General features: G+C 72.3%; 45 protein-coding genes and 4 pseudogenes (1 of these 49 running past the window's edge). 18 read left to right on the top strand and 31 right to left on the bottom strand.

All coding sequences use genetic code 11. The annotated features are described in order from the left end of the window. The 12 genes from ACIRRH_RS38025 to ACIRRH_RS37970 all read right to left on the bottom strand — a co-directional run. Positions 1-677 carry the 5' portion of a VOC family protein gene (locus ACIRRH_RS38025; RefSeq protein ID WP_403076865.1) on the bottom strand. The gene continues 1 nt to the left of window position 1, outside the view, so 677 of the gene's 678 nt are visible here — the first part of the coding sequence; the start codon lies at positions 675-677; its stop codon straddles the left edge of the window (only 2 of its three bases are visible, at positions 1-2). Beyond that, positions 677-1,780, bottom strand: a complete 1,104-nt coding sequence (locus ACIRRH_RS38020; protein ID WP_403076864.1) for an NAD(P)/FAD-dependent oxidoreductase — start codon at positions 1,778-1,780, stop codon at positions 677-679. The genes ACIRRH_RS38025 and ACIRRH_RS38020 overlap by 1 nt, the downstream gene beginning before the upstream one ends. Further along, entirely contained in the window at positions 1,752-2,825 is a 1,074-nt protein-coding gene (locus ACIRRH_RS38015) for a hypothetical protein (RefSeq protein ID WP_403076862.1), read from the bottom strand. Before ACIRRH_RS38015 ends, ACIRRH_RS38020 begins: the two co-directional genes overlap by 29 nt. 1 nt (position 2,826) lies before the next feature. Next, on the bottom strand, positions 2,827-4,092 hold the full coding sequence (locus ACIRRH_RS38010; RefSeq protein WP_403076860.1) for a metallopeptidase TldD-related protein: 1,266 nt from the start codon (positions 4,090-4,092) through the stop codon (positions 2,827-2,829). After that, entirely contained in the window at positions 4,089-6,356 is a 2,268-nt protein-coding gene (locus ACIRRH_RS38005) for a lantibiotic dehydratase (protein ID WP_403076858.1), read from the bottom strand. Before ACIRRH_RS38005 ends, ACIRRH_RS38010 begins: the two co-directional genes overlap by 4 nt. Further along, positions 6,353-7,813, bottom strand: a complete 1,461-nt coding sequence (locus ACIRRH_RS38000; protein WP_403076857.1) for a hypothetical protein — start codon at positions 7,811-7,813, stop codon at positions 6,353-6,355. Before ACIRRH_RS38000 ends, ACIRRH_RS38005 begins: the two co-directional genes overlap by 4 nt. A gap of 8 nt (positions 7,814-7,821) precedes the next feature. Further along, positions 7,822-10,128 carry a lantibiotic dehydratase gene (locus ACIRRH_RS37995; RefSeq protein WP_403076854.1) on the bottom strand — a complete coding sequence of 769 codons (2,307 nt, stop codon included), beginning with the start codon at positions 10,126-10,128 and terminating at the stop codon, positions 7,822-7,824. Next, positions 10,125-12,587: a hypothetical protein gene (locus ACIRRH_RS37990; protein ID WP_403076853.1), complete on the bottom strand. Its 2,463-nt coding sequence runs from the start codon at positions 12,585-12,587 to the stop codon at positions 10,125-10,127. The genes ACIRRH_RS37995 and ACIRRH_RS37990 overlap by 4 nt, the downstream gene beginning before the upstream one ends. A gap of 4 nt (positions 12,588-12,591) precedes the next feature. After that, the gene (locus tag ACIRRH_RS37985; RefSeq protein ID WP_403076851.1) at positions 12,592-14,400 is read right to left on the bottom strand and encodes a hypothetical protein; all 1,809 of its coding nucleotides are present in this window, start codon (positions 14,398-14,400) and stop codon (positions 12,592-12,594) included. Further along, entirely contained in the window at positions 14,394-14,597 is a 204-nt protein-coding gene (locus ACIRRH_RS37980; RefSeq protein ID WP_374119991.1) for an ammosamide/lymphostin RiPP family protein, read from the bottom strand. The genes ACIRRH_RS37985 and ACIRRH_RS37980 overlap by 7 nt, the downstream gene beginning before the upstream one ends. A gap of 189 nt (positions 14,598-14,786) precedes the next feature. Next, entirely contained in the window at positions 14,787-15,422 is a 636-nt protein-coding gene (locus tag ACIRRH_RS37975; protein ID WP_403076849.1) for an NADPH-dependent FMN reductase, read from the bottom strand. A 69-nt stretch (positions 15,423-15,491) separates the two neighbouring features. Further along, positions 15,492-16,322, bottom strand: coding sequence for a BTAD domain-containing putative transcriptional regulator (locus tag ACIRRH_RS37970; RefSeq protein WP_403076847.1), 831 nt, complete (start codon positions 16,320-16,322; stop codon positions 15,492-15,494). 278 nt (positions 16,323-16,600) lie between these two features. Here ACIRRH_RS37970 and ACIRRH_RS37965 point away from each other — a divergent pair, with 278 nt between their 5' ends. Beyond that, positions 16,601-16,840, top strand: coding sequence for a hypothetical protein (locus ACIRRH_RS37965; RefSeq protein WP_403076846.1), 240 nt, complete (start codon positions 16,601-16,603; stop codon positions 16,838-16,840). Between the two features lie 723 nt (positions 16,841-17,563). Here the strand turns inward: ACIRRH_RS37965 and ACIRRH_RS37960 are convergent. Beyond that, positions 17,564-18,010: an anthrone oxygenase family protein gene (locus tag ACIRRH_RS37960; RefSeq protein ID WP_403076843.1), complete on the bottom strand. Its 447-nt coding sequence runs from the start codon at positions 18,008-18,010 to the stop codon at positions 17,564-17,566. 91 nt (positions 18,011-18,101) lie between these two features. Here ACIRRH_RS37960 and ACIRRH_RS37955 point away from each other — a divergent pair, with 91 nt between their 5' ends. Then, positions 18,102-18,680, top strand: a complete 579-nt coding sequence (locus ACIRRH_RS37955; protein ID WP_403076842.1) for a TetR/AcrR family transcriptional regulator — start codon at positions 18,102-18,104, stop codon at positions 18,678-18,680. A 264-nt stretch (positions 18,681-18,944) separates the two neighbouring features. Here the strand turns inward: ACIRRH_RS37955 and ACIRRH_RS37950 are convergent, their stop codons facing one another. The 3 genes from ACIRRH_RS37950 to ACIRRH_RS37940 form a co-directional block, all read right to left on the bottom strand. Beyond that, the gene (locus ACIRRH_RS37950) at positions 18,945-19,397 is read right to left on the bottom strand and encodes a cupredoxin family copper-binding protein (RefSeq protein ID WP_403076839.1); all 453 of its coding nucleotides are present in this window, start codon (positions 19,395-19,397) and stop codon (positions 18,945-18,947) included. Positions 19,398-19,556: 159 nt separating this feature from the next. Further along, positions 19,557-20,342 (bottom strand): hypothetical protein, encoded by a 786-nt coding sequence (locus tag ACIRRH_RS37945; protein ID WP_403076838.1) that lies wholly within the window; start codon positions 20,340-20,342, stop codon positions 19,557-19,559. Between the two features lie 41 nt (positions 20,343-20,383). Beyond that, complete coding sequence (locus ACIRRH_RS37940; RefSeq protein ID WP_403076837.1) at positions 20,384-24,340, bottom strand: CHAT domain-containing protein; 3,957 nt, start codon at positions 24,338-24,340, stop codon at positions 20,384-20,386. Positions 24,341-24,415: 75 nt separating this feature from the next. Here ACIRRH_RS37940 and ACIRRH_RS37935 point away from each other — a divergent pair, with 75 nt between their 5' ends. Together ACIRRH_RS37935 and ACIRRH_RS37930 are read left to right on the top strand one after the other, a co-directional pair. Next, a complete protein-coding gene (locus ACIRRH_RS37935) occupies positions 24,416-24,775 on the top strand; it encodes a CATRA system-associated protein (protein ID WP_403076834.1) in 360 nt (119 codons plus the stop codon). Continuing rightward, positions 24,765-26,315 carry a CATRA conflict system CASPASE/TPR repeat-associated protein gene (locus ACIRRH_RS37930; RefSeq protein WP_403076832.1) on the top strand — a complete coding sequence of 517 codons (1,551 nt, stop codon included), beginning with the start codon at positions 24,765-24,767 and terminating at the stop codon, positions 26,313-26,315. Before ACIRRH_RS37935 ends, ACIRRH_RS37930 begins: the two co-directional genes overlap by 11 nt. 170 nt (positions 26,316-26,485) lie before the next feature. Here ACIRRH_RS37930 and ACIRRH_RS37925 read toward each other — a convergent pair whose 3' ends face one another. Then, entirely contained in the window at positions 26,486-27,136 is a 651-nt protein-coding gene (locus tag ACIRRH_RS37925; protein WP_403076830.1) for a TetR/AcrR family transcriptional regulator C-terminal domain-containing protein, read from the bottom strand. A gap of 390 nt (positions 27,137-27,526) precedes the next feature. On the opposite strand from ACIRRH_RS37925, the gene ACIRRH_RS37920 reads away from it, so the two are divergent. Then, positions 27,527-29,137, top strand: coding sequence for an MFS transporter (locus ACIRRH_RS37920; RefSeq protein ID WP_403076829.1), 1,611 nt, complete (start codon positions 27,527-27,529; stop codon positions 29,135-29,137). A 7-nt stretch (positions 29,138-29,144) separates the two neighbouring features. Here ACIRRH_RS37920 and ACIRRH_RS37915 read toward each other — a convergent pair whose 3' ends face one another. Next, positions 29,145-29,906 carry an ABC transporter permease gene (locus ACIRRH_RS37915; RefSeq protein ID WP_403076827.1) on the bottom strand — a complete coding sequence of 254 codons (762 nt, stop codon included), beginning with the start codon at positions 29,904-29,906 and terminating at the stop codon, positions 29,145-29,147. Next, positions 29,896-30,828 carry an ATP-binding cassette domain-containing protein gene (locus tag ACIRRH_RS37910; RefSeq protein ID WP_403076824.1) on the bottom strand — a complete coding sequence of 311 codons (933 nt, stop codon included), beginning with the start codon at positions 30,826-30,828 and terminating at the stop codon, positions 29,896-29,898. Before ACIRRH_RS37910 ends, ACIRRH_RS37915 begins: the two co-directional genes overlap by 11 nt. Before the next feature lie 166 nt (positions 30,829-30,994). Here ACIRRH_RS37910 and ACIRRH_RS37905 point away from each other — a divergent pair, with 166 nt between their 5' ends. Next, a complete protein-coding gene (locus tag ACIRRH_RS37905) occupies positions 30,995-32,269 on the top strand; it encodes a sensor histidine kinase (protein WP_403076821.1) in 1,275 nt (424 codons plus the stop codon). Positions 32,270-32,366: 97 nt separating this feature from the next. Beyond that, a complete protein-coding gene (locus tag ACIRRH_RS37900; protein ID WP_403076818.1) occupies positions 32,367-33,041 on the top strand; it encodes a response regulator in 675 nt (224 codons plus the stop codon). Positions 33,042-33,153: 112 nt separating this feature from the next. Here the strand turns inward: ACIRRH_RS37900 and ACIRRH_RS37895 are convergent. Then, positions 33,154-33,294, bottom strand: a pseudogene (locus ACIRRH_RS37895) (exodeoxyribonuclease III); the annotation flags it as partial. Positions 33,295-33,416: 122 nt separating this feature from the next. On the opposite strand from ACIRRH_RS37895, the gene ACIRRH_RS37890 reads away from it, so the two are divergent. Next, positions 33,417-34,127, top strand: a complete 711-nt coding sequence (locus ACIRRH_RS37890; protein WP_403076815.1) for a recombinase family protein — start codon at positions 33,417-33,419, stop codon at positions 34,125-34,127. Positions 34,128-34,139: 12 nt separating this feature from the next. Further along, a pseudogene (locus ACIRRH_RS37885) lies at positions 34,140-34,289 on the top strand (hypothetical protein); the annotation flags it as partial. 100 nt (positions 34,290-34,389) lie between these two features. Here the strand turns inward: ACIRRH_RS37885 and ACIRRH_RS37880 are convergent. Next, the gene (locus ACIRRH_RS37880; protein ID WP_403076812.1) at positions 34,390-36,327 is read right to left on the bottom strand and encodes a tetratricopeptide repeat protein; all 1,938 of its coding nucleotides are present in this window, start codon (positions 36,325-36,327) and stop codon (positions 34,390-34,392) included. A gap of 131 nt (positions 36,328-36,458) precedes the next feature. Here ACIRRH_RS37880 and ACIRRH_RS37875 point away from each other — a divergent pair. Continuing rightward, positions 36,459-37,105: pseudogene (locus ACIRRH_RS37875) on the top strand (transposase); the annotation flags it as partial. A 13-nt stretch (positions 37,106-37,118) separates the two neighbouring features. Here ACIRRH_RS37875 and ACIRRH_RS37870 read toward each other — a convergent pair. Then, positions 37,119-37,877, bottom strand: coding sequence for an IS982 family transposase (locus tag ACIRRH_RS37870; RefSeq protein ID WP_403076810.1), 759 nt, complete (start codon positions 37,875-37,877; stop codon positions 37,119-37,121). A 93-nt stretch (positions 37,878-37,970) separates the two neighbouring features. On the opposite strand from ACIRRH_RS37870, the gene ACIRRH_RS37865 reads away from it, so the two are divergent. Further along, positions 37,971-38,321, top strand: coding sequence for a hypothetical protein (locus tag ACIRRH_RS37865; RefSeq protein WP_403076807.1), 351 nt, complete (start codon positions 37,971-37,973; stop codon positions 38,319-38,321). 62 nt (positions 38,322-38,383) lie between these two features. On the opposite strand, the gene ACIRRH_RS37860 is transcribed toward ACIRRH_RS37865, so the two are convergent. Further along, a complete protein-coding gene (locus ACIRRH_RS37860) occupies positions 38,384-39,517 on the bottom strand; it encodes a phosphatidylinositol-specific phospholipase C (protein WP_403076804.1) in 1,134 nt (377 codons plus the stop codon). An 895-nt stretch (positions 39,518-40,412) separates the two neighbouring features. Here ACIRRH_RS37860 and ACIRRH_RS37855 point away from each other — a divergent pair. The 3 genes and pseudogenes from ACIRRH_RS37855 to ACIRRH_RS37845 form a co-directional block, all read left to right on the top strand. Then, positions 40,413-40,958 (top strand): transposase, encoded by a 546-nt coding sequence (locus ACIRRH_RS37855; RefSeq protein ID WP_403076801.1) that lies wholly within the window; start codon positions 40,413-40,415, stop codon positions 40,956-40,958. 356 nt (positions 40,959-41,314) lie between these two features. After that, complete coding sequence (locus tag ACIRRH_RS37850) at positions 41,315-44,101, top strand: SpoIIE family protein phosphatase (protein WP_403076799.1); 2,787 nt, start codon at positions 41,315-41,317, stop codon at positions 44,099-44,101. 119 nt (positions 44,102-44,220) lie between these two features. Beyond that, a pseudogene (locus tag ACIRRH_RS37845) lies at positions 44,221-44,565 on the top strand (transposase); the annotation flags it as partial. 255 nt (positions 44,566-44,820) lie between these two features. Here the strand turns inward: ACIRRH_RS37845 and ACIRRH_RS37840 are convergent. Next, complete coding sequence (locus ACIRRH_RS37840; protein ID WP_403076797.1) at positions 44,821-45,048, bottom strand: hypothetical protein; 228 nt, start codon at positions 45,046-45,048, stop codon at positions 44,821-44,823. A gap of 315 nt (positions 45,049-45,363) precedes the next feature. Between ACIRRH_RS37840 and ACIRRH_RS37835 the strand changes: the two genes are divergently transcribed. Beyond that, positions 45,364-45,567 carry a cold-shock protein gene (locus ACIRRH_RS37835; RefSeq protein WP_045694210.1) on the top strand — a complete coding sequence of 68 codons (204 nt, stop codon included), beginning with the start codon at positions 45,364-45,366 and terminating at the stop codon, positions 45,565-45,567. A 368-nt stretch (positions 45,568-45,935) separates the two neighbouring features. Continuing rightward, positions 45,936-47,471, top strand: coding sequence for a DEAD/DEAH box helicase (locus ACIRRH_RS37830; RefSeq protein ID WP_403076794.1), 1,536 nt, complete (start codon positions 45,936-45,938; stop codon positions 47,469-47,471). Between the two features lie 172 nt (positions 47,472-47,643). Here the strand turns inward: ACIRRH_RS37830 and ACIRRH_RS37825 are convergent, their stop codons facing one another. Both ACIRRH_RS37825 and ACIRRH_RS37820 read right to left on the bottom strand, forming a co-directional pair. After that, on the bottom strand, positions 47,644-47,931 hold the full coding sequence (locus tag ACIRRH_RS37825) for a hypothetical protein (protein WP_403076792.1): 288 nt from the start codon (positions 47,929-47,931) through the stop codon (positions 47,644-47,646). An 83-nt stretch (positions 47,932-48,014) separates the two neighbouring features. After that, positions 48,015-48,449 (bottom strand): hypothetical protein, encoded by a 435-nt coding sequence (locus ACIRRH_RS37820; RefSeq protein WP_403076791.1) that lies wholly within the window; start codon positions 48,447-48,449, stop codon positions 48,015-48,017. Between the two features lie 22 nt (positions 48,450-48,471). On the opposite strand from ACIRRH_RS37820, the gene ACIRRH_RS37815 reads away from it, so the two are divergent. Next, the gene (locus tag ACIRRH_RS37815; RefSeq protein ID WP_403076788.1) at positions 48,472-48,669 is read left to right on the top strand and encodes a TetR-like C-terminal domain-containing protein; all 198 of its coding nucleotides are present in this window, start codon (positions 48,472-48,474) and stop codon (positions 48,667-48,669) included. A 794-nt stretch (positions 48,670-49,463) separates the two neighbouring features. Here the strand turns inward: ACIRRH_RS37815 and ACIRRH_RS37810 are convergent. From ACIRRH_RS37810 to ACIRRH_RS37795, 4 genes are read right to left on the bottom strand one after another with little or no spacing between them, the layout of a single operon-like run. Further along, positions 49,464-50,324, bottom strand: a complete 861-nt coding sequence (locus tag ACIRRH_RS37810; RefSeq protein WP_403076786.1) for an amidohydrolase family protein — start codon at positions 50,322-50,324, stop codon at positions 49,464-49,466. 8 nt (positions 50,325-50,332) lie between these two features. After that, on the bottom strand, positions 50,333-51,217 hold the full coding sequence (locus tag ACIRRH_RS37805) for a 3-hydroxyacyl-CoA dehydrogenase NAD-binding domain-containing protein (RefSeq protein WP_403076784.1): 885 nt from the start codon (positions 51,215-51,217) through the stop codon (positions 50,333-50,335). Further along, positions 51,214-53,184: an acetoacetate--CoA ligase gene (locus ACIRRH_RS37800; protein WP_403076781.1), complete on the bottom strand. Its 1,971-nt coding sequence runs from the start codon at positions 53,182-53,184 to the stop codon at positions 51,214-51,216. The genes ACIRRH_RS37805 and ACIRRH_RS37800 overlap by 4 nt, the downstream gene beginning before the upstream one ends. Next, complete coding sequence (locus tag ACIRRH_RS37795; protein ID WP_403076778.1) at positions 53,181-53,975, bottom strand: crotonase/enoyl-CoA hydratase family protein; 795 nt, start codon at positions 53,973-53,975, stop codon at positions 53,181-53,183. The genes ACIRRH_RS37800 and ACIRRH_RS37795 overlap by 4 nt, the downstream gene beginning before the upstream one ends. A gap of 111 nt (positions 53,976-54,086) precedes the next feature. Between ACIRRH_RS37795 and ACIRRH_RS37790 the strand changes: the two genes are divergently transcribed. Then, entirely contained in the window at positions 54,087-54,512 is a 426-nt protein-coding gene (locus ACIRRH_RS37790; RefSeq protein ID WP_403076775.1) for a MarR family winged helix-turn-helix transcriptional regulator, read from the top strand. A gap of 181 nt (positions 54,513-54,693) precedes the next feature. Here ACIRRH_RS37790 and ACIRRH_RS37785 read toward each other — a convergent pair whose 3' ends face one another. Next, on the bottom strand, positions 54,694-56,331 hold the full coding sequence (locus ACIRRH_RS37785; protein ID WP_403076772.1) for an amidohydrolase: 1,638 nt from the start codon (positions 56,329-56,331) through the stop codon (positions 54,694-54,696). Positions 56,332-56,525: the final 194 nt, after the last annotated feature.

Genomic DNA, 56,525 nt, shown 5'->3' with positions numbered 1-56,525 from the left:
CACGGAAGCCGCACCACCGTCTCGCCCTCGGCGGTGTCGATGTGCACCGCCGAGATGCGGGGCCCGGCCGCGGGGTCGACGACGACGTCGAGCGCAGCGAGTCCGGGCCACCGGTGCGCCCAGTCCCGCTCCTGCTCCCGCGCCCGGCCCGTCTCAAGGCGCCGCAGCGACTTCGGGCACACCCGGTGCCCGGCCGCCTTGAGATCGCCCGGCACCCGTGCCGCGCGCGCCTCCGGGTCGCCGTAGCTCAGGAAGAACGGCAGCACCCGGCTGCGCCACGACAGGTCGAACGCCGCCTCCGCCCACGGCACACGCCGGCCGTCGGCGCGGACCGACTCGCCGCGGAAGAGGTCCGGATCCGCTCCGGTGACCGTCTCCACCTCGCGTGCGGTGGACTCGATGTCGTCGGTCAGCGCCGCCCAGTTGAGGAAGTCCGGCCCGTCCGCGGTCCGTTCCAGGAACAGCCGACCGAAGTCCTCGCTCGCCAGCTGCCGTTCGTCGTGGGTGACGAGCAGTTCCAGGTACTGCACGTCGGGCGTGTCGAAGGGCACCACCCAGCTCGCCGTGCCGTCCGGGTTGGGGCTGCCGTCGGTGATGCCGAACCCGTACTGGTCCCACAGCAGTTCGCGCAGCGGCTCGATGGTCCGCGCGCCGAGGATCACATGGTCGATGCGCATCAGGAGGCACCGCCCAGGGCGTGCGAGGGGCACATGCTGTACGGCAGGGCGTCCCAGTCGTCACCGACCAGGCCGGCCGCCATGCCCTTGCCGGTGGCGCGCGCCGAGAGCAGCCCGTGCCCGGCGTGGCCGGCCGACAGGAAGATCCGCTCGTGGCCGGGCAGTGCGCCCGCCAGCGGCCGTCCGGTGCCGGACACCGGACGCAGCCCGGCCCGGAGCTCCACGGGCACCGACTCCGCGAGCCCCGGCATGGCGGTCGTGGCGAACCGCAGCAGATGCGCGATGCCCTGGGTGGTCACGTGCTCGGCGAAACCCGCGTCCTCCTCCGTCGCACCGACGATCACGTCGTCACCGACGCCGGGCGCGAGGTAGTACGCGGAGGACAGGATGCAGTTCAGCTCCTCGTCGGTGCGCAGCACCGCCATCTGCCCACGCTGCGGCCCGATCCCGGTCGCCTCGGCCAGGCCCTTGCCTGAGCTCCAGGCGCCGGCGGTGATCACCACCCGGTCCGCGCCGAGCGTCCCGTCGGAGGTCACCACCGAGACGGACGCGCCCTCCTCGCGCACCTCCCGCACCGTGACGCCCTGCCGCCAGTCGACGCCCCGGGCCACGCACCGGCGCCGTACGGCGTCCAGGTAGCGGCGGCCGTCGATCATCAGCCCGTCCGGGTCGAGGAGGTAGCGCCTGCTGGTCGGCAGCTTGAGCCCGGGCGTGGCCTGCGCGAGGGCGTCGCCCTCCACCCAGTCGCCGACGCCGAGGCCGTCCAGCACGTCGCCGTGGGCCTCCACGTCCGTCTCGCGCAGGGCGCGCAGGATGGGCCTGGCCACGCTGAACGCGCCGTACTCCGGCTCCAGCCGGGCGACATCGGCGTCCAGGTCCCGCTTGGCGGTCCGCAGCCAGTCGTAGAACTCCCGGTCGGTGAGGTAGCGCAGCGAGGGGACCGCCACGCCCGCCGCGCGGTTGGTCGAGTGCCCGGGTTCGGTACCGGAGTCGAGGACGCGGACCGACGCCCCGCTGTCGCTCAACTCCTCGGCGAGGCAGGCACCGACGATGCCTCCGCCGATGAGCGTGAAGTCAGGGGTTGATGACGGTGACGACGGCATGTCCTGCACCTTCCATTTCGGCCGCGCCGGCGAGTACCAGCGAGCGGGTGGTCACGTCGCTGTCGCTGTGGACAGCCATGGGTGGGCCGGCCAGGCCGCGGGCCTGGCGCAGCAGATGGACGGGTTTGCCCTTCAGGGCGAGGCGGAACCAGCGGCCGGGCCGGTCCGCGACCCTGGCCAGGCACTGGAGCCGGACGGTGCCGTCGCCGTGGTAGCGCTGGAGTCCCTCCACGCACCAGACGAGTTCCACCGCGTCCGGGGGCACCTCGGCCCGCGGGCCGTCGAGTTCGAGCCGGGCCAGCGGCGGCGGGCCGAACCCGCCGGTGTCGTGGTCCCACACGGCCCGGCCGGGCGCTATGCCCTCGGCGAGCGGGGGCGGCGGACAGATCCGGCCGCCGTCCACCAGGACGGTGGGCAGCGCCGGGTCGCCCCGGTCGTCCCGTCCCGACCCGGGCGGCGCCGCCGGCAGGTCGGTCAGCGTCAGCCCCGGCAGTACGCGCCGCCCCGCCAGCCGGCCGGCGGTCGCGCGACCCCCGCGCGAGGTCAGGGAGAACGCCGCACCGGCCACCAGCACCGACGCCGCGGACGGCCGCAGCAGCAGCGGCCGCTCGCGCCAGTCGTCCGGCGGGTCGGCCGACACGAACGGCTCCGAGAGCGCCCCGAGTTCGTCCCAGGGCAGCGCCTCCACGAGCGCGGCCGGATCCCCCTGGCTGCTGGTCCCGAGCAGCACCGGACCGCCGGGGGTCTCGACGCGGGCCAGCAACTCGGCCCGCCTCGACACCGGCAGACCGTCGCTGTCACGCCACTCGTGGACCTGCGCCACCGCGCTCTGGAGTCCGGCGACGACCGACGCCGTCCGTTCGGCCGCCTCGGTGAGCAGCAGCCCGGTCTCCTTGCCCGCGTCCTGGTCCGTCGGCCCGGCGACCCGCCGGGAGCCGGTGACCCGGCCCGTCGCGTCCCGTTCGACGCGCAGGGTGTCGAGCGAGACGGTCAGCCGCGGCGCGCCGCGGGTGGGCGTGACGATTCCGGAGGCACGTGTCCGCATCTCAGCCACGGGCCACCGCCCGCAGCCCGACGAGTCCGGCCGGCAGCCGGAATCCGGCGTTCGCGAACGACACCGGCACCGGGTACTGCCCCAGCTTTCCGCAGCCTCCGGTGGCCCGCAGATAGGCGGCGACCCGGTGCTCGTAGGGCCGCAGACCCGCGAGCACCCGCGCCCCGTCACCGGTCACCGTCAGCGGGCCCAGCCGGGCGGTGCTGCCGTCGGCGCGGTGCAGCAGGGAGAACGGGGCGTGGAAGACGAAGGCGCCCGAGGCGATGTTCATCATGTCCAGCCGCAGCCCGTACGGGGCGATCCAGTCGCCCGTGGGCGGCTCCGGCTCGGCCGCGGGATCGATCACGGCCACGGTGTGGGTCATCCGGGGGATCGCCGGATGCCGGTAGCTCTGTTTGCGTCCGTGGCCCGTGCCGGGGCCGCCGCCGAGCAGGGAGGCGAGCGCCCGGTCGGTCATCGGCTGCCCCACCGTGCCCCGGTCGATCAGCCGCAGGGTGCGGCACGGGGTGCCCTCGTCGTCGAACGGACTGCGGTAGCCCGGTCCGTCGTGCGCACCGCCGTCGAGCACCGACAGCCACGCGGGTGCGACGGGCTGTCCGGCGCGCGCCCCGAGATAGCTCGTTCCGGACGCGACCACGTCGGCTTCCATCGGGTGGCCGACGATCTCGTGGAAGAACGCCCCGGCGAGGCCGGGCAGCAGGACGAGGTCGGCGCCGTCGGGGAGTTCGGTGGCGAGCGGCAGTGCGAGGCGTTCGCGCACCGCATCGGCCGTCCGCACGGCCGCGTCCCTCAGCCCGTCCGGGTCGGACCCCGCAGGGGGGCACAGCAGCGACCGGGAGTGGACGGTGCCGTCGTCACCGGTCAGCCTGGTCTCCAGGGTCGTGACGATCCGCTCCGTGGTGTCGACGCGTTCCGTGCCGCCCGCGGCGACGTGCTGCTGGGCCACACCCAGGGTCAGCTCCGCGCCGGTGTCGCCGGCGATCCCGGCGAGCTCGGCGCGCAGCTCGGGGGTCAGCTCGAACAGCGGCCGTTCCTGCACCTCGCGCAGTGCGTCGGCGGCCTCCGGGCTCGCCACGGCGGCGCCCGGGGCCAGCAGGTCGTCGCCGTCGGCGAAGCGGTGTTCGGTGAAGCCCCGGGCGAGGTGCCGTTCGACGCTCATCCCGCGTACCGAGGTCCGCTCGGTGGAGATGGTGCCGTCCGGGAGCACATCGGCCCGCATCCGCAGCGAGTGCTCGGCGAAGAGCGTGGTGTGCGTCATCGCGTGCTGCTCCCGCCGCTGCTCCTGCCGATGATCTGCATCCGCAGCTCGCTGGTGTAGCGCCGGCCTTCGCTGTCGCGCAGCCACAGCTCGTCCGGTCCCGGCGCCATCCGCTCCACGCCCAACTGCTCGGCGTCGCGCGCCACATGGCTGATCAGGTCCGCCGCGAGCGGTGAGGCCAGGTCGATCAGATACGGCTTGCGCTCGTGGGCGCTGCGGCAGAAGACGAACCGTGTCCCCGTGTCCCGGGCCAGCCTGCGCAGCGCGAGGAACCGCGCTTCGGGTTCCGGTGCCGCGAGCGCCGCGGTGGGCACCTGCCACCGGGACCGCTGCAGGACGACCGACCCCAGGGCCACTTCGGGCTGTGCGTCCTCGGTGGTGAAGGTGGGGTGGAGCACCTGCGGATGCGAAAGGGCGGCGATGGGGGCGTACTTGACGAAGTCGCTCAACGGGACGTACGCGCTGACCGTCCTGCCGTCCGGATCGTGCAGGGTGACCTCGTGCGGCCCGATGCGGACCGTGAGGTCTTCCGGCTTCAGCAGCTCCGGCTGATCGTGGTCGGTCCAGGTCAGCGGGCGCATCGCGACCTCAGGGCCGGGGAACCGGTAGTAGCCCTTGTTGCGGCGCCCGAAGTCGAGCCCGACGACCGTGCCGTCCTGCGCCGCCGTCCAGGCGGCGGCGTCCGCGCCGAGCCGGTCCGGATCCGGATGCATGGTGCCCAGCCAGCTGCGCACCAGCAGATGGTGGTGGGCGCGGGAGAGTACGAGCGGGGCGGCGGCGCCGAGCCCGGAGGCGTCCGGCGCGGCGGGGCACAGGTCGATGACCGCGTACCGGTCGCCGTCCAGCGCCCCGGCCTCGCCGGTCAGCCGCTCGACCTCGGCCCGCCAGTCGGCGCCGGGGTAGCTCGGCGCGTGGGCCGCCTGGAAGGTGCTGGTCGAGTCGGAACGGCTCGCGGCCGCACGGGTCGCGTACGTGAGGAGGTCCAGTTCGACGCCCTGCCCACCGGCCGAGCCGTCCGTGAAGGCCTCGCGCACCGCGGTCGCCGCGGCGCGCTGGGCGGCGTGCCCGTGCGCGGTGCACACCTCCATCACGGGGGCGAGCTGCCGCTCCCAGTCGCCGATCAGCCCGGCGCCGAGGGTCAGCGCGAAGGGCGACGCGCACTCCTCGAAGAACACGGCGCGGTCGGCGTACGCCGCACCGGCGCCCCGCCTGGCCGGCCTGCCGGTGAACTCGGTGAACCGGTTCTCCAGGGCGGCGACGGCGGCCGCCTTGCGCTCCAGCGGCACCTCCGCCAAGTCGCCGATGAGGGAGGCGAGTTCGGCTATCCGGCCGAGCCACAGCTCGCGTGCCGGTGAGGCGGGCAGCGCGGAGAGCTGTTCGCGCAGGGTCGCGAGCGGCTCCAGGTCGTAGTCGCCGCCACCGAGACCGATGGTGACGGCCTCCTCGGCCACCAGCCGCATCAGCGTCCTGGCCACCTCGCGGGCCGGCTGCCCGGCGGCGCGCACCACGTCGCGGAACACCGTTCCCTCCGGGGCCACGAGCAGCAGCAGCGGCTCCCGCACCGCTTCACCACGCCCGGTGGAATGGAACGCGAGATGCGGAAGGATCCTGGGGTCCCTGGCGATCGCCGTGGCCAGCGCACGCGCCGCCCAGTGCGAGAAGAACACCCGGCGGACGCGGGGCGCGTCGTCGCGCAGGACGGCACCCTCACCCGCGCCCACCGTGCCGTACGCCATGGGCCCGAAGAAGCTCACCGTCTCGTTCTTCGCGCAGAACCGCTGCACGTACGTGAACATCTGCCGGCGCACCCGGCGCCAGCGCGAGGTCAGCGGGCCTTCGTACGCCAGCAGCGGGAGCAGCATGTTGCGGTACGCGTCCGGGTTGGACAGGAACACGGCCTCGGAGACCCCCGGATCCGCCAGCAGATCCCGCAGCCGCTTGCCGGCCTCCTCGTCGGCCTCCCGGCAGGCGAGCGCGTAGCGTTCCCAGGCGTCGGCCCAGGCGCTCACCGCCGGGCTCCAATCCGCTGCGCCGGACCTCGGCACCTGCCGCACCCGTCCGCGCAGCACGTCGGACCGCAGCGACTCGGCGCGGGACCCGTCGAACCGCTCCTCCACCAGCTCCAGGACGGTCCGCTCGCGGTCGAGCAGCTCGTCCGCGAGTTCCAGCAGGGATCGGGGCGCGCCCAGCTCCTCCAGCCAGTCGAACGGCATTCCCGCATGGCGCAGGATGAACTCCCGCCCGATGCGCCACTGTCGGCTCACTGGCTCCTCCGCATCACTCCGGCTTGGACCAGCCGATCGGTCAGTTTCCTTCGGACCCCATCGCTGATCCGGTCCAGGACGGCGGTGTCACCGGACGAGAGCCGCTCCACGACCGGCGTCAGCTTCGGATGCAGCCGGAACGCGCTGCCCGTCCGCAGATTCACCACGAACGAACCCGGGCCCTGGCCGTCCGGGCCAGGCCCCTCCCCGGCCACGACGGCGGCCGACGGCTCCCACACCGCAGTCCCGTCCCCTGCGGCGAGCACGCAGCAGGCGAACCGGCCGGGGAACAGGTCGGCCACGGCGCCGAGTTCGGCGTTGAGCACGCCGATCGCCGCGGTGCGCTCCGTTTCGTCGAGCGTCCCGGGCGCGGTGAACCGGTCCCAGCGCGGCAGGTCGTGCCCCGGGGTCGCGTGCCGGATCAGCGGCACACCGTCCCAGGCCTGCGGTGCCGCACCGTCACGGACCGCCGGCAGCCGGAACGGGCTGAGCCCCGCGAGCCGGGGGCCCGGACCGGACAGCAGGCTCCGCGCCGCGGTGCCGGTCCCCTCGGCACTCACCCCGGGCGCCCCGACGAGCAGTTCGACCCGGAGCAGTGCCCCGTCCGCCGCGCCCAGGACGGGCCGCAGATCGGTACGGCGGCCGTCCGCCCCTGTCACCTCGGCCCAGGACGCCAGCCGCGCCACGGTCAGCGCCGCGCCCCGGCACTCGCGCCACGCCTCGACGGGCAGCGCCGCCGCCTCGTCCGGGGCCAGCCAGCCCGCCCAGGGGGCGCCGGCCTGCCAGTCGGCCGCGCGGCGGACCCAGCGGACCGGTGCGCCGTCCCCGGACCACTCCTTGCCCAGCCGCCAGGCCGGGGCCCAGTCGTCGAAGCCCACCACCGCCGAGAACGGGGCGAGCGCGCGCAGCGCCTCCCGGTGTGCGGTGGCGAACCGCCCGCACAGCACGACCCGTTCGGGGCCGAGCGCCTTCAGGAGCACCGCCGCCGCCGGGAGTTGCTGATCGGTCTCGATCACCAGGTGCACGCGCCCCTCCGGCGCCGCCGCACGGGTCCACCGCGCCTCGGGCGCCAGCAGCTCGGTCCGCTCGGCGGCCGGCACCACGTCGGCCCCGCACTCGGTGGTGCCGACGACGAGCTCCACGTCGTCCGCGGCCAGCCGCAGTGCCGGATCGGCCTCGCCGGCCAACCGCAGCGCCATGCCCATGGCCCGCAGCCGGCCCGCGGCATGGCCGCCCCGCGCGGTGACCCGCGCGGCGGCCCGCGCGAACAGCGCCTTGGCCCGGTTCTCCGCGGGGTCGGTCCCGCCGCGCCTGCCGAGGGCGTAGTCGTCGGCCAGCGCGGCGAGCGTCCCGGTGGCCGTGAGGCGTGCGACGAAGTGCGCGTTCACATCGATCAGTTCGTCGTCCGGTCCGAGGTCCGGTTCCAGACTCGGATCGAACAGGGGAGGGAGCACCACCCGGCGCATCACCGCTCACCACCGCCCCGCAGGTACACACAGCGCAGCTCGGAGGCGAAGCGCAGCTCCCCGTCCCGCAGCCAGGCGTCCTCGGGCGCGGGCAGCGCCTCGGACACCAGGAGCTGTTCCGCCGTGCCCGCCAGCCGGGCCATGCCCTTGAGCAGCTCGGGGCTCGCGGTGTCCACGTACACCGGTTTGCGTTCGGCCGGTGACTTCACGAAGAAGCGGTCGGGCAGGCCCCGTTCCCGCACCAGCCGGGCCGACGCGAGCAGCCGCTCGGCCTCCCGCTGGCTGCTGTGCGCCTCCAGCACCGCGGCGCTCGGCAGCGCCCAGCGCCGCCGCGAGAACACCACGTTGCCCCAGCGCAGCCGCGGCACGTGCGGCAGGTCCGGCAGCACCGGGCGGCGGATCCGGGGCAGCGCCAGCGCGGTGTGCACGGCGGTGTCGAGCTCGCCGTTGTGGAAGAGCAGGCTCCGGCCGGGGTGGGTGTCGCCGCGCAGGACGACCTCCTCGCCGTCGCTCTCCAGCCACAGCTGGTCCAGGCCGATCCGCTCCCGGTCCGGGCCGGCCTTGCCGCCCAGTTCGAGCACCACACCGGGGAACTCCAGCGGCGGCAGTCCGGTCGTACGACGTGAGATCACATTGACGGCCACCTGGTCGCCCAGTGCCCTGCGCACCCCGGCGTCCCGCTCGGCGAGCAGCGCCGCGGAGTCCGGATGGAACTGCAACGCCCACGGGGTGAGCAGCGCCGCGTCGTGGATGTCGCCGAGCACGAGCGGGGTCACTCCGGGCTCGTATCCGGCCAGGTCGGGGGCCGCGATCAGGACGTCGATGGAGCACAGCACCGGGGCGGCGGGCGGTGGGGGCGCGGCGAGCAGCCCCACCACGTCGAGTTCGGCCCGGTCCGCGCCCTCGGCCTCGATCACCCGGGCGAGTTCGGCGCCGAGCGCTCCGCCCGGCTCGATGTCGAGGTCCGCGCACTCCCGCAGCGCCCGCAGCAGCGGGATCCTGCCCGCTCCCAGCCGTGCCGCGACCGCCCGGTTGGTGCGCAGGCGGGTCGCCTCGGCCTCGTGGGCCAGCAGGTCGAGCACCGGCGCGACGGCGTCGCACATGTCGCGGGCCAGCGGCCCGCGGACCTCCAGCTCGGCCGTGCCGACGGCGGCCTCGTGGATGATGACCCGGTCGTTGTAGAAGCGGCCGCGTTCCGCCGAGCGGTCGGTGACGGGCAGCAGCGACTCCAGCTCGGCCTGGATGGTCAGTTTCCGCTCGGGCGGCGCCGACGGGTAGTCGTCGAGCAGGCCGAGCACCTTCACCAGCAGGGCCCGAACCCCGGCCGCGCGGGCGGCCGTTTCGGGGTCCGAGGCGTCGATGCGTTCCACGGTCCAGCGCAGCGGGTCGACCACGGTCGCCGGCGGGCACAGGGTGTGCGTCAGCGTCCCCTTCGCCACGGCCGCCGCGAACGCCGCCACCGCCTCCGGGACACCGGCACCGCACCCGGACGCGATCCGGGCCACCGTCCGTACGCCGTCGGCCTCCCGCAGCAGCGCCGCGCCGACGCCCGTACCTCGGGGCGTCCCCGTCACCGTCTTGCGCACCGGTACCAGCAGCTCGGCCAGCGCCGGATCGCCCAGCAGCAGGTCCTGCACGGCGTCGTTGACCCGGGCCGCGGTGTGCGCCTGGCGGACCCGGATCGCGGTGTGGCCCTCCCAGTCCAGCGCCGTGGCGGCGTCCGAACCGGGGCTGAGCCGCCCGTAGTTGATGGGTCCGAAGAAGCTCATCGTCTCGCTCTTGGACGCCAGCCGCTGTGCGTAGGAGGCGAGTTGGCGCCGGATCCGGCCGCCGCCCGCACCCCGTGCGAGATCGCGGTGGACGGCGGGCGACGAGCAGACGATGGCGTCGTTGACCCGCGGATCGGTGCGGATGGCGGCGAGCGCCTCGTCGACCGCCGCCGTGTCGGCCTCGACGGTGGCGGTGAGCCGCTCCCGCACCGCGCTCACCTGCTCCGCCGCGGCGTTCCACTCGGCCAGCCAGTCGGCCGGGAGGTTGTCCGACGCGGGCAGCGGCCGCAGACCGCGCAACTTGGCCTGCTGGCCCCGGGACAGCCGCCCCGCCGGGCTCAGCCGTGACGCCACGTCGGCCGACCGGGCCTCCAGGGCGAACAGCTCCTCGATGAGCAGACGGGTCTGTTCACAGGCCAGTCGCTCGACCATCTGCCAGGGGAACCCGGCGCTGCGCAGGACGACGGTGGGCAGCAGCTCCCAGCCGTGCCGCCGAGACTCCGGCTTCTGCGGAGAGCGGGCGGAATGGGGTGTCATGACGCGGCCCTCTTCATGGCGATCCGGAACTCCGAGGTCACAGGGGCCCCGCCGTGGCGCAGCCACAGCGCGTCCGGCGCCGGCCTCATCTCGGCCAGCGACACGGCCGTACTGTCACCGGCCAGCACCATCGCCACCAGGGCGTCGACGGCCAGCGGACTGTCCAGGTCGATCCCGACCGGCTTCGGTTCGTGCGGAAGGGAGGCGAAGCAGAACCGGGGCACGCCGTGCCGGGCCCGCAGCGACTGGACGGCGAGGAAGGCGGCGGCGGGGTCGCGCGCCGCGTCGACCCCGAGGTCGGCCCGGCCGAACCACCAGCGGGCCCGCTGCACGAGCAGGTTCCCGACCACGATCCTCGGCGCGAAGCCCCCGATCCGCACCAGCGGCAACCCCACGCCGGGGGCGGCGAAGGCCCGCAGGTGCACATGGTCGTCCTCGCCGGCGTACAGGGTCAGTTCACCGTCCGGGGTGCGCAGCCGGGGCGTGCCGTCCACCAGGACGACCGTCAGATCGGTCAGCGGCACGGTCCGCTCCCGGTCGTCGGTGGCCACCGAGGTGATCTCGATGAAGCGGCCCGGGAACCAGTCGGCCACCAGGCCCTTGTGGCGCCTGCGGCGGATCACCGTGGCCAGCCGCTCGGGGCCGCCCCACGGTTCGAGGCCCGCCGCGAAGTCGCCCAGCATCCGGTCCTGCTCGTCGCTGAACAGCCCCTGTGAACCCCAGGCGAAGACGTACGGGTGCAGTTCGCCCAGCACCAGCAGCTCGCCGCCGTCCTCCCGGCTCTCCAGCATCAGGTCCGGGCTGACGAAACGGTGACGGCCGGGCTCGGGCGCGAACCCCGCGAGCTCGGCGGGGGAGAGCCGGGCCTCGTGACCCTGCACGGCGGACTCCACCAGCGCCGCGTAGTCCCGCTTGAACGCGATGAGCGGTCCCGCGAGCCGGTCCAGACCGCCCTCCTCCACCGAGGCGCGCATCCGGCGGATCAGCTCGTCGTACGGCATGGCGTCTCCGCCCGCCTCGCGCATGATCTGCGTGCACAGCTCGGCCGCAGCCTGCTGCTGGAGCTCGCCGTAGCGGGCGGCCACGTCCAGCACCGGGCTGAGCTCGGACTCCCAGTGCCCGGCCACGTCGCCACCGATCACCACCGGGCTCTGGTCGCCCTTGGCGTCCAGGGACACCACCAGCCGGTCCGCGTACATCCGGCCGCCAGCGCGTCGCGCGTCGACCTCGGTGAGCCGGGTGAAGCACTCCTCGACGCGCTCCAGCGCGCCCGCCCGCGCGCGGTGGCCTTCGGCCGCCGCGTAGGCGTCGGCCAGATCGCGCAGTTCCCGCAGCCGTACCGGCCAGGCGGTGCCCTGCGCGTAGCGGTCGGCCCAGGAGACCAGCCAGTCCAGCGGCCGCGCCGCGGTGGACGGCGGCTCGGGCCAGAGCCGGACGGCCCCCGCCTGCCGAAGCCGGTCCAGCACCCGGCGCGTCTCCGCGAGGTCGAGCCCTGCCAGCGCCGCCAGTTCGACGGTGGAACGCCGCCCGTCGACGGCCTCGGCGAGCTGCCACCGCACCCCGGACAGAGTGATCCGGCGGCCGTCGGCGGACTGGATCGTCCCCGATCCCGGCGACCCGGCCGGTGCCCTGCGGCAGGACGGCATCCAGGCCACCGGCGGGCGGTCCCGCACCTGTGGGTCCGTACCGATGAGCTTGGCCAGCTCGCACACCGCCCAGAACGCGGTCTGTGCCTCCAGGACGTGGTAGCCGGCGTCCGTCTCGGGGCCGAGGGCGGTGCCCTCGGCCGCACGGTCGACCCGGCCGTGCACCAGCGGGCCGAAATAGCTGGTCGTCTCGTTCTTCGCGCCGAGCCGCTGGCCGTACAGGTAGACACGGCGGTAGAAGGACCGGTCCTTGGCGCGGTTGCGGCCCGTCGCGCTGTCCTGCTGCTGCCAGCCGTCGACCCAGCGCACCGCCTCGGTGTGGAAGGACGGCGACAGCTGGAGCAGGGCGTCGCACACCCGCTCGTCGCGGAGCAGGTCGCGGACCCGCTCCGGCCGCCGCAGCACCTCCTCACCCAGGGCGGTGGTCAGCCGCTCGCCCACCTGCTGCTGAGCGGAGTGCGCCGCGCGGTAGGCGTCGACCGCCGATGCCACGTCGTCGCCGCGCGGGCCGGGATCCACCGGCAGGCGCCGGCCCACCCGGCCGCGCAGCTTCGACAGTTCGCGCAGTTCGGCCCGGTCCCGCTCGCGGTCGGCGCCGGTGACGGACTTGGCGATCGCCTCCTGGAGCCGGGCGCGGCTCTGCTCGAACCGCGCCACCGCCTCCCGGTACTCCGCAGCCGCGGCACCCGCCGGCCCGTCACCGAGAGCGGTCAGCAGGTCGATACCGAAGCCCGCCCTCCGCAGCAGCAGTCGATCGTAGAGCTGCCACTCGGCCCGCTGTCCCGTCTCCCCTTGGGTCGCTTGGTCCGTCATGGCCTCAGTCCTGAAAGTTGATCAGGTCGAACGGGCGGTTGAGCTTGGTCCGCGGCCTGGGCAGCAGCCCTTGCAGGTCAGCGCCTTCGGCGACGGCCTTGGCGAGGGCGTCCGCCTCACCGGGACGGGTGAGGCTCAGCGGTGCCATGGCCGCCACCGCGCCGGCCGCGGCGACGGAGCCGGTCGTCATCACCCGACCCGCCTGGGCCAGCGCGATGCGGTACGGATCGCCCAGCAGCCGGGCCGCGGACTCGGCGCGCTCGTACTGCTCGGCGCCCGTCGTCGTGTCACCGCCGGAGGCGTGCAGCATGCCCAGTTCGAGACGCACCTCGGTCTCGTGGAAGAGGTCACCGAGCTCGGCCGCGTTCACCAGCGTGGTGTCCAGGTCCTCCAGGGCGGCGTCCCGCTCGCCGACGAGCAGCCGCAGCCCGGCGCTGCGGTACGCGTGGTGCTTGCGGAAGCCCGCGTTCGACGAGCCGGTGGCCTGCTTGAACTTCTCCCAGGTCGCCAGCGCCGAGGCGTGCTTGCCCGCCTTCTCCTGGAGCACGCTGATGTTCGAGTACAGGTTGATCCGCAGATGCGCGGCACTGGCGTCGGTCAGACCCGCCATGCAGGCCAGCGCCTGCTTCTCGTGCTCGAAGGCCGCCCCGAGCCGCCGCTCCGCGAACAGGGTCAGCCCGCGCAGGTTGTGCAGCCAGCCGCGCTCGCGGCGCACGCTCTCGGCCTCGCCCGGACGCTCCGCGACGACCTCGAAGCCCTGCTCCACCTCGGCGACGGCCTCCGCCAGCCGGTTCTTGCGCTTGGACAGGGTGAGCGCGGAGTACAGGTGCGACTGGGCCCGCAGCTCCGGGGAGAGGCCGGCGGCGTCCTCCCGGATGGCCCGGAAGCAGGCGATGGCCGTGTCCTGGTCCCCGCGGAAACCCGCCTGGATGCCGAGCACCTTGAGCAGGAAGCCGCGTACGTCGGCGGTGCCGCGCAGGATCGCCGTCTCGAACTCGATGGCGTGGACGAGCTCTTCCTCGCGCTCCGCCCTGGCGAGCAGCTCGGGTACGCCCGACTCGGGGATGCCGGCGAGCAGCCCGATCGCCTCGTCGGCGACGACCGCCATACCCTCCCAGTTCGCGGAGAAGAACGCCCTGCGGCAGTAGGCCAGTGCGGCGGCCACCCGGTCCGCGGCGGAGCTCTCGGAGTCCCTCGCCCGCAGGAACAGTTCGCCCTCCTCGGACACCGGCACGAATCCGGAGTCGGACGCCGTGCCCAGGTCGACGACCAGGTCGTCCTCGGTGACCGGCAGCCCCATGCGGCGCAGGCACCGCACCCGCTCCCCGCGGTAGTCGGCGTACCGGCCGACCGGCTCACGCACGGAGGTCGGCGCGTCCAGCAGCAGCTCGGCGCCCTCGACGAGCTGCGCGTGCTCGAAGGCCCGCATGAAGCCGCGCAGCGAGGACAGATCGGTGCCGCCCATCCCCCTGACCAGCAGGGGGCGGCCCAGCTGCGCGCTGCCCGCGCAGAGGGCGGTGGCGGCCACCGTCAGCACGCGGTAGACCTGCTCGCTCTCCCGGTGCAGCCGCCGCTCGGAGGGCGCGAGCGCGATCTCCTCCAGCGGCGCGGTGCCGGGTGCGGTCTCGGCGGGAAAGAGCTCCGCCCATTCGGACGGGTGCCGGGCCGCGAGCCCGGTGAAGTCGGCGCCCTCCGTGCGCAGGGCGCTGATGCCCGCCCGCAGCCCCGTGTACGAAGCGGCCGGGCCGGTGTTCACGTCGACCAGGACGGATTCGGTGGATGTGCGGCCCGCCTCGGCCGCCCGCGTCACCATCGGGAGGGCTCGGTGGTGGCGAGGGCGAGCGGCGCGATCTTGTTCTCGACCTCGTCGAGGTCGAAGTCGACGTCGTCCAGCTCGTCCAGCGCGTCCAGTTCGGTGTCCTCGGCGGTCTCCGCCTCAGCGGCCTCCGCCTCGGGGGCGAGAGCCTCGGTGGTCTCCTCGGGCTCTGTGGACTTCGCGGTGTCTTCCATGGCGCGCTCCATTCGGAATCACGGTCGGACAGGGGAATGCGGATGCGGAGGATCCGGTGTCAGGGCAGCCGGAACCAAAGGGGTGGGCGGGATCGTGGCGGCAGACGTACGGGGAGGGCTGCGGTCGGCGGAGCCGGCGGCGCGGCCCACAGCAGTCCCGGAGGACCGGGACGGCGCCGGGACGAGGGCTCAGCCGACCGGCGTGCTCATCCGGGCGAACTCGACCACCTGCCGTCCGACGGTGGCCAGTTGAGCGGTGATGTGCGGGTCGCCGTCGCTGTCGTCGGATGCCAGGGTGACGCTCTCCGTGTTGATGGTCACTCCTAGGGGAGTGGGCCAGCCCCTCAGGGCGTGCACGACGGAGCGGAGCCCCGCCAGCGTCGAAGCGGCCTGCGCCCCGCGTGCGGTGACGACGCAGCCGACGGCACGGCCGTGGAGATAGGGACGCGCGTCCTCACGCAGGTCCTCCAGGTAGTCGAGGGCGTTCTTCACCAGACCGGAAACGCCCCCGTGGTAGGCGGGCGTGCCGATCACCAGGCCGTCGGCGAGGGCGACGGCCTCGATGAGCTGCCGGGCCGCAGGGGTGCGCAGTGACTCCCCCGGGGAGTAGAGCGGCAGTTGAAGTTCGTCGGCACCCAGCAGCAGGGTCCGGGCCCCCGCCGACGCGGAGGCCGCGAGAACTGCCCGTACCGCCCGTTCCGTCGAAGAACCGGAGCGGACGGTGCCCCCGATGCCGACGATCAGGGGCCCGGCGTCGGCTGAGGCACCAACACCGGGATTCTCCACCGAGGGAACGGAACCCTGGTTCGTCTCCAGCACGGCCACCCCAAACTCCTTGATCGGTCGCGGATTTCGGAGTCTAGACAGGGCGGTTATGCAGTGGTTATGCGCTGGTTATGTGCTGGTTATGCGTTGACCGGAGGTCTGGGCCGCAGTCCGGGCGGGCGCGTCCTGGGTGCGCAGAACTCGCTCCAGGAGCCGCTGGGTGTCAGGGCTGACATCGATGTCCAGGCCATCCGACATCCGGGCGCAGCACAGCTTGTACCAGGACCTGGCCTGCCCTAACTGCCCCAGTTCGCCGTGCACTTGGATCAGGGTCCGGTAGACGTCCTCCTGGTACGGGTCGATGTCCAGCGTGCGGCGGCACATGTCGATGACCTCCGGCAGCTCGCCCCGGTCCAGCGCCTCCTGGAGGAGGAAGTCCGCCGCTCCCAGGGCGAGGGACCGTACCCAGTCCCGCTGTTCCCTGACCCAGTCGGCGGTCTCACCGGGCAGGAAGTCCCCGGTGTGGAGCGCCAGGGCGCGGCGGTAGTACTCCGCGGCCGCGTGGAGGTCACTGCGAGCCGTCGCGCGGTGCCCTTCGTTGCACAGCCGCTCGAGTTCCTCGAAGTCCAGCCAGGCGTCATGGAGTTTGAGGGAGTAGCCGTACTCGTTGAAGACGATCTCCGCGGCCGGCTGCTCTCCCGCGGCCTGCTGCTCGCTGAGTATCTGCTGCACCGCGTGCTTGGCGACCTTGAGGGAGCTTGAGCCCGCCGACCGGGTGCGGTCGGGCCACAGTGCGGCGTGCAGTTCGTCGCGGTCGACCGTACGGCCCCGGTTGATGAGGAGGTAGAGGAACAGCGTGCGCGCCTTGCCGGCCCGCCAGCGTCTGACCGGGAGTCCCCTCAAGTCCAGTGAAAAGCCGCCGAGGCAGCGTACGACGGCAAGTGTGGAAATCTCGGCCATGTGGAAACCCTCCTCCTTCGTGGGGGCAACAGGATGCGAACGCGCAGGCGCGGTCGGTCGGTTCGGGCCTGCGGCGGAGGCAGTCCGGCGGTACGACCGGGGTCGGGGCCACTCGCCTCCCCTATATGTCTTGACGTACGAGAACGTCGCGACCGTTCGGAGGATGCCGGGCAGGCGGACGGCCGGGAGCGGAGTCTCCCGTTCGGCCCGGAGTCGAAGACGTACCCGCCGCACGGCGCCTTGTCGTCGGAGCATCCCTACGGGACGGTGCCGAAGCAGTGGGACTTCTGCAGGATGCTCTCCTGGCAGCCCCTGCCCTGCCGGAGGATGCCGATGGCGCACTCACCCACAGTGAGGTGTCGCAGCTTCCTGGACAGGCCCTCAGGCAACTCGGCCCGGTTTCCGCGACATTCGGCGCGCTGTCCGGTCTTGTCGATCAGCGACTTCACGAAGTCGATTCCGAGAAGGCGCCGCTGATCACCGTGCCCGGGTCTGTGTACGCACGGTTGGTGTGCTGATTCCGCTGACGCATTCCACCCCGTGGCGATGGCGGCGGAGGCCCGGGCCGGTGTGACGAGCGTGAGCCCGGCGGTCGCGGTAGCGGCGGCGACCACGGGTCCAGGCAGCTTGCGCAGCATGATGTTCGTCTCTCCAGAGTTGCATGCCAGGCGCCGTCCGGCCGCCCGAGTCAGGAAGATCAGGAATGACTCTGGCTTCTGGGGATAAACAAGTGATGAACAGCGGACACAGCCCCGGCGCCCGCCTGTTTCGGCTCACCGGGTGGACGAACAACCGCACCCCGAAGGTTGAATCGAAGCCGCCCGTCGTTCGTCCCCGCAGGATCGAGCGGCGCGAGGCACTGCCCGCCGGTTCTCACGTTCCGTGCAGCATCCGGAGGAGTAGGCCGTGCCGCGCCGCCCCGGTGCCCGCGTGCCGGAGCGGCCCACGTTCGAGGGGCGTCCCTCCGGCACCGCCCACGCCAACTCCGGCTCCACGCAGTGGGCTACCGGTCCCTCGCGCTGATCTCCGTTCCGGTGGATCGCCTTGCATGCGCGCAACTAGCTGGTGTGGAACGGGAGTTCATCGAGCCTCACCTGTCGATCGGCGAGTGTGGCCCGTATTCGGTGCGGCTGTGGCAGCAGTTCGAGGGGGTGTGGTGGCGGTTTCGGCCGGGCGGGCAGCGACGGGAAATGCCCCGCCGTGGCGGGGCATTGCGACCTGCTGCGGCAGGGCCCGCGGGCTCAGGTGAGGGCGGCGACCAGCAGGGTGAAGGCGGCGATGATGACGGCGACGCGGACGTAGTGCCAGCGGTCCCAGCGGTTGCTCTGCTCCTTCCAGTCCTCGGGTCGGTTCTCGGGGGTCCACGTCTTGCCCCGGTTGTTGATCGGGACGAGCAGCAGGAGCGACATGATCACGCTGAGGATCAGCAGCGCGGCGGCGGTGACGACGAGGCCGGTGCCGGGGCGGTGCCATCCGGCGATGGCCCAGATCGCGACCAGGACGAGCGAGGAGATGTACCAGACCGGCATCACGGCACCGAGCATCCGGCCCCCGTGGGAACGGCCGAGCTGACCGCTGTCCTCGGGGAGTGCGTCGAAGATCCGTTTCATGACGAAGGCGACGGAGAACTCCACCCCCACCATCACGCCGACGGACACGGTGGTGAAGACCTCGAGTGCGTTGAGCATGATGACCCCTCCTGGAATCTAGCGCTGCTAGCTGACGAGGCAACGCTAGTACTACTGCCGCTCGCTTGTCTAGCGGTGCTAGGGTCGAACCATGTCAGTACAGGAACGCAAGCAGCGCGAACGGGCGGACCGCGAGCGCCTCATCGTGGCCACGGCCCGCGAACTCGCCGAGCAGCAGGGCTGGGACGCGGTCACCACCCGCCGGCTCGCCGAGCGCATCGAATACAGCCAGCCCGTCCTCTACAGCCATTTCCGCGGCAAGCGCGAGATCATCGGCGCCGTCGCCCTCGAAGGTGCCACCGAGATGGCCGCGGCGCTGCGGGCCGCGACCTCCGCCGCGGACGGCCCCCGCGCACGGGTCACCGCCCTCGCCCGCGCCTACCTCGACTTCGCCGAACGCAACCCGGCGGTCTACGACGCCATGTTCCAGCTCGACGGCGGCCTGGCATTCGCGCACGAGGACACCCCGGAGCCGCTGAAGGACGGCTTCGCCGCCCTGCTGGAAAGCCTCGGCGAGGTCGCCGGGGACGGCGTCCACCCGGCACTGTTCACCGAGGTGTTCTGGGCGGCCCTGCACGGGCTGGCGACCCTGACCCGGGCGGGACGACTGCCGCCGGCGGAAGCCGAGCGGAGGGTGGAGCTGCTGGTGGACCGGCTCGCCGTGATCTGACACACCGTCCCGGCGGGCACGCGGCCGGGCCTCACGGGCCCCGCTGCCTGCCCGCGGCATCACTTCCGGTCACTCGCGCCCACACGGCGCAGCCGCGGATCGCCGGGCCCCGTGCCCCCTACGGGCACTCGCCCCGGAAGCTGCGGTGCTCATCGATCACGACCCGATACGTGTCCTGGCGGGCGGTGACGGATAGTCGAGCGGAGTCAGGAGGCAGCCTGGGCACGCGGCGTTCCACTCGGCCGGCCTCCTTCGCCACGACATCTACTGCACCACGACCGTTCCGTGCATGAAGGGGTGGATCGAGCAGATGTACGCGTATGTCCCGGGCGTGGTGAAGGTGTAGCTGTACGAGGCGCCATGGTTCAGCATCCCGGACGCGAGCGGGCCGGAACCGCTGCTGGTCACCGTGTGTGTGTCGGTGTCGTTGTTCGTCCAGGTGACAGTGGTGCCCGTGCTGACCGTGAGCGTGCTGGGCGAGAACGCGTAGTTCGCTATGGTGACCTGCTGCGCTCCGGCGGCCGGGGCCTTGGGCACGGCCGTCAGGACCGTCTGCGACACCGAGGGCGCGGCGACCTCGTGCGATTGTGCGGCCACCGGACCCCCGGCGCCGAGCGCGCCGAGTCCCGCGGCGACCGCAGCGGCCACCAGGGGCCTTGCGATCCGACGGCGCGCATTGTCGTTGTTCTTGGTATTCCTGCGTGATATCTCAGTCATGATGCCCACCCAAGTGTGTTGGCTTTACGCAGGGCCTCTTTCAGCGTATCCCCCGCGCCGTGCGAGGGGCATCTCAGCAGGTCGACCGCCCAGGACCGTTGCTCCGGACGCCCGGCCCTCGCCCCGGTACGCGTCCGGCACATGGCCCGTTGTTCCGTGTCACTCGGTGGGGAGCCCCGCGTCTGCCTGGCCGCCGTCGTGGTCCGCCGGATCACGGGTGAGGCCGTGTCCCTTGTCCTGCAGCACGTACAGCTCGAAGCCGCTGAGGACGACGACCACGGCCAGACCGGTGACGGCGAGCGGGTCCTTGAGGGCTTCAGGAGTGGCGATGACACCGTCGACGAATACTGCGGCCACGGCGATGAACGGTGCGGCGAGCGGTTGCAGGGCCGGATGGGCATTGCCTGCGTTGAACACCGTGCCGGTGACGCTGAACGGGACGAGCAGCAGAAGCGCGAGGGCCGGCAGGATCACGATGCAGAGGCTCAGTACGTTGACCAGTTCGTTCCCGGTCTCCTGAGTGTCGGTCATGACCCAGGCCACGAAACCGGTGGTCAGCATGAGGAAGGCCATCGTGGACAGGGGGCCGGGGATCCGGGAGCCGTCGTGCTGCACCACGAAGAGCCGCCTGAGGCGAGTTCCTCGTACGGGCGCACGACCAGCCAGCACGTAGACCACGCTCAGGACTGTCAGTACGGCTGCGGCCACGCCGCCCAGGACGAGGTACTTGCCGATCACGCCGTCGACCACGGACAGACCGTCTGTGGTGAACCCGTACCGCAGGACCAGACCGAGCACCACCACGGCGGTGATGAGGGAGCGGACGAGGGCGGTCTTCGGGAAGGAGGTGCGGAGGAGGATCACAACGACGCTGATCCCGGCGAGCACCCACATTCCCACCATCTGAACCAGCCAGATCGCGAGGTCCCACAGGAATTGGAGCATGTGCTTCGCTGCCTTCGTCTCGGTTCGCGTCGGGGGCGGGGTCATGGGCCGATGTGCACGTACGCGGCCCACAGGTCGACGGCCTCGGGACGCATGCCCCGCAGTCGGCTCACGGCGGCGTGCAGGGCGTGGGCGGAGCCCGCGGCCGCCTCCGGTGTCGAGGCTCCTGTGCGGCCGTCGGGCGTGAGCAGCAGGGTGGTGTAGAAGTCCGTGGCGACCTGGCGGGCGCGGTTGCTGTTCAACTGCCACAACGAGGCCACCACGTGCCGGTAACCGGCGAGTTGGAGCGCTCCCGCGAGGCTCACCGGTTCGTCGGAGTGGGCTGGTGGCGCGCGATGGGTCTGGCAGGCCGACAGGTAGGCGAGGTCCGCCTGTTCGAGACGGAGTCCGGCGATGTCCCGGATCCGCAGTGAACGGCTCCTGTCGCTCTCCCACAGGTACAGGACGCCGTCCGGGTTCACGGCGTCCTGCTCCGCGTGGCCCGCGAAGTGGAGCCACCCTCCCGCCGAGAGGTGACGGACGACGGCGTCCCGATGGGCGTCCTTGTCCCGCAGGCCCCGGGCGGTGGGGAGCAGCCGGGCCACGTCGTCGATCTCCAGGGGGACGTGGCGCAGCGGGGGGAGGTCCGTGCCCGGGGGCGTCTCGCCGACGCCGACCAGTAGTGCCGGCGATGCGGTGCGGGACGCGGCCCGGCCGGCTTCCTCCCGGGCGGTGGCCAGGGCGCGCAGGGTCGGAGTGTGGCTGGTGACGAACCGGTCCGCGAGGCTGTCGGTGCCCTGGTCGTGCGGAGTGTCCGGGTCCGGCAGGCGGGTCGCGGCGTGGACCGGAAGCCGGTTGAAGACCCCGGTGGGGCACCACCACAGGCGCGGTGCGGTGGCGTGCTGCCGGCCCCTTCGGGCGGCCGGCGCCAGCACGGGCAGGAGGGGTTCGGCCACCGTGGCCCACAGCCAGTCGAGCAGGTCCGTCAGGTAGTCGCGGCGTTCGCGGGCCTCGGCCGCCGGGCCGGCCCCGGTTCCGGTCCGGTGGATCAAGGTGGCCAGGGCCTCGGCCCGCAGCACTGCCTTCCGGTGCCGGAACCGGGGCAGGGGGACGACCGTGAGCCGGCCCTCGTGGAGGACGAGGGCATCCGCGCGCAGCGTACTGGAGTTGAGGACGACGACGGGCCCCTGACGGGCGGCCCCGAGCAGCTTGTGGTACGGCGGGGGGTGCAGGAAGCCTTCGAGGCCCGGCACCTGCCGCACCTGTTCCACCAGGCGGTCCCAGGTGCGCTGGCGCCGGCGGCGGTGGACACCGGCGGGCCCGTGCCGTGGAGGGCGTTCGTCGCGCAGGAGGGCCAGCTCGGCTGCGAGTCGGGGGGACCGTTCGCGGACCGTCTCCAGGTCGGCGCGCATGTCGAGGGCGTACGCGAGCAGCAGGCCGCGGCCGTGTTCGAGGATCTCCAGTGCGCGTTCCGGCGCTCCCGCCTGGAGGGCGGTGGCGGCGGCGTCGGAGACGGTCTGCGAGGTGTCGCTCAGCGCGTCGAGCCGGTCATCGAAGTCGAGGCCGCCCCAGGCCAGTTGGGGGAGGGCGGCGATGGCCGTCGTGTACGCGTCGAGCGCGCCCGTCCAGTCCCGCGCGTCCGTGAGCAGCCGGGCGCGGGCGACGGCGGCCCGCCACCGGGAGGCGGGCGCCGTCAACGGGTGGCGGGTGATTCTCCGGTACAGGTCGGCGGCCTCGCGCCGGTCCTCGGCGGAGGGGTCGTCCTGGCGGATGAGGGAGTCGGCGAGGAAGAGCGCGGGCGCGAACCAGTGGGGGCCGGCCTCGTCGAGGGCCCGCACGGCCTCCCGCTGCGGTGCGAGCGACTCCTCGACGAGCCCTGGACGGCCGGTGAGCCATCCGAGGTCGGCGAGGGCCTCGCCGTACTGGGTGGCGATCAGCGCCCGTGCCGCGGCGCCCCCCGCCGGTTCGTCGAGCGCCTCCGCCAGCAGGTCCGCGGCCCGCTCCAGGTCGTCCCGTGCGAGTGCCACCGCGCTCGGGTCCGGGCCGGACGAGGGCGCCCACGCACCGGCTGCCTGCCCGGTGACCGTTGCCGGCCGATCCGGGCCCAGCCGGTGCGCGGCACGGGCGATCAGGACGGTGCCGAGGTCGGACAGGACGAGCGGGCGCAGCGGGGTGCCCGCGGAGCTGTTCGCGAGGGCGGATCGGAGCAGGTCGTGGGACTCGTCGAGCGGGCCCGGCTGCCGGTCGAGCTCCCATTGGGCGTGGAGGGCGAGGGCCAGGTTGCGCCGTGCCTCCGGCAGCCCCCCGTCTTCTGCGGCCGCGGCGTCGGCCAGGCGCAGATTGAGGATCGCGTCGCGCAGCAGGTCCCGGTCCCGGGTGGCCTCGGCGGCCTCGCGCATGATCGTGCCGAGGTTGTGGTGCAGCAGTGTCCGTTCGGACGGCGGAAGGTCGTCCCGGCTGAGTGCGTCGCGCAGCAGGTCCTCCGCCCGTCGGAGGCTCGCGGCCCCGCCGGCGAGGGCGACGACGATCGCGTGGTTCGAGACGCGCAGGGCCCACTGGGGCGCGGCGCCGGGGTATGGGGACAGCTCCAGCGCCTGCCGGCTGTGGTGGAGCGCCCGGTCGTAGTCGTCGTGGTGGACGGACCACTCGTAGCGCAGCCGGTGGAGTTCGCCGAGGGTGGTGTGGAGGAGTGGGGCGGTGTGCGGGGCATCGCGTTCCGGACACAGCGTCAGTGACCGTTCCGCATGGCCGATTGCGGCGTCCAGGTGCCCGGGGTCGCCCGTCGCCCGGTGGAGGTCGCGCAGGACGATGCTGAGCCGGTTGTGCACCTCCCATCCGATGCCGGTGTGCTGCAGGGCGGGAAGCACCTGCTCGTACATCCGCACGGCTTCGCGCAGGTGTTCCGGGGAGCCGTCGGCGCCGGCCACCCGGCGCAGTTCGGCCGCGAGGTGGAGGCAGTCGGCGTGCTCGGGGGTACCGGGGGCCGTGCCCGCGAGCGCGGCGGCAGCCGTCTCGTGGAGCGTCGCCGTGTCCGCGGCGTCGAGCGCCCCGTAGTGGGACCGGAGCAGGAGCAGGTGGGCGAGCCGCCACTGGGTGCGGGCACGGGGCTCCCCCGGAGACGGCTCGGCGAGGCCCAGGGCGGCCTCGAAGTCGCGGCGCGCGAGGAGGGCGGCGTCGCTGCGCCGGTGCAGCCGGTAGTGCACGGCCCGGAGCCGTCCGCGGAATCGGAGCAGCGCCGCCGGCAGGCCCGGGCCCACTCCGAAGGCGTCGATGCCGCAGGACGCCAGGGCGAGCGCCTCCACGTAGGCCGGCTCGTCGTACGTGTCCTCGTAGGCGCTCAGCTGGAAGAGGGTGCGGCGGCGCAGGAGGACCCCCCACGTCTCGACGGCCCATCCCCCGGCGGGCAGGACAGGACCGCCGAGGATCTGCCGGGCCTGGCCCGCGAGCTCCGCGCACGCCGCGGCGTCGCCCCGTACGGCGGCGAGCTGGGCATCCGTCAGACACACCGCGGCCCGGATGCCGGCTTCCCAGGGGTGGCGGTACGGCCCCGACAGTAGCGGCGCCAGCTCTCGCCGCCAGGCCTCGGCACCACCGAGGTCCTCGGAGCTCTTCGTGACGCCGTAGCGCAGCACGTGGAGCACCATCGTCGCCCAGCGGCGCCCGGCCCACTCCTCGGCGTCGTGCGCGGGGGTGAGACGCGCGCAGTCGGCCATCAGCTCCAGGCCGACCCGCAGATCGTCCAGGTCGCCACGGGCGATCCACAGGTTGCGGTGGCATCCGGCCAACTGCTCGATCAGGCCGACCCGTTGTGGGTGGTCGGCCGGGATGCTCCGCAGTGCCTCCCCGTACATGACCGTCGCGCGCTGGAGCGCCTGAACGTCCTGCGGGTCCTTCTCCCACACCCGCAGCGCCTCATGGGCACGCCGACCCAGGTCGGTCCCGTCGAGCCGGCCCTTTCCGAGACCCAGCAGGAGCCCCAGGACCCGTTCCCCGCTGCTGAGCCCGCGCCTGCGGTCCATTCCTCATCCCCCGCTGCCCGGCAGGTCGGATGCCCTACTGTGTGGCCGGAGGCTGGAGACTACCAAGGGGTGTGCGTGCGGGACGAGTTGAACGGGGTCAGGGCCGAGGCCCTGGACATCCTGGAGGACATCACGCGGGCGCGGCTCGCACCGGACGACTGGCAGGAGGTCGAAGCGCTTCTGGCGGTGCTCGCCGAGGCCCTCTTCCGGGGCGACCGGGCCGCCTTCCGCCGCGAGCTGTACCGCCTCGAGGACCTGGCCCCGCTGGATCGGGCCCCTCGCGCACTGACCGGCGCATCCGGGGCCACGGAGCCGGTGCTGGAGCGAACGGCCGTACTCGTGGAGAGGCTCGGCCCGCCGGAGGACCCGGCACAGGGCGCCTCGGGCCAGGACTCGACGAACGGGGCCGGGGAACAGGGTGGGCATGAGCAGTGAGCGGAGGTACGCGCGCGAGGCACTGCTCATTCACTACTTCTTCGCGGCGGACCGGCTGGACCGGAAGGGAAGCCGTCGCCTCGCCTTCCTGTGGGAGGCATGTGCCCAGGCCGGGATGGACCGCTCCCCGTCACCCGGTGGCGACCTCTCCCTGCCCGCCGATCCCGGCCGGGCCGTCGGCGGCAGGTCGCTGCGCCAGCGGACGGACGCCGGCGCGACCAACCAGGCCATGCTCTACCGCCTGAGCGGGGCGGTCGGTCTCGCCGTCATGCTGGCAGCCGACGAGGGCCCCGGCCGGACCGGCCCGCAGAGCGCCGCCCGGCTGCGCGCCCTTGCGGACGACTGGGACACGGCGTGCGCGCGGGCCGCCCAGACGGCCGACGGCTCCGAGGACGGGACGCTCATCGGGTCGGTCCGCATCCACCGTTCCCTCGTGCTTCCCGGCGAAGCCGCACCCGTCGACCTTGCCGCGGCGGATCTCGCGGTGGTGGCCGAGGAGTTCCGTGGTGAACTGGCGCCGCAGTCCCTGCTCTCCCGGCCGGTCGACCTGGCCGACGGACTGGCCGTGTGGGAGCTCACCCGCCCTCGCGAGGCTTTTCCGGTCGATCGCACGCTGTTCGCCACCACCGCCGCCACCGACGCGCAGGAGGGCCGGCTCGACGACTGGGTGTGGGCCGCGGCCGACGACCGGATCGTCCCGCTGACCCGCTACCTGGTTCACGCCGCCACCGTCCGGGACCAGTACCGGGTCCACGCCGACGGCACACCGCTGCTCGATGCCCGGCTCCGCAGGTTGCAGGAGCAGGGCGAGGCACTGACCCGGGACTGGCAGCAGGTCCTCGCGAGCCAGACGGCAGGCGGGCGGGTCGGCCGCCGCGACCTGGCGCGCTGCGAGAGCATCGTCGTACGGGCCCAGTCCCTCCTTGCGGAGGAGAGGCTGGCGAACACAACCACGGGTGACCTCCGCGCGATGATCCGCACCGCCGAGATCTCGGCCGCCGGCATGCGCGTTCTGGGGACGGGGGCGGACGGCACGCCGAAGGCGCTGGAGGACGACGCGCAGTGCCACGCACTGCTCACTCCGGTCCTCGACGACAACGTGACCTACCTGGAAATCGCCCGGGACCAGGTCGCCGAGACCTCGCGGATCGCCTCCGAGACGGCGGCGCAGCGCCTGCAGAGCCACCAGCAGTACCTCACGCTGCTCCAGACCTCGGTCATCGGCGCCCTCCTGATGACCCTCACCGCCGTCCAGACCCTGGCGTACAAGCTGCCGGTTCCCGACCGTCTGCACGCCCCGTTGATCGCTCTGCTCGGGTCGCTCGGGCTCAGTCTGCCCCTGGTGGTGGCACGCCGGTGGCGCGGCGGTGCCGGCGGGTGGGCCGGCAGTGTCCTGGAGATGGCCTCACTGACGGCGACGGGCGCGGCAGCCGGCTGGCTGACGGGACGCGCGGTCGGGCACACCGTGCTCCTGGTCCTGGGCGGGACCGCCCTGTTCATCGTCGCCGGTACCTGGCTGACGCGCAGGTCGTCCGCCTGACCACGCGGTCGTCTCGACGGCCTCAGCCGATGAAGCTGCCACGCGGTTCGCAGACTTGCCTGCCACAGCGCCTCACCGAGGGTCCGCCCGCCGACTCCTGGCCGCCCGCGGCAGGAAGACGGGCGACCCGGGCCCTGGGCGGTGCCGGTCGCGGGACGGGCGCCGGAGACTCAGGCGCCGGTGTGCCGTCGTGCGAGATCGGCTGCGATGCCGTCCAGGACACCGGCGAGACCTGCGGCGAACAGGGCGTCGAGGTCCCAGGGGTCGGCGCCCGCACGCATGGCGCGGGCCAGCCGGGGATACGCCCCGGGTTCGTACAGCGGGTTCTGTGCGCGGTCCGGGGCCTCCCGTCCCTCTTCCCTGGCAGTCCTCGACTGCCGCTCCGCCTCCGCGTCGCTCACGAGGGTCAGTGCGACGCCCTGCACGTAGGAGGCGAACATGAACATGTACCGGAAGGCGTCGGCCGGTTCGAGGTCGAGCCCGTCGAACGAGGAGAAGGCGCTTTCGCTGTCCGCCGCGAGAGCGGGGCTGAAGTACGCGCGGGTCGTCACCATGACTCTCGGCAGGATCCACGGGTGGCGGTGGTACAGGTCCCAGTCGCGGTGCGCGGCGCGTTCGAGGCCGTGACGCCAGTCGTGCGGGGGTGAGTCGGGCAACGGCACCTCGGCCATCGCGGTTTCCACCATCAGGGTCACCAGGTCGTCCTTGGACGCCACATGCCGGTACAGGGACATCGTGCCGGTGCCGAGTTCCATGGCGACCCGGCGCATCGACAGCGCGTCGAGCCCCTCCGCGTCCGCGACGGCGATCCCGGCCCGCACGATGCGCTCGACGGTGAGGTGTCGCGTACCGTCGTCGCTCTCCGGGGCGCGGGCCGGCGTTTCCGCCCTGCGTGTCCGGTAGGCCCTCGCCTGGCACGCACGGGAACAGTAGATCCTCGGCCGTCCCCGGTCCGCAGGCTCCATCGCCCTTCCGCACGACGCACACGTCGGTTGCACGGACATCGACATCCTCCTTTTCGTCACACGCATGAAGTGTGTCGAAATTCTAGAACGTCGGCACGGGCGCTCCCGAATCGGCATCAAGCAGGCAGGTCAAAAAGCCTTTGCCGTGCTTTCCTGGGCGTGCGTAGTCTGCACCTATTGTGGCGTACGACGTACGCATCCGGAATGGTCCAGCCCATCCGGATCTTGCACGGACCGGGAGAGGGCATGACTGAACACGAAGGAAGAGCCGGAAGCAGGGAGTGGGTCGGTCTCGCCGTCCTGGTGCTGCCCTGCCTGCTCGCGTCCATGGACATGTCCGTCATGTTCATCACCCTCCCGTCCCTGGCGGTGGACCTCGGGCCGAGCGGTTCCGAGCAGCTGTGGATCATGGACTCCTACGGGTTCCTCCTCGCCGGCCTGCTCATCACCATGGGGACGCTCGGTGACCGCTTCGGGCGGCGGCGGGTGCTGCTCGCGGGCGCCGCGGCCTTCGGCGCCGCCTCGGTCCTGGCCGCCTGCTCGACCAGCCCCGGGACGCTCATCGCGGCCCGTGCCCTCCTGGGCATCGCCGGAGCCACGCTGGCGCCGTCCACCCTTTCCCTGATCCGGAGCATGTTCCACGACGCCGCGCAGCGGGCCACCGCGGTCGGCATCTGGACAGCCGGATTCGCGGGCGGTGCCGTGCTCGGCCCGATCATCGGCGGTCTGCTCCTGGAGCACTTCTGGTGGGGATCGGTCTTCCTGGTCAACGTGCCGGTGATGGTCCTGCTGCTGCTCCTCGGCCCGCTCCTGCTCGCCGAGCACCGCGACCCCGAGCCGGGCCGGTTCGACCTGCTCGGCGCCGCCATGTCCCTGGTGGCCGTGCTCGGCGTCATCTACGGCATCAAGGCCGTGGCGGAGCACGGCTTCGGGTGGACTTCCCTGGCCTGCTGCGCCGCCGGACTCGCCGTGGGGGCGGCATTCCTCCGCCGTCAGCACACGGCTGCGAACCCGATGATCGACATGGAGATGTTCCGCACGCGCCGGTTCACCGTGCCCCTGCTCATCGACGCGCTGGCGACGTTCGGACTGGTCGGCTTCAGCCTGTTCAACTGGCAGTTCATGCAACTCGTCCTGGGCATGGGGCCGTTGGAGTCGGCCGTGTGGTCCTTGCCCACCTTCCTCGTGATGCCCGTGGGGATCGCGCTGGCCACTGCGACCGCTCCCCGCATCGGCAAACACAACGTGATCGCCGCCGGGCTGCTCGTGGCCACCGCCGGCTACGTCGTGCTGACTCTGCTCCGGGCCGATTCGGGAATCGTCCACCTCGTCAGCGGCATGGCCGTCGTCTCGATCGGCATCGGCGCCGTGTCCGCCGTCGTCACCGAGGTGATCCTGTCCGCCGCACCACCGGAACGGGCCGGGGCGGCTTCCGCCATGGCCGAGACCTCGGCCGAATTCGGCGGCGCACTGGGCATCGCGCTCCTGGGCAGCATCGGCACCACCGTCTACCGTTCCGAACTGGCCGCCAAGGCGCCCGACAGCCTCACCCCCGAAGAACTGGAGGCGGCAAAGAGCACCCTCGGCGGCGCGGTCGAGACCGCCGCAGCCCTCCCGCAGGGCGCCGCTGACACCCTGCGGAACGCAGCCTTCGACGCCTTCGCCCAGGAAGCCCGGATCGCCTCGATGGTCAGCGCGGTCCTGATGACCGGGGCGGCCATCCTCATCGCCACCCTGCTCCGCACCGCACGCACCCGGACCGGCCCCGAGGCGCCCCAGCCTCAAGCGGAGTGCCATGGCGGGAACCGGGCGGGGAACCCGCCCTCCCGGGCAACCTCGAACGCGAAGAGCGTTTGAGTGTCAGTCAGCTATCCCGGCTGCGCAGCGTGAGGTAGCCGGCCGACAGGGCCACCGCCGCCCAGGCCGCGAGGATCAGCAGACCAGTCGCCGGGCTGAGGCCAGGGTCGGCCTTCATGACCTCGGCACCGGCGTGGTCGGGCAGGTAGCGGGCGGCGGTGCGCAGCGCCGGGACGGCGTTGGCCACCGGCGAGAGCACGAAGACGAAGGCGAACAGCAGCGAGAGCGCGAGCGCGGTACTGCGCAGCATCGTCGCGATGCCCACTGAGAACAGGCACATCAGGGTCAGGTAGAGGCAGGCCCCGAGGACGGCGCGCAGCGCTCCGGGATGGCTCAGCTCGACGCCGTGCGGGCCCAGGGCCGTCTGGGAGGCGAGGAAGGCGAGGAATGTGGTCGGGACGGCCACCAGCAGGGCCACCGTGCCGGCGGCGGTGATCTTGGCGAGGTAGAAGAGGCCGCGGCTGGGCACCGCGGCGAGCGAGGTGCGGATCATGCCGCTGCCGTACTCGGCGCAGACCAGCAGGACCGCGAAGGCGATCAGGGCCAGTTGGCCGAACTGGACGCCGACGAAGCCGGCGTCCACCGGATTGAAGTCGGAGCGGAGCATGTCGCTCTTCCTGTCGATCGCCGAGCGGGCCGAGGCGCAGCCCAGCACGCCGATCCCGACGCTGACGACCAGGGCGACGACGAGCGGGACGAGTGTCGACCGGACCGTCCTGATCTTGGTGAGTTCGGCCCGGACCACGGCCGTGGCTGCGTTAGAGGACATGCTGGTTCCTCCCCGTGAAGGCCTCGGCCCGGTACTGGGCGGCGTCGCTGGTGAGGCGGAGGAAGGCGTCCTCCAGGGAGGCCGTGCGGGTGGCCAACTCCTTGAGGACGAGCCCGGCCTCGGCCGCGATCCGACCCACCTTCTCCGTTCCGGCGTCGTCGACGGCCACGGTGCCGCGCTCCTCCTGGTGCGCCGTCAGCCCGGCGCGGCCAAGGACGCCCAGCAGCCGGTCCGGCTCCGAGGTGCGGACCAGCACCTGGGGACGGCAGTTGTCGGCGATGAAGTCGTCCATGCCGGTGTCGGCGAGCAGCTTGCCGCGCCCGATCACCACCAGGTGCTCGGCGGTGATCGCCATCTCGCTCATCAGGTGGCTGGAGACCAGGACCGTCCGGCCCTCAGCGGCCAGGCCCTGCAGCAGCGTGCGGATCCAGCGCACGCCCTCCGGGTCGAGGCCGTTGACCGGTTCGTCCAGCAGCAGCACCTGCGGGTCGCCGAGCAGCGCGGCGGCGATGCCGAGCCGCTGGCCCATGCCGAGCGAGAAGCCGCCGGCCCGGCGGGAGGAGACGGACTCCAGGCCCACCATGGCGAGCACCTCGCGGACCCGGGCGCGGCCGATCCGGTTGGTCTGGGCGAGCCACAGCAGGTGGTGGTACGCGGTGCGGCTGCTCTGCACGGCCTTGGCCTCCAGCAACGCGCCGACGTGCCGCAGCGGTTCGCGTAGTTCGTGGTAGGCCTTGCCGTCGTAGCGGACGGCGCCCTTGTCGGGGCGGTCCAGGCCGAGCATCATCCGCAGGGTGGTGGACTTGCCGGCCCCGTTCGGGCCCAGGAAGCCCGTCACGCGGCCGGGCCGGACCGTGAAGGTGAGCCCGTCGATCGCGACCGTGTCGCGATAGCGCTTGGTCAGTTGCCGTAGTTCGATCACGGCATCAGGCTGCCGTGAAGCAGCGCCGCGGCACATCGGCCGGCGCTCCGAACCGTGGCCTCCACCGGGCGGCGGAGGCGGCGGGCTCCACCGGCGCCGTCTCCTACCACGGGCGGTCATTCCCGCGGCCGAGGCACCGTCGTGCCCGAGCGGCTACGGTGAGCGCATGGCCCAACTCCCGCCGACCTGGCTGACGCTGTACCGCGACGGTGCCGTCCGGCCGCTGCGCCGGGCCGAGTTGGTGGCCGTCGACGGCCTGGTGGCGGTGGTGCTGACCGCGCTCTTCCTGGCCTTGCCGGGCCCGGCGTGGAGCTCCTACGGCGGGTGGTCGGCGCGGCTCGCCCTCGCGGCCGCGATGGGACTGCCGCTGGCCCTGCGCCGGGCCCGTCCGGCTGCGGTCTGTGCGGTGGTCACGGCGGCCTCGGTGGTGGCCTCGGTGGCCGGCACCGTCCAGGAGCCGTTCCTCGCGGTGGCCCTCGCGCTCTACCAGGTGGCCGTCACCACCCCGGCCCGGCGGGTGCCCACCCCGGTGATCGGGGCGGTGAGCGGCGGCGTGCTGGTGCTGCTCCTGATCTCGGGCTCCGCGAGCGGCGGCGGGCAGGACCTCGTGCTCCACCTGGCAGGCCTGGCCGTGGCCGGGATGGCCTGGGTGCTCGGCCGGGCGGTCCGCGAGCGGCGTGCGCATGTCGCCCGCTCGGCCCGACGGGTCGCCGTGGAGGCCGTCACCGAGGAGCGCCTGCGGATCGCCCGGGAGCTGCACGACATCGTGGCGCACCACGTCGGGGTGATCGCGGTGAAGGCCGGCGTGGCCAATCACCTCTTGGCCACCCATCCGGAGGGGGCCGGCGAGGCGCTGCGGGTGATCGAGACGGCCAGCCGCTCGGCGCTGACCGAGATGCGGCAGATGCTCAGCGTGCTGCGGTCCGGCGAGTCCGAGCCGGAGGCCGACGGCGTGGACGGGCTGCGGCCGGCGCCCGGGCTCGCGGCGCTGCCCGAGCTGGTGGCCGGTGCCACCGCGGCGGGGCTCACCGCCGAACTGCGCACCGAGGGCACCGCCGACCTGCCGCAGGGGGTGCAGAGTTCGGCGTACCGGGTGGTGCAGGAGGCGCTGACCAACGTGCTCAAGCACGCCGGGCCGACCCGCTGCCGGGTCGATCTGGTCGCCGACGGGCGGGAGTTGCGGATCGAGGTGACCGATGAGGGCGCCGTCACGGCCCGGGCGGCCCGTCGGGCCGGCCACGGCGGCGGGTACCTGACGTGGCACGGGCCCACCGAGGCGGCCGGGCGCGGGAGTGGTCACGGCCACGGCCTGATCGGCATGCGGGAGCGGGTGGAGCTGTTCGGCGGACGGTTCGACGCCGGGCCGCTGTCCGGCGGCGGCTTCGCCGTTCGGGCCGAACTTCCGTACCGGACCGCGGCGCCCGTGGGGGAGGAGCCCTGATCAGGACCGGCATGACGAACCGCCCGGGGCCGGGGCGCCGGACCGGCCGGGTGGGCGCCCCGCCCCCGGGCGGAACGACGAACGCGTGGAGGACCGTGTGACCGAGCCCGTCCGCGTCCTGGTGGTGGACGACCAGGCGCTGCTGCGCGGCAGCTTCCGGATGCTGATCGACGCCGAACCCGGCCTGACCGTGGTCGGCGAGGCGGCGGACGGCGCCGCCGCGATCGAGCTGGTCGCCGAGCAGCGGCCCGACGTGGTGCTGATGGACGTGCGGATGCCCGGCACGGACGGCATCGAGGCCACCCGGACGATCTGTGAGCGGAACCCGGGCGTGCGGGTCCTGATGCTCACCATGTTCGACCTGGACGCGCACGTCTTCGCGGCGCTGCGGGCCGGAGCCGCCGGGTTCCTGCTCAAGGACATCCCGCCGGCCGAACTGCTGCACGCGATCCGGGTGGTGGCCGCGGGGGAGAGCCTGCTGTCGCCGAGCGTCACCCGGCGACTGATTTCGGAGTTCTGCCGCCACCCGGCCACCGAACCCGCCGGTCCACCGCCCGCACTGGACGGTCTGACCGGCCGGGAGCGGCAGGTGCTCCAACTGGTGGGCGCCGGACGGTCCAACGCGGAGATCGCGCGGGAACTGCACATCTCCGCGGCGACGGTGAAGACGCACCTGAGCCACCTGCTGGACAAACTCGACGCCCGGGACCGGGTCCAGCTGGTGATCGTCGGCTACGAGAGCGGTCTGCTCACCCCGCGCCACCGGGTCTGACCGGTCGGCACCGTACTCCGGACAGGGAGTCGGCCGCCCGGCCTGGCGGAGCGCGCCCCACGACCCCGCCAACCACTCAAGCCTGAGCCGGGGCTTCTCTCGTACAGGTCTGTCAGAACTCGTGGTTGTACAGCACGGTGACGGGCGCGTGGTCGCTCCAGCGCTCGGCATGGGTGTCGGCGCGTTCGACGTAGGCCTCGACGGCCTTGGCGGCGAGGCCGGGGGTGGCGACCTGGAGGTCGATCCTCCAGCGGATAGACGCCTTTTCGAAAAAGGTCCACCCGTTCGAGGGTGCCTGCTGGCCTGGGCGGTAGGGGACCTCCTGTGAGCATCATGACGGCTTCGGCGCCGGTTCGGGCGGTCGTGGGTTCGCGTGTGTCGGACACGCACGGGGACGAGGGCAAGGTCTCGCACCTGGTGCAGGCGCAGTCCGCGACCCGGCACGCGCTGTCGAAGGAGTGGGAGATCGTCGGGTCGTTCGAGGACCTGGACGTCTCCGCGGAGATCACGCCGTGGAAGCGCCCGGACCTGGGTCCGTGGTTGACCGATCGCCAAGGCGAGTGGGACGCCATGGTGTGGGCGAAGGTCGACCGGGCGTTCCGTTCGGCCAAGGACTGCGCGGACGTGGCGCACTGGGCGGAGGAGAACCACAAGGTCCTGGTGTTCACCGACGACGGGATCACCCTGGACTACCGGCAGGGTCGGGAGTCGTCGTTCGGGAACGAGCTGGCGAAGGGCTTCCTGATGCTGGCGTCGATCTTCGCGGAGATGGAGCTCAAGCGGATCAAGGCCCGCGTCACGGCCGCCCACAAGCACCTGCGGAAGACGGACCGCTGGGCGGGTGGCCAGCCGCCGTACGGCTACCGGATCGTCGACCGGCCCGGCCGTGGCCGCACCCTGGAGCCGGACCCGGTCACCTCCGAGGCCGTCCGCTACATGGGCAAGCTACTCCTGGACGGCCAGAGCCAGTGGATGATCGCCACGGCCCTGGAAGCCGCCGGCTTCGACACCCCGGCGACCCACGCGTACAAGAACCAGGGCGACAGCTACACGAGCAAGCGGAAGACTGCTCCGTCGAACCACTGAAACGCCTCCAGTATCGGCAAGATCCTCCGCTCACCGGCGACCGTGGGCTTCAAGCTGATCGGCCGCTCCGTCAAGGCCCGCAAGCTCGCCCGTGACGCGAAGGGCCTGCCGATCCGCATGGCCACGCCGCTTTTCACGGAGGAGGAGTGGGCGGCGATTCAGACGGCGATGGACAATCCGGCGCGCAGAACACCGAGCACGTCAGCGACCTGCCCCCTCCGGCATTGGGCGTTGCCGTGTCCCGCGCCGCTCGCCCGGTCGATCACCTCTGGACATCTCCACGCGGCTGCTGGACTCTCCCGGCCTCGTCCTCGGCGCCGACCCGGCGGTACGCGGCCGCTGCCGCCTCCCGCATCTCCTGCACATCGTGATCGGGGCGTCCGGCCACCACCAAGGTCTGTGCGAGTTCGCCCAGTGCTTCACCGAGCAGTGTGTCGTCCTTCAGCTCCTCGAACAGAGCCACCGCTCGTTCGCCGGCATCCACAGCAGCGTCGAGCTCGGGATTCTCTGAGCGCGATGCCGTCGGGTAGTAGTCGTTCGGGTCGCGGTACGGTGCGAGTACCTCGCCGCGCAGGTGCAGTTCGCGGAGAGTGATGCCGAGGTTGTTCAGGGCTATGGCTCTCCTGTGATCGTCCGAGCAGAATCCGAAGGTGAAACTGGAGCTGGAGTAGGCATCATGGGCTTCCTTGTAGCGGCCGAGCTCCTGGAAGGCGTAGCCGAGGTGGGCCTGGGCTATGGCCTTGCGATGGAAGTCGTCGTTGTCGTTGAAGACGTCCATCGCCAGTTGGTAGGTGTCGACGGCCTCCTCGTAGCGGCCCACCTGTTCCAGGATGCTGCCGAGGCCGGTCAGGGCTGCGGCTGCTCCGCCGAGGTCTTCGATGTCGCTGCAGATGTCGATGGCCAGTTGGTGGGTGTCGATGGCTTCCTCGTAACAGCCCAACTCCTGCAGAACGCCACCGAGGTTGGTCCGGGCCACGTGCTCGGCGACACGGTCGCCGACCGCGACAGCGGCGTCGAGCGCAACACGGGCCACAGCCACTGCGTCGTACAGGAAACGGCGGTAGCGGAAGTAGACCGTGAGGACGGGAGGCAGATGGATGGCGATGTCGAAATGACCGGCGCTGAGGGCCGAGTGGACAGCGGCCAGGAGATTCGCGTGCTCACTCTCGAACCACTGCCGTGCGCGCCCCAGACCGCCCATGTAGATCCTGTCGCTGTCGGGTGAGACGTGGTAGGCCTCGTCGCGGGCCGTGAGGGTGTAGTGCTCGAGGAGGCGGCGCAGTGCCTCGTCCCGCGTGGCCGGGTGCAGGCCGGCCTGTTCGGTTGCGTAGGCGTGGACGAGGTCGTGCATGCTCCAGCGGCCACTCGCGGGGTCCTGACGGAGGAGTCCGGCCCTCGTCAGTGCGGACAGACGCGCCCGGACTACGCCGACCTTCTCGATCCCGCTCAGCGCCACCACCGCGTCGAGCGACAGGTCCGGCCCGGGATTCACCGCCAGCAGTCGGAACAACTCCGCTGCCGCGGGCGACAACCGTCGTACCGAGTGCTCCAGGACGCTGCGCAGGGCACGCGTGCCGTCGTCCAGGAGGTCGAGACGCCCGGCAGGGTCCGCCAAGTCCTGGGCCAGCTCGGTCGGCGTCAGGGAACGGTCGGACACCAGCAGGGCGGCCGAGATGCGCAGAGCCAGGGGCAGGCAGCAGCAGAGGCGGGCGACGTGCCTGGCACCATCGGGATCGTCGTCGATCCGGGTGTCGCCCGGCAGCGGAATGCCAACCGCGACCCTGAGGAGATCGACAGACTGGTCGAGATCAAGGGTGTCAAGGTCGATCAACCGTGCGCCGATGTGGGAGAGGTCGTCACGGGAAGTGACGAGCAGCCGGTGCGGGCCGTCGCCGAGCAGCAGGTACTGGACCTGATCGCCGGCCGAAGCATTGTCGGCGACCACGAGGACACGCTCGCCGTGACGGGCCCGCGCGGCCAGCTGGGCACGGTAGAGGGCCGCGCGATGGTCGACATCGGCCGGGACATGCGCCAGGTCGACACCCAACTGACGCAACGCACTGTCGAGAACCTGCTCAGCAGCGCTCGGAGCCTCGTCGTAGCCCCGCAGATTGAGGAACACAGCCCCGGTGAACGTCCCGTCAGCCAGCGCTGCACTGCCGGCCGCGAGCGCCAGCGTCGTTTTGCCGATCCCGCCCATGCCACGCATCGTTGCCGACACGACCACCGCGTTCCCGCCGTCCGGTAAACCGCTGCCCCTCGCCGCGTTCCTGCGGGGATCGAGCAGGTCGAGGAGTTCGTCCAGGGCCGGCCCCCGGCCGGTGAAGCCGGCTGGTACGGCAGAAGACGCGCACCGCCGCGGCTCCCGAGCAGCCGGCCCGCGCCGATGTCCTCTTCGAGCTCACCGACGCGATCCTGTGCACGGACGGGCCGGTGAAAACCCTGGTCGAGCTGTCCTTGGCGGTCGAGCACCGGCGTGGCCACGGGGCCCTGTATGCAGCGCTGGACCGCGGCTGGCTGGAGCCCACGCGCTTGCGCCGCACGCTGACCGGCCTGCCGCTGCCGCGGGCGGCCGATGGGCGGATCGTGCTGGCCGTGGACGTCAGCAACTGGCTCCGCCCGGACGCCCCGACCAGCGAAAACCGGCTGTTCTGCCACGTATACGGACGCGGCGACCGCAAGACGGACCAGTTCGTGCGCCGGGCTGGCCGTACTCATTCGTCGCTGCCCTGGAGGCCGGCCGGACATCCTGGGTCGCACTGCTGGATGCTGAGCGCCTCGGGCCAGCCGACGACGCAACCGCCGTCACCGTCGCCCAACTGCGAGACGTCGTCGAGCGGTTGGTCCAGGCCGGGCAGTGGCAGGCCGGCGATCCGAAGATCTGGATCGTCATGGACTCCGGCTACGACATCGCCTACCTCACCCACGCCCTGGCGGACCTGCCCGTCGTCCTGATCGGGCGCCTGCGCTCGGACCGTGGCGGATCAACGGCTACGCGATCCTTACGAACCCGGCGTTCGTGTACGCCGCGGCCGTATGTGAGTCGGGGAGTCGCTGCGGTTCGCCTTTGCGGGCGGGCCGCAGCAGCCGGACGTCCCGTTCGCGGAGTTCTTGTTCGAACGCGGCGCCGAAGTAGTTCCGGTCGCCGATCAGGGTCTGTCCGGGCCGGCCGGTGAGCAGGCCCGGCCCGGTGTCGAACATGCCGAGCAGGGTCTCGCGTTCGTCGGCTTTGGCTCCGGTCAGGGCGAATGCGATGGGCAGGCCGTGCAGGGTGCACACCAGGTGCAGCCGAAGTCCCCAGAGGAACCGGGAGTGGCTGGTGCAGTAGCCGTACTCGGCCCAGCTGGCCAGGTCGGACCGCTTGACGGTCTCCCGGGAGCGTCCGCACTCGACCGGGGTGGAGTCGACGACCCACACGGTGTCCGTCCACAGCGAGGTGTCCGTCGCGAGCAGGCGGTTCACGCGGGCGATCAGGTCGGCGGCCTTGCGCAGTCGTCTGTTGTAGCCCGACTGCCCGGGCAGGTACGGGAACAGGTGCCGCAGGTGGGTGCGGGCGTGGCGGACCCAGCGACGTTCGGAGGTGAAGCCGAGCAGGGCCTGCATCACCGCGAGGGTGACCAGTTCGGCGTCGCTGAGCCGGGGTGCGATCCCGATCTCGGGCCGCCAGGGGGCCAGATGCGGCGAGTCCTTCAACAGGTCGTCGGTCTTCACGTAAAGTGCGGTGGCGAGGGAGTCCAGGTCTGGCGTCACAACCGATCTCTGGACTCCCTCGCCTCATTTCATGCTCCGACGGCGGGCGATAACCGGGTGTGTTGTCGGAGCGTCCGGCTCTACGCTGCGGCCGTGACGTTCTATTCCGGCTGGGGCCCCAGCCCGGCGTTCGACGATCAGGCCCTCACCGTCGACATCGCCGGCTCGGTGCCGACGGCTGCCGACGCCCAGCAGGTGGCAGAGATCCTCTTCGCGTGGGGCTGGCGGGTACGCAAGCAGTCCTGGACAGAGTTCGAAGCTGAGCACACCTACGCCCGATTGTCGGTGCTCCCGCTGGACCCGGTGACCTTCACGGGCGAGATCGCGATCACTGGGATCACCGAACTGCTCGACACCTTCGGCCGGATCGGCCACCGCTGCACCATCGAACTCTATGACCCGGATGGCGGCGAACTCCTCGCCGAACGCCCGGTCCACCCATAGCCAAGCCTCGAACCGACGGACAGCCGCGCTTGTTGACCGCATACGACCGCTAACCCTTGGCATCAGTCATCTAGGGTCACCGCGTACGTCTTGTCGGCCTTGACCACCCAGATCGCCGGGCTGCTGTTCCTGGCCGCGTAGTACCTGTTGCGGGCGATGATGTCCTCCACCAGCGCCCAGCCGGGGAAGTCCATCATGACGATGCCCAGCCGGTTGCCGCCGCCGCTGTTGAGGTAGTTCATCAGCCGCAGGTTGACGCCGTCGACCCAGACCAGGTCCTTGCCGTGCAGGACGCCGCAGCCGCCCGCGTACTCGGAGGGGACGTGGTTGAAGGGTGCCCGGGAGGCGGAGGTGTAGGTCACGAAGGTCTGGTTGGCGGGGGCCGAGGCGGCCGCGGCGAGGTTCTTGTTGACCAGGCTCCACTTGGCCGGGGCGTCGGCGGCGTTCCAGGTGTCCTCGGTGTGGTCCTCGAAGCCGTTGAGGCCGTAGGAACCGCCGTTGGCGGCGTTGAAGACGGACAGCACGATCTTGCCCCGGGCCTGGCCCAGCGTCGGCGGGTCGCTGCGCTTGCCGTTGTTGTAGAACAGTCCCGCGTACTGCTTCGCGTACGCGTCGAAGAGGGCCGTGTGGCTCGCCGTCGGGTGGTCGTCCGAGCAGCTGAAGGTGGAGCCGTCGCACTCGGCCCGCAGCCGCATCAGGATGGTCTCGCCGCGGTGGGCCGAGAGGAAGGCCTTCGCCTTGGTCAGGACGTCGTCGAAGTTGGCGTTCTGGTAGAAGGGGCCGTGGTGGATCACGAACTTGTCGTTGATGATGCGGACCCGGATGTCGACCGCGCGGATCCCGCGGTCCAACTGCGCGGTCAGGGTCGCGGCGCTGTCGCCGAAGTCCTGCTGGGTCTGGGTGTTGGAACCCCCGTGCAGGGAAAGCGTCTCGTGCGTGCCGGGAATGGACATCGCCGTCAGCGGCGTGGTCGCCCCCACCTTGCCCATCCAGTCCTGCTGGGTGGCCGAACCGAGGTTCTGGAAGGCGTCGCGGTTGTCCGTCCCCGCGGCCAGGGCGGCGTGCGGTGCGGCCAGCGGGGCCACGGCCAGGGCGAGGGTGGCGACGGCGGTCACCGTCGCGGTCCGGGCCAGGCGGCGCAGGCGCCGCAGGGCGGCACCTGGCGGGCGGACGGACGTGGCGGGGGTACTGAGCATGATCACCTTTCGCGGTCGGAAACGGCCGTACTCGTACGGCCCCTGATACTGGCCCGGGCGACGGCTCCAGGGGTAGAGCCGCCGGGGCACGACGGTGGCGCCGGAAGGGCAGGATCCGGCGGGCACAAGATCATCTAAAGGTGCGTCAGCTGCGAATGTGCGGGCAAAACGGGGTGTGGGCGAAGCACGCGCCCCGCCGACCCCGAAATCTGGCCCCTCAACCGCCTCCTGGCCGCGCTCGGCATCCGCGGCACCGGCCGCTCCATGTCCCGCCGCATCGCCCGCCACTTCGGAACCCTTGCGGCTGTCCGCAACGCCGACATCATCGCCTTCTCCGAGTCGACGGGATCGGGCCGGAGAGGGCTCCCGTCATCGTTGCTGAACTCGACGCGCTGGGCCAGGACAGTCAATGTCCTCCAGGCTCTCCGGGATCACCGCCGTCACCGGCAGCCCGGGAACCGTGCCAGTTCGGCCGGCCGCCAGCAGCATTGCGGACAAGGCCACCCGGTAGGTGACACCAGCCACGTTCGCCGCCCCCGAGCGCAGTTGAGCGAACAGCTCGTCAAGATCGGTGGCGAGTGGCTTCGCCTCCCCCTACGACCCGGATGCTCGCTGGTCCGCCAAGGGAGACGAGCTGTTCTGGTGCGGCTACAAGGTCCACCTCACCGAGACTCGACAACACCCCGGACAGCACTACCGGCAGCGCCGCCGGGACGTGGGCCCCGAACCTGGTCACGGACGTGGCCACCACCGCTTCGACCGCGCCGGATGTGACCGCCACCGCCGGCATCCAGCAGCGGCTGACCGAGCGACGGGTCAAGCCGGGCGAGCACTACCTCGACTCCGGCTACCCCTCCGCCGACCTCGTCGCGCCGCTGGCGGTGAGGGCATCACCATGGTCACCCCACTCCTGGCCGATCACTCATGGCAGGCCCGGGCCGCCGAGGGCTTCGACAGGAGCGCCTTCCGTGTCGACTGGACAGCCCGTCAAGTCCGCTGCCCCGAAGACCGCACCAGCACTGGCTGGTATCCCGTCCAGCAGCACGGCCACGACGCCATCGTCATCGAGTTCGCCCGCGAAGACTGCCGAACCTGTCCGTCCCGCGACAGGCGCACCACCGCGGCGCGCGGCAACCGCATGCTTACCCTGCGGCCCCGCGAGCTCCACGAGACCGTCGCCGCCGCCCGCGCCGAGCAGAAGACCGATACCTGGCAAGCCAAGTACGCGCTCCGGGTCGGGGTCGAGGGCACCATCAACCAGGCCCTCGACATCACCGGCCTACGCCGGGCACGCTACCGCGGTCTCCCCAAGGTCAGCCTCCAGCACGCCTACTCCGCCAGCGCGATCAACGTCATCCGGCTCGACGCCCACTGGAGAGAACAGACCCAGGGCCTGCGACTCGGCCGACTCACCCAGCTCGCCCACCGACTCGCAGCCTGACAGCGACCCCGAATTGAGCAACAGAGTCCCCCTGGCCGCGCGCTGCCGACGGTTCCTGCTGAAGGACCGCCGGATTGGCGTTACTCGCCGTGGCCGGAGACGGTCCAGAGGCCCGGGGACCACTGGGGGACCGTGTACTCGCGGAGAGTTCGGCATCGATGGCCCGTACTCGGGGGAGATGTCCTCGCTCTTGCGCCGTCGCGCTATAGCACCCGAACGGCTCACCCCCTGATCAGCTTTCAGGGCGCCGACCTCCGGCGGCATGTTCGGCCTTCCGGCGGCTTCGGGCATGCACATCTCCGGGCGGGGTGGCAGCGTGGAGGAAGCTAAGACCCGGATGCGCGCGGACGGCCTGGATGCACGGAGTGGACGGCCATGCCCTTGGGGGCAAGGAACCGGGCGGACCGGGGGAACACCGGTCCGCCCGAGGTGGGCTGCGCTCGCGGCTGTGGGTGCGCAGTGTCGCCGGGCAGGTGTTCCTGTGGCTGCTGGTCGCGGTGGTGGTGCTCGTCGCCGTGGCGTCGGCAGCGCTCATCGTGCAGGCCGGAAGCTACAGCACGAAGGACGCCAAGCACCGGACACTCGACACAGCCATCGCGCTGGCGCACTCTCCTGGGATGCTGAGTGCCCTGGACGGCCCCGATCCGACCGCGGCGCTGCAGCCGCTCGCCGAGGAGATCCGCAAGAGCGGTGACTTCGACTACGTCGAGATCCTCAGTCCTGCGGGGTTTCGGTACACCTCTCCCGATCCGAGCCTGATCGGTCGGCACGTGCCCGGCCATTACTACGAAGAGGCCCTCAAGGGGCCTGGCAACGTGACCATCCCTACGGTGTTCGGCACCACCGTGGACGGGACCGCGCCTGTCGTCAGGCCCGATGGTTCGGTCGCCGGGTTCGTGGCGGTAGGGGTCACCGTCGGGCACGTCGGCCGGACGGTCGCCCGCCAGCTGCCGGTCCTGTTCGGCGGCGCGGCCGCCGCGGTCGCCGTGGGCACGGGCGGGGCGGTGCTGGTGCGGCGGCGGCTGCGCCGCCAGACGCACGGCCTGGGCCCGGCCGAGATGACGCGGATGTACGAGCACCACGACGCGGTGCTGCACGCGGTCCGCGAGGGTGTGCTGATCGTCGGCGGGGACGGACGGGTACTGCTGGCGAACGACGAGGCCCGGCGGCTGCTGGAGCTGCCGCCCGAGGTGGAGGGACGGCCGGTCACCGAGCTCGGGCTCGATCCCGGGCTGGCCGAGCTGCTGGCGTCCGGGCGGGCCGCCACCGACGAGGTCCACCCGGCCGAGGACCGGCTGCTCGCCGTCAACAACCGCCCCACCGCGCCGTACGGCGGACCGCCCGGCAGCGTCGCCACCATCCGGGACACCACCGAGCTGCGGGCGCTGGCCGGGCAGGCCGAGGCGGCCCGGGCCCGGCTGAAGCTGCTCTACGACGCAGGGGCACGGGTGGGTACCACCCTGGACGTGGTGCGCACCGCGCAGGAGCTGGCGGACGTGACGGTTCCCCGGTTCGCGGACTTCGCCACGGTCGAGCTGGCCGAGGCGGTGCTGCGCGGTGACGAGCCGCTGCCGGGCACGGGCTCGGCGGGAGGTCCGCGGATCCGCCGCGTGGCCGCCGGCGGCGTCCGCGAGGACCGGCCGTTCTACCCGGCGGGCTCGCAGATCAGCCCGCTGCCCGGCACACCGGAGGCCACCGCCCTGGGGAGCGGGCACGCCACGCTGATGGCCGACCTGCACCAGGCACAGGCCTGGCGGGCACGGGACCCGCAGACCGCCGACCGGATCCTCGCCTACGGGATCCACTCGCTGGTCTCCGCGCCGCTGCGGGCACGCGGCCTGACCCTGGGCACGGTCACCTTCTGGCGCGCGGATCAGTCCGAGCCGTTCGGGCAGGAGGACGTCGCCTTCGCCGAGGAACTGGTCGCCCGCGCGGCGATGTGCATCGACAACGCCCGCCGCTACACCCGCGAACATCGGATGGCCGAGACGCTGCAGCGCAGCCTGCTGCCCCGGGGACTGCCCGAGCAGAGCGCCCTGGAGGCGGCCTACCGCTACCGGCCGGCGCAGCGGGGGGTCGGCGGGGACTGGTTCGACGTCATCCCGCTGCCCGGCTTCCGCGTGGCGCTGGTTGTCGGCGACGTCGTCGGCCACGGCCTGCACGCCGCCGCCACCATGGGCCGACTGCGCACGGCCGTGCTCAACTTCTCCGCCCTCGACCTGCCCCCGGACGAGCTGATCGCCCGCCTCGACGACCTGGTTGCCCGGCTCGACCACGGCGAGACGGCTGCGGGAGAGGGCGACACCGAGAACGAGAATGAGGGGGAGCGGGCGGCCGTCACGGGCGCCACCTGCCTGTACGCGATCTACGACCCGGTCTCCGGACACTGCACGATGGCACGCGCCGGCCACCCACCGCCCGCGCTGGCCCGCCCGGACGGCAGCGTGGAGTACGTCGACCTGCCCGCCGGCCCGCCGCTCGGCGTGGGCGGCCTGCCCTTCGAAACCACCGAACTCCAGCTGGCACCCGGCACCGAGCTGGTCCTTTACACCGACGGACTCGTCACCAACCGCGACCGCGACCTGGAGACCGGACTCGCCACACTCCGTGCCTGCCTGGCCGACGCCCTAGCCGACCGATCCCCGGAGGACACCTGCCAGGCGGTGTTCGACGCGCTGGTCCCACCACACCCGAGCGACGACATCGCCCTCCTCATCGCCCGCACCCACCTGCTCGAACCCGACCAGGTGGCCACCTGGGACGTGCCGTACGACTTCGCCGCCGTCTCCCGCATCCGCAACGAATGCGCCGACCAGCTCACCGCCTGGGGCCTGGAGGACCTGACCTTCACCACCGAACTGATCCTCAGCGAACTGATCACCAACGCCATCCGCTACGGCACCGAACCGATCCGCGTTCGCATGCTGCGCGACACCAGCCTGGTCTGCGAGGTCTCCGACGGCAGCAGCACCGCCCCCCACCTGCGCTACGCCGCCATCACGGACGAGGGCGGCCGGGGCCTGTTCCTGGTGGCCCAGATGGCCGAGCGGTGGGGAACCAGGTACACGGCCCGCGGCAAGGTCATCTGGTCCGAGCAACCGCTGACCGCCCCCGAGTACCAGTTCGAGGCGATGCTGCTGTAGCCCGAATCCGCGAGCATCCCGTGCGAGCCCGAGGGCAGGGGATGGCCCCGCGCGTTGCGCGGGGACGCCGCTCGTGCGCGGAACTGCGGACTGGCGACCTATGCCGCCGAGTGTCCCCCGTGAGCGACCGCCAGCCCTGCAAGAGTGACTTATCCGACGAGGGCTGGGCCCTGATCGAGCCCGTGATCACCGCCTGGAAGGCTCAGCACCGCTCGGTGAGCGGCCACCACGGCAACGGCGACATGCGGGAGATCGTCAACGCCCTGCTGTACCAGTCCCGCGTCGGCTGCCAGTGGGGCTACCTCCCCCACGACCTGCCGCCCGCCGGCGCGGTGAAGTACTACTTCTACAAGTGGCGCGACGACGGCACCGACCAGACCATCCATGACCTTCTGCGCTGGCAGGCGCGGGAGAAGAGGGGGTCGAATAGCCGACCCAGCCTGGTAGTGCTCGATACCCAGAGCGGAGTGGCGGCCGACCGTGAGTGCCCTCGGCCCCGACGCGCCGCCCGTGGTCCATGCGCAGCTGTGGCCGGCGTCCTCGCGATACGGCGAGGCGATCGGCGGCTGCGACACCTGGGCCGGCACGTCGGGGCCGCTGGCCGTGTGGTTCTCGGCCGGAGCGCACCCCCTCGACGCCCCACCGGCACGACGTCCCGCTCGGCGAGCTCCGCCCGCGAGCTGTGCGGCACGATCGGCCGAGCGCCGGGGTGTCCGGGGTCAGAGTTTGAACATCGCGGTGTACGGGTGGGTGATACGCGCCTGCTGTGATCCGAAGTCGACGAGTACCGCGTCGTCGCCGTCACCTTCGACGCCGATGACCCGGCCGAGGCCGTACCTGTCGTGGGTGACTCGGTCGCCGACGGCGAAGTGCTTGCGCGGTGCCTCCGTCCGGGCCTTGAAGGGGCTGGTGGGCAGGGGGCGGCGACCTGCTGAAAATTTCGTCATTCCAGCCAGTATGCGCCTGAAAGCGCGGGCGCGGGCCTTTCCGGTGCACACGAGTTCGAGCCGGGCCGGAATGCCGCGCCTGCCGTCCCCGGGGAAGGCTCCCGCGGAACTGGAGGTGGACGTCCCTCCGCGGCGGGCCGTGGGCCTGCTACAGTCGACTCAGTTGCAGTAGTGGTTCCCATGAACTTTGTGTGCGCCTGCTGATGTATCGCAGGCGCATTTTTGTTTCCCGGCTCTTCCCGGGTGGGTGCTTCCCGCGGCGACTCGAAGCGTGCACTGTGTGCGCTTCGGAGAGCCCCTTGAAGGAGATTTTTAATGGCTAATGGCACTGTGAAGTGGTTCAACTCGGAGAAGGGCTTCGGCTTCATCGAGCAGGAGGGTGGCGGCCCCGACGTCTTCGCCCACTACTCGAACATCAACGCCAACGGCTTCCGTGAGCTGCTCGAGGGCCAGAAGGTCGAGTTCGACGTCACGCAGGGCCAGAAGGGCCCGCAGGCCGAGAACATTCGCCCGCTGTAGTTCTTCTGCCGTGGCACCCGCCTAGCAGCGAGGGGCCCGCACCGCGCACACGCCCGGTGCGGGCCCCTCGGCATTGCGCCACGACGCATCCCCCGGCCGCTCAGGCCCCCTGGTTCCGCCAGCGGAGGTCATCCCCACGCGAGACGCACAGCGCCGCGTCCCGACCGGCGCCCTGCCGTGACAGCTCACGGTTCGAGGTTCCTCGCTCCCATGCTGCGTGGTGAGCGCCGACCGTAGGTGAGGTGCGGCACGGTTCTGCCGTGCACGCTCCACCCGTCATTTCCGGCCCGTTTCCTTGCGGTCTCCTCCGGCGCCCCGCGCCACGGAACCTTCCACGTGACGTGCCGCCCTGAGGAAGGTTTCCCCGCATGAGTCGCTCCAGTCGCTCCTCGTACCAGAACGCCAACTCCCGCTCCGCGGCAGGCTCCCGCTCCGGTGGCAGCGCCTTCTACGGCGCCCGGCCCGCCGGAGGCCGACGGACCTCCGGTCGGGGCGCGGGCCAAGGCCCGTCCACGCAAGGCGAGTTCGCGATGCCGGCCAGCACCACCCCGGCACTGCCGGCCGTCGAGTCCTTCGACGAGCTGGACATGCCGAAGGCGCTGCTGTCGGTGCTGACCCGCCAGGGCGTCACCACGCCGTTCCCGATCCAGGCCGCGACGCTGCCGAACTCGCTGGCCGGCCGCGACGTCCTCGGACGAGGCCGCACCGGCTCCGGCAAAACCATCGCGTTCGGCCTCGCCGTGCTGGCCCGCACCGCCGGGCGGAAGGCCGAGCCGCGCCGCCCGCTGGCCCTGGTGCTGGTCCCCACCCGCGAGCTCGCGCAGCAGGTCACCGAGGCCCTCACCCCCTACGCCCACGCGCTGCGACTGAGGATGGCGACCGCGGTGGGCGGGATGCCGATCGGACGCCAGGCATGGATGCTGAACCGAGGGGCGGAGGTCGTGGTGGCCACCCCCGGCCGGCTCAAGGACCTGATCCAGCGCGGCGACTGCCGGCTGGACGAGGTCGGCATCACGGTGCTCGACGAGGCCGACCAGATGGCCGACATGGGCTTCCTGCCGCAGGTCACCGAACTCCTCGGCCAGGTCGCCGAGGGCTGCCAGACGATGCTGTTCTCCGCCACCCTGGACGGCAACGTCGACCGCCTGGTACGGCGCTTCCTCAAGGACCCGGTCACGCATTCGGTGGACCCGTCCGCGGGAGCGGTCAGCACCATGGAGCACCACGTGCTCCACGTGCAGAACTTCGACAAGAACGCGACGATCGCCCACATCGCGTCCCGTGACGGCAGGGTGATCATGTTCATCGACACCAAGGACGGCGCGGACCGCCTGGTGGAGGACCTGCTCGCGAACGGGGTGAAGGCCGCGGCCCTGCACGGCGGCAAGTCCCAGCCCCAGCGCACCCGGACCCTGGAGCAGTTCCGCACCGGCCAGGTGACCGCGTTGATCGCGACCAACGTCGCGGCCCGGGGCATCCACGTCGACGGGCTCGACCTGGTCGTCAACCTGGACCCGCCGATCGACCACAAGGACTACCTCCACCGGGGCGGCCGCACCGCCCGGGCCGGCGAGTCCGGCACCGTCGTCACGCTGGTGCTGCCCAAGCAGCGCCGCGCGATGGCCCGTCTGATGGCGACGGCCGCCGTCACCCCCGTCACCACCAGGGTCAGCGCCGGCGGCGAGGACCTGGCCCGCATCACCGGCGCCCGCGTGCCCACCGGCATCCCCACCGTGATCCCCGACCCCGTCGTCGAGCGGCCGCGTCGCAGCCCGTCCACGAGTCGCGCCCGTCGCGGCCGCCCCACCTATACTGCCGGCGACACCCGGGCCGCCTCCGGTCGCGACGCCCAGGGCGCCTCCGGTCGCCGCCGGGCGCCCAGGCGCGCCACCCTCGCCGCGTAGCACCGACGGGCCCGGCTCGCGGTGCGTGGCGACAAGTGTGTCCGCCCGCCTGGGCGGACACACGTCCCGCTCGGCCGACCAGGGTCAGGGCCCGCTGCCGCCGGGTGACTCGCCCCTGGACCTGGTGGCTCGATGCCTGACCCGTCTCCTCGAATCCGGTGTACAGCCGACGCTATCGTGCGGTGAGGCGGCGGGTGAGGTCGTCCAGGTAGGGGGTGCCGTAGGCGTCCGCGAGGTCGTCGAGGTCGATCATCGGCGGGACATCGATCACGGGCTGGCGCTCGACGAGGAAGGCCACCGTCTCGTGGACGATCGTGGCTTCGTCGGCGCCTGTGATCCGTGGAAGGTCGAGGACGCCGTCGGTGACCCGGATCCGGGTCTCGACCTCGGTCGCGCCCTCGCGGACCCGGACCAGGTGCTCGTGGTCGCCCAGGGGCTCGACCTGGATCTCAACTGCCATGGCGGTCTTCGCCTTTCCGTGTGTTCCGGGCCGTGAGGCCGCAACTGGGTGGATGCTGACGCCTGGTCGGCGCGACGGTGGTGTCAGCTGCTCGCATGCTCGGCAGGCGCGTCGGCGGCCGTGCTCGCCGTGCTCGCGGGGCGGTTGCGGGGCGGCGCGGAGCGGTGACGGAGCAGTGTGGTTGCGAGGGCGGCCAATGCGAGCACGGTGACCGCGAGGCCGTAGACGGTGGCGGTGCGCAGCAGGCCGAGGTGGGGGACGGCGAGGCCGGCGGCCACGGCGGGTGCGCTCATGGCGAGGTAGTTGACCACGTACAGGCTCGCGAACAGCTCGGCGCGTTCACCGGGGGCCGCGAGGGGGACGACCAGGTTGAGCGCGCCGAGGAAGGACGCTCCGAAGCCGAGGCCGGCGATCGCGGTCGTGGCGAAGAACAGCGGGACCGAGTGCAGTGCGAGGGCGGCGAGGGTGCCGAGTGATCCGGCGGCGAGGGCGGTGCAGCCGAGCAGTCGCGCTGCCACCGCCCCGGGCCCCAGCCCGCGGATGGCCGCCCGCGAGCAGCAGCTCACCGCCGTACTGGCGGGCGCCGAGCGGCGCGGCGAGCCCTGCCCGACCCCCCAGCAGGCCATGGACCACCTGCTCGCCCCGCTGTACTTCCGGGTCATCCTCGGTTTCGGCCCCGTCACCGCCGACTACACCCGCACCCTGGTGGAAGACCTCCTGCGGAACTACGCCCACTGACCGGCAACGCTGCCCTTGCCGAGAACCTCATCCGGCCTGGTGGGAGGCGGGCTGCACAAGTGCCGACCTCGTCAGTCGGATAGGCGCTCTGGCAGAGCCGGCGAGCTCCGCGACATGATGAGCGACCGTGCTGCTACGGCTGGCGCGCCTGGGTGTGACGAACGCGTTCGCGTTGCTGCGGCTGCTGCCGATGAGCGACCGTGGGAAGGGCGGGAGACCCTGGCTCTGCGCCATCAGATCGCGGTGCTGGAGCGGCAGTTGAGAGGAGCCGCGGGTACGGTTCGCAACAAGCGGCCGGGCGTTCCCGGCCGCACTGCTCCAGGGGCTGCCGACGCAGGTGCTGCGTCGGATGCGGTTGCCGGCGCGGTCGGACGCCGTGCTGCGCCGGCACCGTGACCCGGTCGCCTGCCGTCACGCCGCCCGGTGTCGGTCGAAGCGCCCAGGCCGACCGCGCGCCGTGCGCTCCATCCGCGCCCCCTCCCCGAACCGATCGCCGGTCCCGGGCGGATCGCCCGCCTCGACATACGCCGAAAAGACCGACTCGGCGGCCTCTTCCACGAGTACGGCGAGGAGAAGGCCATCACCGACTGCGGCGGCCGGGTGCGCCGGGCCTGAGTGACGCATCCGGCCCTCGACCGGAATGGCCGCGGGCCGGTGGCGCTGTTCCCTCGGCGCCGACCGCCGCACGGAGCCGCCGTCCAGTTCTCCACTGACTGACAGTCAGGCGAATTGTCGATGAGGGGAACGGGGCGCCGGTGAACCACCGCGCGCCCGATCGCGTCTCGCGTGCGTCGTCAGAGGGCCAGGACGCGGACGGCGTTCTCCTTGAGGATCAGGGGGCGGACCTCCGGCTTGATGTCGAGGGCGTCGAAGTCCGCCAGCCAGCGGTCGGGCGTGACGACGGGGAAGTCCGAGCCGAACAGCACCTTGTGCCGGAGGAAGGAGCCGGCGGCCTTCACGAGCTGCGGCGGGAAGTACTTCGGCGACCACCCCGAAAGGTCGATGTACACGTTGGCCTTGTGCGTGGCGATGGAGATCGCCTCGTCCTGCCAGGGCACCGACGGGTGCGCGAGGACGATCGTCAGGCCGGGGAAGTCGGCGGCGACGTCGTCCAGGAGCATCGGGTCGGACCAGCGCAGCTTGATGCCGCGCCCACCGGGCAGGCCCGCGCCGATCCCGGTCTGCCCGGTGTGGAACAGGGCGGGGACACCCAGTTCCTGGATCGCTTCGTAGAGCGGGTAGTGCTCGCGGGCGTTCGGCGCGAACGCCTGGAGGCTCGGGTGGAACTTGAAGCCGCGGACGCCGTGGTCGAGGACGAGGGAGCGGGCCCGGGCGACGGCGTCCGGCCGGTGCGGGTCGACCGAGCCGAACGGGATGAGGACGTCGCGGTGGGCGGCCGCCGCCTCGGCGATCTCCTCGCTGGACAGGGCGGGATGGCCCAGGCCCGTGGTGGCGTCCACCGTGAAGATCACGGCGGCCATGCGGCGCTCACGGTAGTACGCGGCCAGGCGCTCCACGGTCGGCGTGCGGTCCTGGCCGGACTTGAAGTAGGCGGCCGAGGCGTCCATCAGCTCCGCGTCGAGCGCGAGACGGCCGTGGGCGTCCTGCTCCACATGGACGTGGAAGTCGATGGCGATCGAATCGGCGGGGTTCATCGGAGTGCTCACAGGTGGTCGGTCCGGTTCTTGGCGTCGAGGAGGAGGGAGAGGAGGGCGTCGCGTTCCGCGACGAGGTCGGCCTCCGCGGCCCCGGCCAGCTCGTCGCTGACGCCTTCGGCGATCGCGCGCGTCAGCTCGGGCGTGAGGCGCGGTGCGCCGAGGTCGGCCCACCACTCCTCCATGGGCGGGCCGAGGTGCTCCAGGACGTGCGCGATGCCGCCCGCACCGCCCGAGAGGTGCTGGTTGAGGAAGGGCCCGAGCAGCGCCCAGCGCAGGCCGGGACCGTGGGCGATGGCCGCGTCGATGTCGGCGACGCTCGCCGCGCCCCGCTCGACGAGGGAGTACGCCTCCCGCCAGAGCGCGGCCTGGAGCCGGTTCGCGACATGGCCGGGCAGTTCCTGGCGCAGCCGGATCGGACGGCGGCCCAGGCTTCGGTAGAACCCCATGGCCTCTTCGACGGCGGCCTCACCGGTCCGCTCGCCCGGTACGACCTCGACCAGCGGAATGAGGTGGGGCGGGTTGAACGGATGCCCCACGAGGACCCGTTCGGGATGGGCCGCGCAGGCCCGCTGGATCCGCGACGGCAGCAGCCCGGAGGAACTGCTCGCCAGGATCGTCCCCGGCGGGGCCGCGGCGTCGAGGACGGCGAAGACCTCGTCCTTCAGCTCGGGACGCTCCGGGCCGTTCTCCTGGACGAAGCCGGCGTCCGCGACGGCCTCGGCGAGGTCCGGGGTGAACGACAGCCGGCGCTGGTCGGCGGCGACGGCCGCCCGGAGCCGCTCCTCCGCGCCGGGCGCGGGATCGCTCGCGACGACCTCGTGCCCGTACAACAGGAAGAGCGTGGTCCAGGAGGCCCCGATGACCCCGGTGCCGACGACGGCGACCCTCACGACGCGCTCCCGTGCCCGGTGCCGGCGGCCCGCCCGGCGGCGTACGCGACGAAGGCGGCCAGGGAACGGGGGTCGGCGAGGACGTCGGTGCTGGCGACGGACTCGGGACGCGCGCCGAGGAGGATCCGCTTGACCGGTACCTCCAGCTTCTTGCCGGTGCGGTTGCGCGGGATGGCCGGCACCCGCTCGATGACGTCCGGGACGTGCCGCGGCGACAGCGCCGACCGCAGTGCGCGGGCGATCCTCGTACGGAGGGCGTCGTCCAGGTCCACGGGGCCCGCGACGAAGAGCAGCAGCTCCCCGTTGCCGCCCTCGGGGTCCTCGATGTGGACGACGAGACTGTCCTCGATCTCGGGCAGGTCCTCGACGACGGCGTAGAACTCGGCGGTGCCGAGCCGGACCCCGCCCCGGTTGAGGGTGGCGTCGGAGCGTCCGGCGACGACACAGTGGCCCTCGGGCGCGAACCGCACCCAGTCGCCGTGCCGCCACACGCCCGGGTACTCCTCGAAGTACGCCGCCCGGTAGCGGGAACCGTCGGTGTCGCCCCAGAAGCCGACGGGCATCGACGGCATCGGCTCGGTGATCACCAGCTCGCCCAACTCGCCGACGACCCGCCGGCCCTCGCTGTCGTAGGCGTACGCGGCGACCCCGAGGCAGGGCCCGGAGATCTCCCCGGCGCGGACGGTCTGGAACGGGCTGCCCTGGAGGATGCCACTGCAGACGTCGGTGCCGCCGCAGCCGACGTTCAGGAGCACCTGGTCCCCGAACTGCTCGGCCACCCAGCGGAAACCGTCGGCGGCGAGCGGGCTGCCCGCCGCGCCGAGCTGTCGCAGCCGCGACAGGTCGAACTCCTCGGCGGGCCGGATCCCGGCCTTGCGGCAGGCCATGAGGTAGCCGGGGCTCACGCCCATCAGCGTCGCCCCCGTCTCCTCCGCGATCCGCCACTGCTCCCGCAGGTCGGGGTGGACCGGATTGCCGTCGATCATGACGATCGAGGCGCGGACGAGCAGTGCCGAGACCAGGCTGTTCCAGAGCATCCAGGCTGTCGTGCTGAACCAGAGCATCCGGTCGCCCGGCTTCAGGTCCCAGCTCAGCGCGTGGTTCTTCAGGTGCTCCAGGAGGATCCCGCCGTGCCGGTGGACGATCGCCTTGGGGATGCCGGTGGTGCCGGAGGAGAAGAGCACGAACAACGGATGGTCGAACGGCACGGGCTCGAAGGACAGTTCGGCCGGCTCGGCCAGCAGCTCCGTCCAGCCCAGCGCGTCGGGAACGGCGTTCGGTCCGTACGGGACGTGGACCACCCGCTCCACGGTGGGCAGCCGGGAGGCGATCTCCGCCACCTCGGTGCGGCGGTCGACGTCGCGGTCCCCGTAGCGGTAGCCGGCGACGGTCAGCAGCACCTTCGGGTCGAGCTGGGCGAACCGGTCGACCACGCTGCGCGGGCCGAACTCCGGCGCGCAGGCCGCCCAGACCGCGCCGATGCTCGCGGTGGCGAGGAAGGCCACCAGCGTCTCCGGGATGTTCGGCAGGTAGGCGACGACCCGGTCGCCCTTGCGGACGCCGAGGCGCAGCAGGCCGGCGCGCGCCCGGGCGACCTGGTCGCGGAGTTCGCGGAAGGTCAGGTCGACCGGCGCCCGGGTCTGGGAGCGGGCGACCAGCGCGACGGCGTCGAGGTCCTCCTCGCGGCCGAGCGCGTGCTCGGCGTAGTTGAGGGTCGCGCCGGGGAACCACTCGGTGTCCGGCATGGACCTGTGGCCCAGGGCGGCCGTGGGCGGGGTGTGCGGGCGGACGTCGGAGAACTCCCAGATCGACGACCAGAAGCCCTCCAGGTCGGTGACGGACCACTGCCACAGGCTGTCGTAGTCCGGGAAGCTCAGCTGTCGCTCCGACTTCAGCCAGCCGAGGTAGCGGCCGATCTCCGATTCGTCCCTGACCGTGGGGCCAGGGGTGCTGAGGATCTCGTTCATCGGGCGTCCTTTCCGTGGGAGTCCTGTCCGGCGGCGACCTTCGCGGCGCGGCCCTCCAGGAACGCCCGCATCCGCTCCTGGGCGTCGCGGCTGCCGGCGGCGACGGCCGACATGAGGGATTCGAGCAGCAGGCCGCCGGCGGGCGACGCCTCGGCGATCCGGGGGAGCGCCTGGAGGACGGCGAAGTTGGTCAGGGGTGCGTTGGCCGCGATCCGCTCCGCGAGTTCCAGGGCCCGGGCGCGCGCCCCGCCCTCCTCGGTCAGGTACTGCGAGAGGCCTGCGGCCTGGCCCTCGGCGGCGTCGAGGACGCGGCCGGTGAGCATCATGTCCGCCATCCGGTGCGCGCCGATCAGCCGGGGGATCCGGACCGAGCCGCCACCGCCGACGAAGAGTCCGCGCTGTCCCTCGGGCAGCGCGTAGAAGGTGGACGGCTCGGCCACGCGGATGTGCGCGGAGGCCGCGAGCTCCAGGCCGCCGCCGATCACCGCGCCCTTGAGCGCGGCCACCACGGGGACGCGCCCGCCCTCGATGGTGTCGAAGACGCGGTGCCACATGAGCGAGTGCTCCAGCGCCTCCTCGGTGGACCGCTCGGTCAGCTCGCCGAGGTCGAGCCCGGCCGAGAAGTGATCACCTTCGGCGTCCAGGACGACGGCGCGGACGTCGGCGCCCGGCTTCCGGAAGAACTCCTCGAAGCTCAGCACGGTGGCGTCGTCGAGGGCGTTGCGCTTGGCGGGGCGACGGAGTGTCAGGACCGCCACTCCGCCGCGGTGTTCGATGGAAATCGTGCTCAAGGGGAGGCTCCTCAATTATCAGGAATCCTGAGTATCGGAGGATGTGCCGCCCTCAGGCAAGGGGGGCTGGGCTAGAATTTTCGACAGGTTTCCTGACGATGGGGAGGACTTGTGACGGAGGCCGTTCCGCCGTCGTTGTTGTACTCGGTGAAGCAGGTCGAGCTGGCCACCCGGGCCCGGCTCGACGAACTGCTCAGGCCTTCGGGCGTCACCGCCCTCCAGTACACCGCGCTGACCGTGCTCGAACGCCGGGACGGCATGTCCTCGGCCGAGCTCGCCCGCAACTCGTTCGTCACGCCCCAGTCCATGTCCGACCTGGTCGGCGCGTTGGAGCGGCGGAACCTCATCACCCGGTCCCCGGACCCGGCGAGCCGGCGCCGCCACGTCATCAGCCTCACCGACGACGGCCGCGCCTTGCTGGCCCTCCATGCCCCGGCCGTCCGGCAGCTGGAGGACGAGATGCTCACGGGCTTCACGGCCCGGGAGCGCACCGCCTTCCGCGCCTACCTCAACCGCGCCCGCGCCGCACTCGGCTAGCCGGGGCGGCCTCGCGGGCATCGACGACATGGCGGCTCGCCTGCAGGACGGCATTGCTCTCCGCGGGACGCTCGGCAGCGCCTACCGGGAGTCCGGCATCGCTGCGCACCGAGCACGGCCGCCGCCGGGCCCGGAGGGTCCTACCGGGGCCGGCGGCGGTTCGGTCGCCGAGGGGCACGGGTCAGTCGGCCGCGTGGACCAGCTCGCCGCCGACGTAGGTGCGCAGGACGCGGGCGTGGGCGATCTCCTCCGGCGGCCCGGTGAGGATGTCGCGGTCGAGTACGACGAGGTCGGCCAGGTTCCCGACCGCCAGGACGCCAGCGTCGTCGTGGCCGTTCACGTGGGCGGTTCCGGCCGTGTAGGCGGCGATCGCGGAGGGCAGGTCGAGCCGCTGCTCGGGCAGGAGGATCCGCTCGTCGGTGGCGTCCGGCTGCCGTCGGTTGACCGCCACGTGCAGGCCGCCCAGGGGGTCCGGGCTGCTCACGGGCCAGTCGCTGCCGGCGGCGAGGGTGGCGCCGGCCCGCTGGAGGGCGCCGAAGGGGTACTGCCAGGCGGCGCGTTCGGGGCCGAGGAAGGGGATGGTGAGTTCGTCCATCTGCGGTTCGTGGGCGGCCCAGAGCGGCTGGATGTTGGCGACGGCGCCGAGGTGGGCGAAGCGGGGGAGGTCGTCCGGGTGGACCACCTGGAGGTGGGCGAGGTGGTGGCGGGTGGCGCGTCGGCCGTTGGTGGTGCGGGCGGCTTCGACGGCGTCCAGGGCCTCGCGCACGGCGCGGTCGCCGAGGGCGTGGAAGTGCACCTGGAAGTCGAGCGCGTCGAGTTCGGTGACGTATGCGCGCAGTGCCGTCGGGTCGACGAAGCTGAGGCCGGTGTTGGCGGTGGCGCAGCCGCAGCCGTCGAGGTAGGGGCTGGTCATCGCGGCGGTGAAGTTCTCCGCGATGCCGTCCTGCATGATCTTCACCGAGCCGGCCCGGAACCGTCCGTGGCTCAACTCCTCGCGCCGCCGCACGAGTTCGGGGATCTGTTCGGCGCCGCGGTCGCGCTGCCACCAGAGGGCGCCGGTCACCCGGGCGGTCAGCGCGCCGGAGCGGGCGGCGGTCAGGTAGGCGTCGGAGGGGTCGGGCATGCCGTTGAACTCGCCGAGCAGTGCGTCCTGCCAGCCGGTGATGCCGAGCGAGTGCAGCAGGCGTTGGGCGCGCAGCAGTCCGTCGAGGCGGTCGGCCGGGGTGGAGGGCGGGATCAGGCGGGCGACCAGGGCGGTGGCGCCTTCCTGGAGGGTGCCGCTCGGGGTGCCGTCGGGCTCGCGCTCGATGCGGCCGTCGGCGGGGTCGGGGGTGTCGGCGGTGAGGCCGGCGAGTTCCAGGGCGCGGGTGTTGGCCCAGGCGCCGTGGTGGTCGCGGTTGGTGAGGTACACGGGGCGGTCGGGGACGACGGAGTCGAGGAGGTGCCGGGTGGGCAGGCCTCCCTCGAAGCTCTCCATCGACCACCCGCTGCCGGTGATCCACTCCTGCTCCGGGCGGGCCTCGGCGTACGCCCGGATGCGCGCCAGGTAGTCGGTGACGCCGACGGTGCCGGTGAGGTCGCAGGCGGCCAGTTCCGAGCCGCCGCCCACGGCGTGGATGTGGGCGTCCTGGAAGCCGGGCAGTAGCAGCTTGCCGGTGAGGTCGACGACCTCGGTCCTCGGCCCGATGAGCTCGCGGACCTCGTCGTGTCCGACGGCGGTGATCCGTTCGCCGGTCACGGCCAGGGCGCTGGCCCGGGTGCGGGCGGCGTCGCCGGTGTGGACGGGGCCGTGGGTGAAGACCAGATCGGCCTGGGTCATGGGTGGTGCTCCGTTCTCGGGTCGTGCGGGGTGGTGCGTGGTGCGGGCTACTCGGTCGCCGCGGCTTCGCCGAGGAAGTACGGTGAGCGCCGCCGCCAGCGGGCCCAGGCCGCCGCCGGCAGTCCGCTGACGATCATCAGGATCACCACGGACAGCTCGAACCAGCCGTTGTCGGCGGCGAGTTCGAAGTGGTC

Origin of the sequence: Kitasatospora sp. NPDC101235 (assembly GCF_044767505.1) — a bacterium.
Classification (GTDB): domain Bacteria; phylum Actinomycetota; class Actinomycetes; order Streptomycetales; family Streptomycetaceae; genus Kitasatospora.
This window is presented reverse-complemented; position numbering and strand designations above follow the sequence as displayed.

What these genes read in the sequence shown, in the direction of transcription:
- ACIRRH_RS37810 (WP_403076786.1), bottom strand. Translation starts at nt 50,324, where the DNA reads ATGAACCCCGCCGATTCGATCGCCATCGACTTCCACGTCCATGTGGAG.
- ACIRRH_RS37860 (WP_403076804.1), bottom strand. Translation starts at nt 39,517, where the DNA reads ATGCTCAGTACCCCCGCCACGTCCGTCCGCCCGCCAGGTGCCGCCCTG.
- ACIRRH_RS37880 (WP_403076812.1), bottom strand. Translation starts at nt 36,327, where the DNA reads ATGGGCGGGATCGGCAAAACGACGCTGGCGCTCGCGGCCGGCAGTGCA.
- ACIRRH_RS37840 (WP_403076797.1), bottom strand. Translation starts at nt 45,048, where the DNA reads ATGACGAAATTTTCAGCAGGTCGCCGCCCCCTGCCCACCAGCCCCTTC.
- ACIRRH_RS38020 (WP_403076864.1), bottom strand. Translation starts at nt 1,780, where the DNA reads ATGCCGTCGTCACCGTCATCAACCCCTGACTTCACGCTCATCGGCGGA.
- ACIRRH_RS37835 (WP_045694210.1), top strand. Translation starts at nt 45,364, where the DNA reads ATGGCTAATGGCACTGTGAAGTGGTTCAACTCGGAGAAGGGCTTCGGC.
- ACIRRH_RS37785 (WP_403076772.1), bottom strand. Translation starts at nt 56,331, where the DNA reads ATGACCCAGGCCGATCTGGTCTTCACCCACGGCCCCGTCCACACCGGC.
- ACIRRH_RS37990 (WP_403076853.1), bottom strand. Translation starts at nt 12,587, where the DNA reads ATGACGGACCAAGCGACCCAAGGGGAGACGGGACAGCGGGCCGAGTGG.
- ACIRRH_RS38010 (WP_403076860.1), bottom strand. Translation starts at nt 4,092, where the DNA reads ATGACGCACACCACGCTCTTCGCCGAGCACTCGCTGCGGATGCGGGCC.
- ACIRRH_RS37930 (WP_403076832.1), top strand. Translation starts at nt 24,765, where the DNA reads ATGAGCAGTGAGCGGAGGTACGCGCGCGAGGCACTGCTCATTCACTAC.
- ACIRRH_RS37945 (WP_403076838.1), bottom strand. Translation starts at nt 20,342, where the DNA reads ATGCTCCAATTCCTGTGGGACCTCGCGATCTGGCTGGTTCAGATGGTG.
- ACIRRH_RS37905 (WP_403076821.1), top strand. Translation starts at nt 30,995, where the DNA reads ATGGCCCAACTCCCGCCGACCTGGCTGACGCTGTACCGCGACGGTGCC.
- ACIRRH_RS37800 (WP_403076781.1), bottom strand. Translation starts at nt 53,184, where the DNA reads ATGAACGAGATCCTCAGCACCCCTGGCCCCACGGTCAGGGACGAATCG.
- ACIRRH_RS37995 (WP_403076854.1), bottom strand. Translation starts at nt 10,128, where the DNA reads ATGACACCCCATTCCGCCCGCTCTCCGCAGAAGCCGGAGTCTCGGCGG.
- ACIRRH_RS38015 (WP_403076862.1), bottom strand. Translation starts at nt 2,825, where the DNA reads ATGCGGACACGTGCCTCCGGAATCGTCACGCCCACCCGCGGCGCGCCG.
- ACIRRH_RS37850 (WP_403076799.1), top strand. Translation starts at nt 41,315, where the DNA reads ATGCACGGAGTGGACGGCCATGCCCTTGGGGGCAAGGAACCGGGCGGA.
- ACIRRH_RS37940 (WP_403076837.1), bottom strand. Translation starts at nt 24,340, where the DNA reads ATGGACCGCAGGCGCGGGCTCAGCAGCGGGGAACGGGTCCTGGGGCTC.
- ACIRRH_RS37950 (WP_403076839.1), bottom strand. Translation starts at nt 19,397, where the DNA reads ATGACTGAGATATCACGCAGGAATACCAAGAACAACGACAATGCGCGC.
- ACIRRH_RS37815 (WP_403076788.1), top strand. Translation starts at nt 48,472, where the DNA reads ATGGCCGCCCGCGAGCAGCAGCTCACCGCCGTACTGGCGGGCGCCGAG.
- ACIRRH_RS37985 (WP_403076851.1), bottom strand. Translation starts at nt 14,400, where the DNA reads ATGGTGACGCGGGCGGCCGAGGCGGGCCGCACATCCACCGAATCCGTC.
- ACIRRH_RS37980 (WP_374119991.1), bottom strand. Translation starts at nt 14,597, where the DNA reads ATGGAAGACACCGCGAAGTCCACAGAGCCCGAGGAGACCACCGAGGCT.
- ACIRRH_RS37960 (WP_403076843.1), bottom strand. Translation starts at nt 18,010, where the DNA reads ATGCTCAACGCACTCGAGGTCTTCACCACCGTGTCCGTCGGCGTGATG.
- ACIRRH_RS37970 (WP_403076847.1), bottom strand. Translation starts at nt 16,322, where the DNA reads ATGGCCGAGATTTCCACACTTGCCGTCGTACGCTGCCTCGGCGGCTTT.
- ACIRRH_RS37825 (WP_403076792.1), bottom strand. Translation starts at nt 47,931, where the DNA reads ATGGCAGTTGAGATCCAGGTCGAGCCCCTGGGCGACCACGAGCACCTG.
- ACIRRH_RS37955 (WP_403076842.1), top strand. Translation starts at nt 18,102, where the DNA reads ATGTCAGTACAGGAACGCAAGCAGCGCGAACGGGCGGACCGCGAGCGC.
- ACIRRH_RS37855 (WP_403076801.1), top strand. Translation starts at nt 40,413, where the DNA reads ATGGTCACCCCACTCCTGGCCGATCACTCATGGCAGGCCCGGGCCGCC.
- ACIRRH_RS37920 (WP_403076829.1), top strand. Translation starts at nt 27,527, where the DNA reads ATGACTGAACACGAAGGAAGAGCCGGAAGCAGGGAGTGGGTCGGTCTC.
- ACIRRH_RS37915 (WP_403076827.1), bottom strand. Translation starts at nt 29,906, where the DNA reads ATGTCCTCTAACGCAGCCACGGCCGTGGTCCGGGCCGAACTCACCAAG.
- ACIRRH_RS37830 (WP_403076794.1), top strand. Translation starts at nt 45,936, where the DNA reads ATGAGTCGCTCCAGTCGCTCCTCGTACCAGAACGCCAACTCCCGCTCC.